Source organism: Vibrio sp. PSi01, from assembly GCF_054960695.1.
Map to the genome: position 1 here is coordinate 114,754 of NZ_JBHNYN010000002.1, position 57,671 is coordinate 172,424.

At 44.4% G+C, this 57,671-nt stretch carries 55 protein-coding genes (2 of these 55 only partly in view); 17 read left to right on the forward strand and 38 right to left on the reverse strand.

Going from position 1 to position 57,671, the window contains the following annotated elements; translation table 11 throughout:
- The 7 genes in view from ACFI6G_RS03660 to ACFI6G_RS03690 are tightly spaced (at most 51 nt apart) and all read right to left on the reverse strand, a layout consistent with a single transcriptional unit that may run on beyond the window.
- Positions 1-504, reverse strand: partial view of a LytR/AlgR family response regulator transcription factor gene (locus ACFI6G_RS03660; RefSeq protein WP_010432359.1) — the 5' portion only. 345 nt of this gene lie to the left of the window's left edge; 504 of the gene's 849 nt are visible here — the first part of the coding sequence; its start codon is at positions 502-504; the stop codon falls past the left edge of the window.
- A gap of 51 nt (positions 505-555) precedes the next feature.
- Complete coding sequence (locus tag ACFI6G_RS03665) at positions 556-1,614, reverse strand: sensor histidine kinase (protein WP_102357263.1); 1,059 nt, start codon at positions 1,612-1,614, stop codon at positions 556-558.
- Complete coding sequence (locus tag ACFI6G_RS03670; RefSeq protein ID WP_102357266.1) at positions 1,614-2,906, reverse strand: hypothetical protein; 1,293 nt, start codon at positions 2,904-2,906, stop codon at positions 1,614-1,616. The genes ACFI6G_RS03665 and ACFI6G_RS03670 overlap by 1 nt, the downstream gene beginning before the upstream one ends.
- A 9-nt stretch (positions 2,907-2,915) precedes the next feature.
- Positions 2,916-3,710, reverse strand: coding sequence for an outer membrane lipoprotein-sorting protein (locus ACFI6G_RS03675; protein ID WP_016792760.1), 795 nt, complete (start codon positions 3,708-3,710; stop codon positions 2,916-2,918).
- The gene (locus ACFI6G_RS03680; RefSeq protein WP_010432354.1) at positions 3,703-5,001 is read right to left on the reverse strand and encodes an ABC transporter permease; all 1,299 of its coding nucleotides are present in this window, start codon (positions 4,999-5,001) and stop codon (positions 3,703-3,705) included. The genes ACFI6G_RS03675 and ACFI6G_RS03680 overlap by 8 nt, the downstream gene beginning before the upstream one ends.
- Positions 4,989-5,687: an ABC transporter ATP-binding protein gene (locus ACFI6G_RS03685; protein WP_010432353.1), complete on the reverse strand. Its 699-nt coding sequence runs from the start codon at positions 5,685-5,687 to the stop codon at positions 4,989-4,991. Before ACFI6G_RS03685 ends, ACFI6G_RS03680 begins: the two co-directional genes overlap by 13 nt.
- A gap of 47 nt (positions 5,688-5,734) precedes the next feature.
- Complete coding sequence (locus tag ACFI6G_RS03690) at positions 5,735-6,409, reverse strand: hypothetical protein (RefSeq protein ID WP_193846173.1); 675 nt, start codon at positions 6,407-6,409, stop codon at positions 5,735-5,737.
- Positions 6,410-6,750: 341 nt separating this feature from the next.
- Between ACFI6G_RS03690 and ACFI6G_RS03695 the strand changes: the two genes are divergently transcribed.
- Together ACFI6G_RS03695 and ACFI6G_RS03700 are read left to right on the forward strand one after the other, a co-directional pair.
- Positions 6,751-8,148, forward strand: coding sequence for a HEPN domain-containing protein (locus ACFI6G_RS03695; RefSeq protein ID WP_016799901.1), 1,398 nt, complete (start codon positions 6,751-6,753; stop codon positions 8,146-8,148).
- Between the two features lie 212 nt (positions 8,149-8,360).
- Entirely contained in the window at positions 8,361-8,843 is a 483-nt protein-coding gene (locus tag ACFI6G_RS03700; RefSeq protein ID WP_010432344.1) for a MepB family protein, read from the forward strand.
- A gap of 284 nt (positions 8,844-9,127) precedes the next feature.
- Here ACFI6G_RS03700 and ACFI6G_RS03705 read toward each other — a convergent pair whose 3' ends face one another.
- Positions 9,128-10,027, reverse strand: coding sequence for a LysR family transcriptional regulator (locus tag ACFI6G_RS03705; RefSeq protein WP_010432342.1), 900 nt, complete (start codon positions 10,025-10,027; stop codon positions 9,128-9,130).
- Positions 10,028-10,353: 326 nt separating this feature from the next.
- Between ACFI6G_RS03705 and ACFI6G_RS03710 the strand changes: the two genes are divergently transcribed.
- The gene (locus tag ACFI6G_RS03710) at positions 10,354-11,106 is read left to right on the forward strand and encodes a hypothetical protein (protein ID WP_010432340.1); all 753 of its coding nucleotides are present in this window, start codon (positions 10,354-10,356) and stop codon (positions 11,104-11,106) included.
- 732 nt (positions 11,107-11,838) lie between these two features.
- On the opposite strand, the gene ACFI6G_RS03715 is transcribed toward ACFI6G_RS03710, so the two are convergent.
- The 5 genes from ACFI6G_RS03715 to ACFI6G_RS03735 form a co-directional block, all read right to left on the reverse strand.
- Positions 11,839-13,122, reverse strand: coding sequence for a serine hydrolase domain-containing protein (locus ACFI6G_RS03715; protein ID WP_010432338.1), 1,284 nt, complete (start codon positions 13,120-13,122; stop codon positions 11,839-11,841).
- Positions 13,123-13,376: 254 nt separating this feature from the next.
- A complete protein-coding gene (locus tag ACFI6G_RS03720) occupies positions 13,377-13,985 on the reverse strand; it encodes a DUF3299 domain-containing protein (RefSeq protein WP_016767959.1) in 609 nt (202 codons plus the stop codon).
- A gap of 94 nt (positions 13,986-14,079) precedes the next feature.
- Positions 14,080-15,600 (reverse strand): M20 family peptidase, encoded by a 1,521-nt coding sequence (locus ACFI6G_RS03725; protein WP_010432334.1) that lies wholly within the window; start codon positions 15,598-15,600, stop codon positions 14,080-14,082.
- A 342-nt stretch (positions 15,601-15,942) separates the two neighbouring features.
- The gene (locus tag ACFI6G_RS03730; protein ID WP_016793268.1) at positions 15,943-16,821 is read right to left on the reverse strand and encodes an NAD(P)-dependent oxidoreductase; all 879 of its coding nucleotides are present in this window, start codon (positions 16,819-16,821) and stop codon (positions 15,943-15,945) included.
- Positions 16,822-16,838: 17 nt separating this feature from the next.
- A complete protein-coding gene (locus ACFI6G_RS03735; protein ID WP_016797822.1) occupies positions 16,839-17,738 on the reverse strand; it encodes a LysR family transcriptional regulator in 900 nt (299 codons plus the stop codon).
- A gap of 85 nt (positions 17,739-17,823) precedes the next feature.
- Between ACFI6G_RS03735 and ACFI6G_RS03740 the strand changes: the two genes are divergently transcribed.
- Positions 17,824-18,102: a DUF2798 domain-containing protein gene (locus ACFI6G_RS03740; protein WP_010432329.1), complete on the forward strand. Its 279-nt coding sequence runs from the start codon at positions 17,824-17,826 to the stop codon at positions 18,100-18,102.
- A 242-nt stretch (positions 18,103-18,344) separates the two neighbouring features.
- On the opposite strand, the gene ACFI6G_RS03745 is transcribed toward ACFI6G_RS03740, so the two are convergent.
- The 4 genes from ACFI6G_RS03745 to phhA form a co-directional block, all read right to left on the reverse strand.
- Entirely contained in the window at positions 18,345-19,061 is a 717-nt protein-coding gene (locus ACFI6G_RS03745) for a YebC/PmpR family DNA-binding transcriptional regulator (RefSeq protein ID WP_010432326.1), read from the reverse strand.
- Positions 19,062-19,157: 96 nt separating this feature from the next.
- A complete protein-coding gene (locus ACFI6G_RS03750) occupies positions 19,158-19,367 on the reverse strand; it encodes a DUF3283 family protein (protein WP_010432323.1) in 210 nt (69 codons plus the stop codon).
- Positions 19,368-19,650: 283 nt separating this feature from the next.
- Positions 19,651-19,989, reverse strand: a complete 339-nt coding sequence (locus ACFI6G_RS03755) for a 4a-hydroxytetrahydrobiopterin dehydratase (RefSeq protein ID WP_010432321.1) — start codon at positions 19,987-19,989, stop codon at positions 19,651-19,653.
- Complete coding sequence (gene phhA, locus ACFI6G_RS03760; RefSeq protein WP_193846175.1) at positions 19,979-20,773, reverse strand: phenylalanine 4-monooxygenase; 795 nt, start codon at positions 20,771-20,773, stop codon at positions 19,979-19,981. Before phhA ends, ACFI6G_RS03755 begins: the two co-directional genes overlap by 11 nt.
- A 199-nt stretch (positions 20,774-20,972) precedes the next feature.
- Here phhA and ACFI6G_RS03765 point away from each other — a divergent pair, with 199 nt between their 5' ends.
- On the forward strand, positions 20,973-23,009 hold the full coding sequence (locus ACFI6G_RS03765; RefSeq protein WP_193846177.1) for an acetoacetate--CoA ligase: 2,037 nt from the start codon (positions 20,973-20,975) through the stop codon (positions 23,007-23,009).
- A 215-nt stretch (positions 23,010-23,224) separates the two neighbouring features.
- Here the strand turns inward: ACFI6G_RS03765 and ACFI6G_RS03770 are convergent, their stop codons facing one another.
- Both ACFI6G_RS03770 and ACFI6G_RS03775 read right to left on the reverse strand, forming a co-directional pair.
- A complete protein-coding gene (locus tag ACFI6G_RS03770) occupies positions 23,225-24,919 on the reverse strand; it encodes an FAD-binding oxidoreductase (protein ID WP_016767954.1) in 1,695 nt (564 codons plus the stop codon).
- A gap of 315 nt (positions 24,920-25,234) precedes the next feature.
- On the reverse strand, positions 25,235-25,855 hold the full coding sequence (locus ACFI6G_RS03775) for a glutathione S-transferase family protein (protein ID WP_010432311.1): 621 nt from the start codon (positions 25,853-25,855) through the stop codon (positions 25,235-25,237).
- A 144-nt stretch (positions 25,856-25,999) separates the two neighbouring features.
- Between ACFI6G_RS03775 and ACFI6G_RS03780 the strand changes: the two genes are divergently transcribed.
- Complete coding sequence (locus ACFI6G_RS03780) at positions 26,000-26,884, forward strand: LysR family transcriptional regulator (protein ID WP_010432310.1); 885 nt, start codon at positions 26,000-26,002, stop codon at positions 26,882-26,884.
- Between the two features lie 125 nt (positions 26,885-27,009).
- Here the strand turns inward: ACFI6G_RS03780 and ACFI6G_RS03785 are convergent, their stop codons facing one another.
- Positions 27,010-27,927 (reverse strand): LysR family transcriptional regulator, encoded by a 918-nt coding sequence (locus tag ACFI6G_RS03785; RefSeq protein WP_016767953.1) that lies wholly within the window; start codon positions 27,925-27,927, stop codon positions 27,010-27,012.
- 117 nt (positions 27,928-28,044) lie between these two features.
- Between ACFI6G_RS03785 and ACFI6G_RS03790 the strand changes: the two genes are divergently transcribed.
- From ACFI6G_RS03790 to ACFI6G_RS03800, 3 genes are read left to right on the forward strand one after another with little or no spacing between them, the layout of a single operon-like run.
- Positions 28,045-28,986, forward strand: coding sequence for an NADP-dependent oxidoreductase (locus tag ACFI6G_RS03790; RefSeq protein WP_010432305.1), 942 nt, complete (start codon positions 28,045-28,047; stop codon positions 28,984-28,986).
- Between the two features lie 51 nt (positions 28,987-29,037).
- Positions 29,038-29,664, forward strand: coding sequence for a putative quinol monooxygenase (locus ACFI6G_RS03795; protein ID WP_010432303.1), 627 nt, complete (start codon positions 29,038-29,040; stop codon positions 29,662-29,664).
- A 12-nt stretch (positions 29,665-29,676) separates the two neighbouring features.
- Positions 29,677-29,988, forward strand: a complete 312-nt coding sequence (locus ACFI6G_RS03800) for a DUF1330 domain-containing protein (RefSeq protein WP_010432301.1) — start codon at positions 29,677-29,679, stop codon at positions 29,986-29,988.
- Positions 29,989-30,253: 265 nt separating this feature from the next.
- On the opposite strand, the gene ACFI6G_RS03805 is transcribed toward ACFI6G_RS03800, so the two are convergent.
- The 6 genes from ACFI6G_RS03805 to ACFI6G_RS03830 all read right to left on the reverse strand — a co-directional run bounded on the left by ACFI6G_RS03805 (position 30,254) and on the right by ACFI6G_RS03830 (position 37,375).
- Positions 30,254-30,940: an SGNH/GDSL hydrolase family protein gene (locus ACFI6G_RS03805; protein WP_016787475.1), complete on the reverse strand. Its 687-nt coding sequence runs from the start codon at positions 30,938-30,940 to the stop codon at positions 30,254-30,256.
- A gap of 84 nt (positions 30,941-31,024) precedes the next feature.
- The gene (gene maiA, locus ACFI6G_RS03810) at positions 31,025-31,729 is read right to left on the reverse strand and encodes a maleylacetoacetate isomerase (RefSeq protein WP_193846179.1); all 705 of its coding nucleotides are present in this window, start codon (positions 31,727-31,729) and stop codon (positions 31,025-31,027) included.
- Between the two features lie 21 nt (positions 31,730-31,750).
- Entirely contained in the window at positions 31,751-32,788 is a 1,038-nt protein-coding gene (locus ACFI6G_RS03815) for a fumarylacetoacetate hydrolase family protein (RefSeq protein WP_010432294.1), read from the reverse strand.
- A gap of 12 nt (positions 32,789-32,800) precedes the next feature.
- Positions 32,801-33,931 carry a homogentisate 1,2-dioxygenase gene (locus tag ACFI6G_RS03820; RefSeq protein WP_010432292.1) on the reverse strand — a complete coding sequence of 377 codons (1,131 nt, stop codon included), beginning with the start codon at positions 33,929-33,931 and terminating at the stop codon, positions 32,801-32,803.
- On the reverse strand, positions 33,924-34,997 hold the full coding sequence (gene hppD / locus ACFI6G_RS03825) for a 4-hydroxyphenylpyruvate dioxygenase (protein ID WP_010432289.1): 1,074 nt from the start codon (positions 34,995-34,997) through the stop codon (positions 33,924-33,926). The genes ACFI6G_RS03820 and hppD overlap by 8 nt, the downstream gene beginning before the upstream one ends.
- Positions 34,998-35,335: 338 nt before the next feature.
- On the reverse strand, positions 35,336-37,375 hold the full coding sequence (locus tag ACFI6G_RS03830) for a DUF3466 family protein (protein WP_016785452.1): 2,040 nt from the start codon (positions 37,373-37,375) through the stop codon (positions 35,336-35,338).
- Positions 37,376-37,676: 301 nt separating this feature from the next.
- Between ACFI6G_RS03830 and ACFI6G_RS03835 the strand changes: the two genes are divergently transcribed.
- The 3 genes from ACFI6G_RS03835 to ACFI6G_RS03845 all read left to right on the forward strand — a co-directional run bounded on the left by ACFI6G_RS03835 (position 37,677) and on the right by ACFI6G_RS03845 (position 40,241).
- Complete coding sequence (locus ACFI6G_RS03835; protein WP_010432281.1) at positions 37,677-37,922, forward strand: hypothetical protein; 246 nt, start codon at positions 37,677-37,679, stop codon at positions 37,920-37,922.
- A gap of 286 nt (positions 37,923-38,208) precedes the next feature.
- Complete coding sequence (locus tag ACFI6G_RS03840; RefSeq protein ID WP_010432278.1) at positions 38,209-39,579, forward strand: ATP-binding protein; 1,371 nt, start codon at positions 38,209-38,211, stop codon at positions 39,577-39,579.
- Positions 39,576-40,241, forward strand: coding sequence for a response regulator (locus ACFI6G_RS03845; RefSeq protein WP_010432275.1), 666 nt, complete (start codon positions 39,576-39,578; stop codon positions 40,239-40,241). Before ACFI6G_RS03840 ends, ACFI6G_RS03845 begins: the two co-directional genes overlap by 4 nt.
- 74 nt (positions 40,242-40,315) lie before the next feature.
- On the opposite strand, the gene ACFI6G_RS03850 is transcribed toward ACFI6G_RS03845, so the two are convergent.
- The 6 genes from ACFI6G_RS03850 to ACFI6G_RS03875 form a co-directional block, all read right to left on the reverse strand.
- Positions 40,316-40,975: an HAD family hydrolase gene (locus ACFI6G_RS03850; RefSeq protein WP_016785450.1), complete on the reverse strand. Its 660-nt coding sequence runs from the start codon at positions 40,973-40,975 to the stop codon at positions 40,316-40,318.
- A gap of 1 nt (position 40,976) precedes the next feature.
- On the reverse strand, positions 40,977-41,996 hold the full coding sequence (locus ACFI6G_RS03855) for an ABC transporter ATP-binding protein (RefSeq protein ID WP_462710142.1): 1,020 nt from the start codon (positions 41,994-41,996) through the stop codon (positions 40,977-40,979).
- Positions 41,996-42,781, reverse strand: a complete 786-nt coding sequence (locus ACFI6G_RS03860) for an ABC transporter permease (protein ID WP_462710143.1) — start codon at positions 42,779-42,781, stop codon at positions 41,996-41,998. Before ACFI6G_RS03860 ends, ACFI6G_RS03855 begins: the two co-directional genes overlap by 1 nt.
- Positions 42,781-43,674 carry an ABC transporter permease gene (locus tag ACFI6G_RS03865; protein ID WP_010432260.1) on the reverse strand — a complete coding sequence of 298 codons (894 nt, stop codon included), beginning with the start codon at positions 43,672-43,674 and terminating at the stop codon, positions 42,781-42,783. The genes ACFI6G_RS03860 and ACFI6G_RS03865 overlap by 1 nt, the downstream gene beginning before the upstream one ends.
- Positions 43,671-44,558: an alkaline phosphatase family protein gene (locus ACFI6G_RS03870; protein ID WP_010432256.1), complete on the reverse strand. Its 888-nt coding sequence runs from the start codon at positions 44,556-44,558 to the stop codon at positions 43,671-43,673. Before ACFI6G_RS03870 ends, ACFI6G_RS03865 begins: the two co-directional genes overlap by 4 nt.
- 61 nt (positions 44,559-44,619) lie before the next feature.
- Entirely contained in the window at positions 44,620-45,702 is a 1,083-nt protein-coding gene (locus tag ACFI6G_RS03875; RefSeq protein ID WP_102306108.1) for an ABC transporter substrate-binding protein, read from the reverse strand.
- Positions 45,703-45,913: 211 nt separating this feature from the next.
- Between ACFI6G_RS03875 and ACFI6G_RS03880 the strand changes: the two genes are divergently transcribed.
- Entirely contained in the window at positions 45,914-46,642 is a 729-nt protein-coding gene (locus ACFI6G_RS03880) for a UTRA domain-containing protein (RefSeq protein ID WP_102306109.1), read from the forward strand.
- 108 nt (positions 46,643-46,750) lie between these two features.
- Here the strand turns inward: ACFI6G_RS03880 and ACFI6G_RS03885 are convergent, their stop codons facing one another.
- The 4 genes from ACFI6G_RS03885 to ACFI6G_RS03900 form a co-directional block, all read right to left on the reverse strand.
- Positions 46,751-47,605, reverse strand: coding sequence for an amino acid ABC transporter ATP-binding protein (locus tag ACFI6G_RS03885; RefSeq protein WP_102306110.1), 855 nt, complete (start codon positions 47,603-47,605; stop codon positions 46,751-46,753).
- Positions 47,598-48,263: an amino acid ABC transporter permease gene (locus ACFI6G_RS03890; protein ID WP_016800450.1), complete on the reverse strand. Its 666-nt coding sequence runs from the start codon at positions 48,261-48,263 to the stop codon at positions 47,598-47,600. The genes ACFI6G_RS03885 and ACFI6G_RS03890 overlap by 8 nt, the downstream gene beginning before the upstream one ends.
- 119 nt (positions 48,264-48,382) lie before the next feature.
- Positions 48,383-49,024: an amino acid ABC transporter permease gene (locus ACFI6G_RS03895; RefSeq protein ID WP_010432242.1), complete on the reverse strand. Its 642-nt coding sequence runs from the start codon at positions 49,022-49,024 to the stop codon at positions 48,383-48,385.
- A gap of 132 nt (positions 49,025-49,156) precedes the next feature.
- Entirely contained in the window at positions 49,157-50,023 is an 867-nt protein-coding gene (locus ACFI6G_RS03900) for a transporter substrate-binding domain-containing protein (RefSeq protein WP_032544965.1), read from the reverse strand.
- A gap of 239 nt (positions 50,024-50,262) precedes the next feature.
- Between ACFI6G_RS03900 and pdxR the strand changes: the two genes are divergently transcribed.
- Positions 50,263-51,777: a MocR-like pyridoxine biosynthesis transcription factor PdxR gene (gene pdxR, locus ACFI6G_RS03905; RefSeq protein WP_016787466.1), complete on the forward strand. Its 1,515-nt coding sequence runs from the start codon at positions 50,263-50,265 to the stop codon at positions 51,775-51,777.
- A gap of 188 nt (positions 51,778-51,965) precedes the next feature.
- Here the strand turns inward: pdxR and ACFI6G_RS03910 are convergent, their stop codons facing one another.
- The gene (locus ACFI6G_RS03910) at positions 51,966-53,282 is read right to left on the reverse strand and encodes an aspartate aminotransferase family protein (RefSeq protein WP_010432218.1); all 1,317 of its coding nucleotides are present in this window, start codon (positions 53,280-53,282) and stop codon (positions 51,966-51,968) included.
- Between the two features lie 361 nt (positions 53,283-53,643).
- On the opposite strand from ACFI6G_RS03910, the gene ACFI6G_RS03915 reads away from it, so the two are divergent.
- Both ACFI6G_RS03915 and ACFI6G_RS03920 read left to right on the forward strand, forming a co-directional pair.
- Entirely contained in the window at positions 53,644-54,339 is a 696-nt protein-coding gene (locus tag ACFI6G_RS03915) for a sulfite exporter TauE/SafE family protein (protein WP_010432216.1), read from the forward strand.
- A gap of 12 nt (positions 54,340-54,351) precedes the next feature.
- A complete protein-coding gene (locus ACFI6G_RS03920; RefSeq protein ID WP_010432215.1) occupies positions 54,352-55,104 on the forward strand; it encodes an SDR family NAD(P)-dependent oxidoreductase in 753 nt (250 codons plus the stop codon).
- 91 nt (positions 55,105-55,195) lie between these two features.
- Here ACFI6G_RS03920 and ACFI6G_RS03925 read toward each other — a convergent pair whose 3' ends face one another.
- On the reverse strand, positions 55,196-57,571 hold the full coding sequence (locus ACFI6G_RS03925) for a response regulator (RefSeq protein ID WP_016793253.1): 2,376 nt from the start codon (positions 57,569-57,571) through the stop codon (positions 55,196-55,198).
- A gap of 88 nt (positions 57,572-57,659) precedes the next feature.
- On the opposite strand from ACFI6G_RS03925, the gene ACFI6G_RS03930 reads away from it, so the two are divergent.
- A protein-coding gene (locus ACFI6G_RS03930) for a substrate-binding periplasmic protein (RefSeq protein WP_010432210.1) crosses the window boundary here: on the forward strand, positions 57,660-57,671 show its 5' portion. The gene runs 747 nt beyond the window's last position; only the first 12 of its 759 coding nucleotides appear in the window; it begins with the start codon at positions 57,660-57,662; its stop codon lies beyond the right edge, outside the window.

The following is a 57,671-nucleotide window of genomic DNA, read 5'->3' on the forward strand; positions in this document are numbered from 1 at the left end:
TTGAGAAGGAGACAGCATTTGCTGTGACGTCGATTGTGATAACTGTTGAAGCTGAGCCATTAACGCCGTGATATTCGGTTGTTCTGGCGTAATACCTGATTGCGCTTGGTTACTCGACAGACGCGCTTGCACCTTCTTACAGGTAGCGAGTAAGCGCTCTTCATTGATCGGTTTAAGCAGGTAATCCATCGCATTGTGCTCAAAGGCTTTAACTGCGTATTCATCATAAGCGGTAATGAAAACCACCAAGGGCGGCGAATCTAGCTTGTTCAATTGTTTCGCCAACGAGATACCATCCAGCTCCGGCATACGAATATCAAGAAAGACCACATCAGGCTCAAACTGCTGAATACTCTGCATCGCCTCCAATCCATTTGTTGCCTTGCTGACAATCTCTAGCTCAGGCCAAACCTCAGCAAGGCTCTTGTCTAGGTGATGCCTTAACAGTGCTTCATCGTCTGCGATAATTGCCGTTACGTTCGGCTTTACTGCTGGGTTAGTCATTATTATTCCTTTAAATTCACACTGTAAATCGTCTGTTTTTAGTTGCTGTTCTTAGAGTTTCGGCTCATCGCTCTCGGAGCCAGTTTCGCTTATGAGCGGTAATAAGATCGTCGATACCACCCCACCCTCAGCTTGCTCAGTGATCGTCAGGCTAGCTTTCTCACCGTAAAGAGTTTCTATTCGCTGACGAATATTGCTCAACCCAACACCGTGCCCCGTATTCGCAGAAGGCGTTTTTAGCCCAGCGCCATTGTCTGAAACTTCGATTTTTAGCAGCTGTGCTTGTTGAGTAATGCAGATATTCACTTTACCACCTGCGGCTTTGGGCTCGATGCCGTGCGTGAGTGCATTTTCGACTAAAGGTTGAATCAAGAACGGGGGAATCACCTGCAAATAGCTAATCTCGTGTGTTTCAATAGAAAACGCTAAACGCTCACCCAAACGTATCTTTTGGATATTAAGATATGCGTCTAACAAGTCGACCTCTTGTGCGATGGTCGATTGCTCAGTACGGCTGTTTTTCAAAGTCACACGCAACAAGTTAGTCAGTTTTTCGAGCATCAACTTGGCTTTCGTGCTGTCACTCTCAATCAATACATTGATGGTCGCAAGTGTGTTGAACAAGAAGTGCGGTTCAATTTGGCTTTGCAATTGCTTAAGCTGGCTTAGCACCACCACCTTTTCTTGATCGGCCTGACGACGTTTGGCTACTTCCAATTCGTTGTCGGCACGTAACTGTTGCTCTCGGGTGTAGAAATAGTAATAGCAAACCGAACAGAAAATCACACCGAGCAACACCACAGATTTAAGGTCCGAGATATTGGCTCCGAAATATCCGTTCAACCAGTAGTGCGCATTCAAGGTACCAACCGTCATCGCGAACACCATTGAGATCCCCACTTCAAGCGTTCGGGATGTTCTCTTGAACAACTTAACCAACATGAAAGAAGAACCCACCGCGCTGTAGCCAAAGCCAAAACTGATTGCCAGGTTAACCGTTAATCCACCGCCCCAAATCGTATGGGTTGTAATCGCAATAAGAACACAAAATAGCGTGGTGAACGCGAAGCTTTTAATCCATGAAAACCGACTGTTTGAAGAAGTGTTCATTAAAATCGTCCTTTGATATTTAAGAGAATCATATGACTATCAGGTAAGTTGGCGTAAGCAGAATCATTTTTACCTTCTAGAAAGCGTGCAGCAAGTTCCAAATCCAACGATGAATTACCATTATCTAAAGCCTGATAGTTGAGCCACTGCGTTGCAATAAAGCCGCCGTCTTGTGGAGATAACATGACGTCGAATGTCGGCGTGATATCTTCAAGCCAGCCATGTGTCGAATCCATAGACCAGTGAAACATGATGTTGTGTTGAACTAAATTGGCGTGCTGATAGCCTTGCGCATAAGAACCTGCCAACGAAGCTGTCATCGGATTAACCGACAAAGACACTGCACTTTCTATCGCACTTTGCCATTCAGAGTTACTCCAAGCTCGGCTATCAAACCAATATTCCAGAACCACATTGTGCCCCGAGTCATTGGCCCATGTTAGTCCTGCCAACGCTTGATAAGCCTCGCCCTGCTCTTCTAGATAAACCGGTTTAAGCATTGAGCTCGGCTGACTGTAGCCTAGGCTTTGTCGCTGATAAACCACAGAACCGTGAAACTCCCACGCGAGGTTTAATACCGAAACCAAACTAGCCCCGAGCAAGCCGTGGCGTACATCATCGTAATAAGCGACCCATTGATATTCGTGATCGCCCACTAAGTTATAACGACGTATCCCAAGCCCTTGTTGCTGATTCTGCTTTTCGAATTCATTTACATCTTGGGAAGTCCATGACGAATCACTGTAAAGCAATGTCCACTCGCCCGTCATATCGAACAGTGACGCCGAAGCGACTCCCGCCCCTTCTTCAACCACAATACCCACAGGATTTTGGCGATAAGGTTTGATGATGTCTAAAGGCCGATAGCCATAACCCACCCCCCAATCCAAACGAACCTTACCAAGCGTCACATCAAGATAGTGGTCACCGATTACTGAATTCGACATCTCAACACCACCTTGCCAAAACAACTCACGCACAATGAATTCAGACTCAAAGCTCGCGTCTTGTTGTTGAGGGTTGTTGCTTAGAATATCGTTGGCTTTCACGGCAAACAGGCCAAGCCAATTGCCATAGCCAACCTCTAGATCCAGCAAACCATTGAGTGACTGACGATTATCTGATGCTAAAGGACTGAATGGCGATTCTCGCGATTCAACCGACTCAGCGCTCAGTTGCCAATCCCAGGCCAAGCTCAGATCGTCTGCTTGAATCGTGTTACTCACACAAGACAAAGCAAGCAAAGTAGTGATTGAAGACTTTATGTGGAATCGGCGATTGGGCGCTTTCATGACGTCCACCTACAGGCCAGAAACACTGTTACGCGATAAATAAGCAGGGTTGTAATATTTGTCTTCCAAGCTTTGTTCAATCACTTTGCGGTACTCAATCACGGTTTTCTTGCTTGGTTGAATCTTATCGAGCAAGGTCATCGACACCACTGTGGGTAAACCATCACGCACGCCCTCAGTAAACCAAGCTTGTTTTGCCAGCTTTCCTGAACGCAGATACAGATCCGCTTTAACTGGAAACGCTCGGTCTGCCGTTAACCACAGATCAATCGATTGATAGCTGGCACCCTTAGTTTTCGCCGCGAGCTTTAGGTGATGGGTATCGAGCTGTTCACCATTGGGCATCTCAACCTGCTGATCGGCAACCCACTCGCCTTGGTAATCTTCGCTCCAAGTCAGCGTCGAGATATCGCCAACCGACGCTTCACCTAATAGCTTTTGCATTGGTGTGATACGAATTGGGCGGCGCGATTTCGGCATCAGTAACCAATAATTATCTTCAATCATCAGCATCTTTTGACCTGCCTCAACAGCTGATTTAAAGACGACTAATGACTCTCGATTTGGCCTTGTGTAGACATTGTATTCTCGCGTTTTATCCAATTGCTCGTCTTGATATAGCGCCACCAAAGACACTACCTTAGACGCCTGTTCGCTGTTCAAGCGATAGCTATCCGCTTTGGCAATCATCTCAGTGACTTGTTGTGAATCGACAGCCCAGCTTGGTGTCGATGCTAGAACCAGAGCCAAAACAGAGCCCAACGCGAAAGCCAAGATATTGAATGAACGAGTTAATTTACACATAAACGAGTGCCTCCGTGATTGGCTTATTCACGCCTTTGCGAGCAGAGAAATAAGCAGCCAGCAAACATATCGTCAGCACACCTAAAGTGGCGTAACCAACCAGTTCCAATGAGAAGTAAATGTTGAGTGGATAACCTTCGGTTCGACCCGGAGGTGGTGGCATTTGTATATCAACCACCAGCAATAACACCGACACTAAGCCACTCACTAGCGCGCCAATCATGCTACCAATCACCGCCAGTAGTCCCGCCTCTTTTAAGAAACCCGCCACGATTTCAGAAGGGTAACTGCCGAGTGCTGACAAGGTGCCAATTTCACGAGTGCGTTCGGTCACCGACATGGTCATGGTGTTAAACAACGACACAAACACTACCAACGCCATCACTGCACCCATGATGCCGAAGATCCGGTCGTAAAGATCTTTAACCTTGGTATAGAAAAACGCGCGATCTTGCCATGGAGTGATCTCGATCTCTGATCCTTGTTCGCTTTGGCTAGCGCTATTTCGATCTAAAGCAGTTTGGATACGTTGTTGAACGGTCGAGGTCTTGCTTGTTTCAAATAGGAACACCGATAAGGTACTGACTTTGTCTGAGGCCAAAAGCTCTTGAGCGGCAGTGATATGAACATACAGCTGACGCTTATCCAACTCTGGCACGCCTGTCGAGTAGATGCCCTGCACCTTAAAATCAAAAGCGTTCAAAGCACCGTCACTTGTTGTAGCGAGCAGAGTCACCCAATCTCCTACCGCAGCTTTAAGATTACGAGCCAAGTCAGTACCCAGCATCACTTGTGGCTCTTGGCTATCGTATCTTGGGGATTTCACATCCGACAGGGTTTGCCCGCTGCGCACATCAAGGAAAGGGCCTTTCATGTCGAACTCACGCTCATTGACACCCGTTCCCATAAAGATGGTCGACTTACTGCCGTTAGACACCAAACCACTGAAATAGACTCGCGGCTGCACACCACGCACGTCACTATCACCGATAATGCTCTTGGTTAGCGTTTGTACGTTATCCAGACCATTGCTCAGCGGCATGTCTTCATCTTGTTCAAAATAACCTGGCGTACTCAAAGTAAGGTGGCCAGTATCACGCGCAGTCGATTCTCTCAGTGACTCATAGGTGTAAAGCCCATAACCACCAGCACTGGTCAGTGCAAATACCGCAATGGCGATGATCAACACCGACAACAAACTACGTCGACCATTTCTTAATAGATTAAGCCACGCCAAACGCACCGAAGTTGGAAGTAAAAACGTGCTCATTCTTTGTGTTAACTTGCCCATGAGATCGTCTCCGTTGCTGTGGCTTGTGGAGCCAATTGTCCGTCGATAAGTTCAATCACTCGGTCACAACGCTGCGCCATTCTTGGGTCGTGCGTTGCGACGATAAAAGTCGTACTCATTTCGTGACCAAGCTCTTTCATAATGTCGATCACAAGGTTCGCAGTGTGGCTATCTAAGCTCGCGGTCGGCTCATCGGCAATCACTAAGCTTGGGTTGTGGATCAGTGCTCTGGCAATCGCGACACGTTGTTGCTGACCTCCAGACAAGTTGTCTGGACGATGATTAACGTAATCCCCTAGCCCAACACGCTCTAACATGTCTTGCGCTCTGCTCTGCTGTTCTTGCTTTGAGCATTGGTTCAACATCAATGGGTAAGCGACATTCTCAAGCGCAGTCATTACAGGAACCAGATTGAATCGCTGAAACACAAAACCCAGCGACTGACGACGAAAACGTGCAGCGGCGATTTGCTCTGTCGGATACGGTTGGCCATCAATATTAATCTGCCCTCGATAATCCATATCCAATAAACCAAGAATATTCAAAAGTGTGCTTTTTCCTGAACCCGACGGCCCACATAGCGCCACCATTTCACCGCGTTGGATCTGACCATCAACGCCCTTGAGTGCATCTACGCTTTGACCACCAGTCACATACGCTTTGCCGATACTGTTAAATTCGATCATTTCATTGTCCTCTGAAGACCAGCTCGTTAATGAGATTTAGTAAACCGTTATTTAGCATTTGCAATGAGCGCCTTCGCAGTCATAGTTTCGATATTGCCAGCATCAGCAATTTCCATTTTTTCAAGCCACACTTGTGCTTGTTTGAAGTCTTCAGCGCGAAGCGATGCGGTAATGGCGTAACGGTAAATCCAGGATGTCGCTGCGAAATGTTGTTGCTGGAAATCATCTTCCGCGAGTAACGAGAGGAACAGGTCATAACCACGGTCAAAGTGGTTAAACATGTCTGGCAGAGAGGTGTAAGTCACCGCAGCCATGGCGCGAGTTAGGTAAGAATCTGGCAACCCTTGAACGCGAGGTTGTTCATGAATCGGTTGGACTTCGTCTTTAAGCAGCACCAGTGATTTATCAATGGTTGATAAGCCCTTCTCCACATACTTCATCTTGTTCCAAGGCAAGAATGCATCACGTCCCATTAAAGTTTCAGTGCTGCCTAGGTAAACCAAGGTTAGTGGCGTAGCACCATCTTGTTGTAGCGTGTCGTTCAGGCGTTCGTAAGCCACTTCCACCAAGTCTTCATTGCCTTGCGCGGCTTGGTTGTAGATATCAAGCACGTCTGAACTTGGGTTAGCTAAAGCTAACGTAGGAGCGAAGGAAACAAGCCCAATCAAAAATGAGCGCTTAAATAGAGAAGTAAGTAAGTAAGTCGTGTTTGCAGTAGTCATGATTTCTAATCCCTTTCAAATGTTGACGTTGAAAGGTTAACTAGAATTTGTCATGCAGTTTTATCAATGCGACGAATGGTCATTACGAGGAGCGAATGGTTGAGCTGGGGCGTGAGTGGAAAATTCAAAAAAGAAAGAGTAGCGAAAGAATAAAATGGATGGATCAAAACATAATCTGATATTGCCCATTTCAGGCCTTGGACAGAGCTGACTCAGTTCTGCCCCATTCCGTGTTTCGACCGAATGAGCACACAACTACACCTAAGTATCATTTGACTTACTTTTCATAATGTCAGTATTTTATCTAAATGACCGCAACTAATAAATTAAGGTGGGTATTGATGCAACTATCAGCAAGTGAGTGTGAGGTATTTTCAAAGCTGTTAAAAGAACTAGCTCGTACACATAAAGTCTGGTTAGATGATCCTGAGGCTTACTACCAAAAGGTTAAAATGGGCAATGCAGTATTGACATGGATTGATGCTCCTAATGACCTAAAGGAAGAAATGAGAGAAAAATGGGAAAGTAAGGAACCTTGCATTTATCAGTTGCACCATTCATCGTGCTCCCTATCTCTAATCCGAGAATTAGCGACGCTTATACATAAGAGAAACCTCAATTGTTTATCCTATGAACTAAACCCTATTATTGAAGAGATAGTATACGAGTATGCTAATTCTGATTTGGATGGTTTTGCTCAATGCATGATACATGACGGAGAGCAATTCGATGTTAAATTTCAAACGTTAAAAAACATTATAAGTCGTCGAGTGTGGGCCTTTAAAAAAGAGTTTATGCGCTCTGTTTATCAGTTCCCAGTAACGATGTTTAACCTGAGCAATGAGTTACAAATAAGCAAAAATATTCGATTAGTGCCTGCATACGAGATTGCTCTGACGGAAAAGGAGCTAACCCATTTTAAAGATACGAGAACATTTAACTATAACTATTATCTAGAAGTCTCTGTACCAACACAATGCAGTAAGAAACTATCACGACAACTAGCGGAAAGAGCTAGAGATGCTACATATAACGCATTGAAGCTTTTAGCCACTAGATTATCACCCCAAGCCATCCCGCTACTGGCGTCCAATGATAGAAATAATCACCTGTTTGATTTTTACAGAGTAGGAAAAGATAGAAATAACATGGGTAAAACGACAACTCGTAATTTTCACTCTTTCCAGTCCGATTCAGAACAATTTTGGCTAGCTTTTCATGAGAGTAGAGCTTGTGAAACAAACTATATAGACACCGTATTTCAGATACCTGAATTACTATTAACACCTAATTTTTCAAGTCAAAGGGTCGTCGAGCGTTTAGAGCGAGCTTTATTATGGTATGGGGATGCTACCAGAGAACCTAACTTCTATCAGCAAATACAAAAGCTCGTCAGCTCAATGGAAGCACTGGTCAATTTTCACGAAGATAAACTTACAGAGGTCTTCAAACGAAGAGTTACTCATTTAAACATCACTCACAATGGACTTAGTGATTTGATTGAAGACAAAGCAGAAAAACTCTACAAAGCTCGTTCAAAAATCGTTCATGGCTCATCAGTCGATGAGAGATTGGATTTTTGTGCCATTGATTTTTGTTCGGAAACTCTAGTAAGAGCTATCTACTATTTTTCTCTCTTTGGCTTTGAAAAAACAGGCTTCAACAAAAAATTACCTAAATTTCTGGATGAGTTGCCAACACGTGAAGAATTACAGCGCGATAGGAGCTTAATTGCATAAGTAGACTAAAGCTCTGTCTTACTGGTTGCTTTTCGAACTTTTGAATACTTGAGTGGCTTTCTTCATTAGATAACGGCTCATTAACGTGTACTATGTTGGATCGAATTTTTTGAAGGGGGAGCATTTTGTCTCAGTATAAGTATCTTAATCAGGTAAGTGTGTTTATACGTCATAACTTCATATCTAAAGGATGCGAGTTAACCAGTCCCGTCGTGTTAGATCGATATCCTCAAAATAGTAAGTATGAAGCTCTTGAGTTCTCAATAGATGGAAAAAAAATACTTTATAGAAAGGGAAATGTTACACCAGATAGACCAGGTAATTTTCTATCAATATGGAAGAGACCTGATGAAAATAGTACCGATCCGAGAAGAACGATGCCTTACGAAGAACATGATTTAGATTATCTTTTTGTTGAGGTTAGTGATTGCGACATATCGAAGAGAGGTATTTATATCTTCCCGTTAACTGTTTTGGTTAATAAGGGAGTTGTAACCTCAAACAAAGCTAAAGGGAAAATGGCTTTCAGAGTTTTTCCGCCGTGGACTTCAAGCCGTGGAGAGTTAAAATCTAAAGTTTTTTCCGATTCAGCAAAGAAAACTCAGAGGTGGCAGAGTAATTTCTTTTTATGGATTGAAGATAATGAGATTGTTGACTTAGACAAATTCAATAATATTTTCATTAATTTAAATTAGGTTTACTCAATCCTCTTAGACCAAACCTTTTTACTGGTGTGACGCGATTTTATTCATCATACTAGCTTTCCAAAACCCCGTTTTTTCCCCCATACAAAAAGTGATTGGTCAATTGCTAACTTAGGAAATTTACTGGCTCATTTATGTCCAGAACTTGGATAGTCCAATATTTAACTCTTGGCGCTTTATGACTCAAAGTGCCCTAAACGAGTTCATAATAGATAGCTCATCAAGCTCAATACTTCTATAGCCTGATGAACTCATCCCAATACAGTGTCCGTTTTTTAGTACGCTGATTTATTTATATAATAATCAGCGACCTTGATGATCGATTTTTTTACCTGAGCAATCTGTTTTGAATGTGGACACCAAAGGGATATGGGAACCATTATTTCTTGTTTGATCTCGTCACATTTTATCTCTACCAAATTCTCAGTCATATATTCAGATTCAATTATCGACTTTGGTAAAAGAGCCCAGCCAAAATCATCTTGGACAAGCTTAACAATGACCGCTAATTGATCAACATATTCATGTTTTGAAGAAACAACAACCTTCTCCGTCATTTTATCATCGACCATAGATTTGAGTACAAACTGGCGTAAAGATTTCATCTTTGAGAGCGTTTCGTTTGAGGGCTTAGCCGATAATTCACTTCCTGCATGAGCAAATGGAACAAAAGGCATATTCCCCAAAAAAGTAAAATCAATACTATTAATCACTTTGCTTTCGTATATATTCACAATCCCAAAATGGATGCTTCCGTCTTCGATCCCTGCTTTTATTTCTGGTTTCGTTCTGACCAAAAAATTAACGCGCATGGATGGGAAGTCTTCATAAAGCTGTCGACGAATTTTAGAAACAACGTGATGAGGTAAAAAGCTCGCATAGGCTATCGTCACCGACTCTAGCCCGCCAAATGAAAGACTTAATGCAAATCTATCAAGAGTTTTAGCCTGCTCTAGAATTTGCTTTGCGTAATGATAAAGGAGAACTGCATCTTCAGTGGGTTCAACACTGCGGCTCAACCTATCGAATAGAGTAATCGCTAACTGGTCTTCTAAACTCGTGATGACTTGTGCAACCGTTGTTCGGTGCTTATTTAATTTTATCGCAGCTTTACTAAAAGCCTGCTGTTCATATACCGCAACGAAAGTATTTAGTTGCTCAAGACTAAAATTCATATCATGCCCTGCGAGTCTTCATATTCGATAATAAATCTTACCACCAGAGTCTACATTAACCAATACAGCGTCTGTTTCTCTTATCAAATAACACATTTCTATCATCACGCTCTAATTTCAATTCAAAATATCTTCCCAAATACACTTTAAACAGGCGAATAGATATATTTTTCACCACGAGAAACCGAGCTCACCCCCTTTCCTGACGCTGCTTGGATGGCAGCGATGGTTCGAGCCCATCGCTAGAGAGTTAATGAGTCTAAAAACCTTATGTAAAGTTGCGTCATTGCTTCGGCAACTTAACTTAAATAACTCAGGAACGTACCATGAACACTCTAAAAATGACCGCTTTGTCTACTGCTTTACTTGCTACCATTTCTATTTCTGCATTTGCTGGCGATGATACTCAAAAAGTCGATCCATCCGATATGACTCGTGCCAGCTCTAATATGTATGTTGCAACCAATAACAAAGGTGACCTAAAACTATCAGGAGCACTATCATACGCTTATGACAACGGACAGATGTCTATGTTCACATTGGAAGGTTCGATGGATAATGAAGGTAAATATAAAGACAGCCGAGCTCAATATTTCCATGTGTTCAACATAAATAATGCTATTACACCTCGCGTAGCCGCATCATTAGATATCATTGATAATGCAAGCTTTACTACTGCTGCAGTAGGTGGTGTCGCTATTTTCAGAACTCCAATCGACTCTCTGACCTTTTTTGGCCGTGCAGCAGTAATGGGCGGTGAATATTCAGATAGCACAACAAATGCCTTTGGTGTTACAGACAATAGTATCGTAGGTGGTATGGCTGCTGCTTATGCAGTTTGGAAGCCAGGCGCCGATGGTACTTATTTTGCAGCCTACCCAGAATTTACGTACATGGATGGTGATATTGAAACGAGTACTGTTAAAACCACCCTACTGGCAGCAACTCCTTTTTCGGCAGACAAAACACGTTGGGGACAAGTCAAGGTTGAAAATACTTATGGAAGCATGGAATCAACCAATCAAAAACTAGACATTGACGACACCGTGGTTTGGTTCCAATACAAAGTATTCTTCTAAAACGATCAAAAACCATCATACGTTAAAAGGCGAATCGAGAGATTCGCCTTTTTTAAATTTTGTTTCTCTTAAATCCTCTCACTTTTCTCTATTAAAATAGCCACGATTTACTATTCAGTTCGGCCTTACCTTGAACTGACTCTCTATCTCTATCTCTATCTCTATCTCTATCTCTATCTCTATCTCTATCAAGTTACATCTACATCCCGTATTGATTCAACACTCAAAACCTTATTCCAGCGGGCGAATTCGATGCTTCTATTGATTGATATCTAACTGTTTACGTTTGCTAGTGCATACCTAAACCCATCAAGATAAGTGAATTCAAACGAAGCCTCTCTTGAACTTACACTGCATCCTAACCCTACGTGTATTGCCAATGAGTATAGGGTAAGAGGAGCGAATGTATCGTCTGAATGCAATGAGTAACGGGAAGAAGCTCAAACAAGTCGTATCTATATGATGACGTAAACTTATTTAGGCTCTGACATCGGTGTTTAACCACGAGCCTAAAACGCATAACAGTGTTGCTACAGCGATAATGGATAGTGCTGTAGATAAATAACCTAAAGGTTTCGTGATGCTTAATCACCCGCTCGCAAGGAATCAATAACCAAACTCAGCAAACAAAAAACGCCAGTCAGGCGACTGGCGTTACAAAAAAGATAAAACTTATTCAATGTTCAAATCTATCAATGATTGGTCACATTAGGTGGTAATCACCGTGCATAATTAGCGGCTAAAATATTTCGCAATCTCACGAGCATAAGTTTCTTCTTGGTTTTTACCGTTACTGGTTGAAAAGAAAGATATAACTAAGTCTTTTTCTGGTGAAATATACACACCTTGACCGCCAACACCTGCCTTGAATAAGTCGCCATCCTCAAAGATTGCATCAAATTGATAACCATTCTTGATGTTTGTGTCGTTGTAGAAAGAGTTTTCCATCATCTTGCCAACATAACCACCACCGTAAGCTTCTGAGTTACCAGAGTCTTGAATTAACGTAATGACTTCTTTGCTAACTCCACCATTACCCAACTTTATGGCGGACGGAGTAAGTAACATGCCGAATTTAGTCATATCTTCAATTGTGGTATTCATTGAGAAAAACATTAAAGGGTATCCCCCTTGTGGAGAAACGACAGTATAAGCGTCATTATTAGCCCCCATCTTCTGCCACATATCACGGCTGACAATCTCATTCATGGGTAAGTTACGAACGTTCTCAATAAGCCGAGCTAGAACAAACGTATTAATTGAATTGTATTCGAATGTTTTTCCGCCCGGTGCTCTTCGCTTCATTTCAGCAAGTACTTCAAGTGGGCTTTGGTTGCCTTGACCTTCAAACACGCCAATGGAAACCGCCCATTTAAACCAAGGTTGTTCTGGGTTTATACGTGAGTCTGCCTCTGGCTCATCATGCTCTGTTGCGTTCAAGCCTGTCGCCATATTTGCAGTATCAGAAACGGATACCATGTCCCAGTCAGATCCCTTTAATTCAGGAATGTATTTAGAAATAGGGTCTCCTGGGTTAACTTGCCCCTCGTTGACCAATTTAGCCAGCTCGATACCTACTGTAATTTTCGAGTTTGAAAACCAATTATGCTTGTCTGTTTTTCGCATCGTGTTGTAACGCTCAAAGACAACCTCTCCGTTCTTAACAACAAGAAAAGCATCGACAGGATAGGAATTGAGATGTTCGTTTAGAGTCTTGCTTTCACCGTGTACAGTCGCTGATATTTCGCCAATATTTTGGTCAATTTGATATGGGAATTGATAGACAGGCCCATCCCGTTCTATTTGAGCGGTAGGGTAGAAACGACTTAGGTTCTGCCAAGCAAACTTGGATTGCTCGATAGGAAACTGAAGTTTAACTCGATTGCCTTTTTTCAAAAAAAAGTCATGAGTGTTGTAAACATCTACATTTGTGGATGATTCATTAACGATCTCATTAGCACACGCTGAGCCTGCCGACAGAGCCGTTACTATGGATATAGCGATTAAGCTTTTCATATTGGTTTTCCTATTGGTATATAAGTGCTGTAGGGCGGACTGCATGCAAAAGCTGCGAGTCAGTCGCCTTTGTTAATACAGATACGGTATAAGGAAAACGGAATAACACCTCATCGCCTCCGATGGGTTGCCCCCATCAAAGATCGAAGTGGGGAGCATGAAGATAAGTGAGTTAGACGGTACATAGTGAGCCGATTGAACCTAACGATTCCCCCGTTAGTCACCATTTTATATTCTAAATTCGTTGAACAGATTTAGTGGTAAAGCTCAATATCCGACGCATCAATGACGTATCCAGTTTGAATATCTTGATTGCCATCAGAAAGTGCAACCGACGTATCAACCGCCCCTGTTTTAATATTCCCTGTCACCCATACTGGTGTGTATAAACTTTGTAATTCATGGCCTTCTGGAAATTCGACTAAAATCGTTTGGTTTACAGGTGGGGGAGGTGTGTGAATGCAAGCCCCTGCGGTAGGCACCAATATAAACTGCTTTCCTATTAAACCTTCCATTTCGAGCGGTACTAAAAATCCGGCTAATTTCATATCGTTAATACTAAGGTCGGGAACAATATCGTTCGTTTGTTGTGTTCTTTGTACAAGCAGCTCACGTACGTTTAAGCCAAATTGTTCAGCCAATACCACACGTTGATTGTATCCATCTTTTTCCATTGGACTTAACTGACGAGTTTTTTGAACAGCCTCGTAGGCGTAAATCTCAGAAAGTAGCGCCTTATTCCCAGGAGAAAGAACCTGATACTGATTCTGCACAGGTCTTAATGACTCCCAAGATATCGTTTCAGCAGCTTGTGTGAACAAACTAAAACAGCAAGCCATAACCATTAATAATGTATTTTTCATGTCAATATTTTCTTATTAGAACAAGGGCTAATGAAAAAATGGCTAAGAAAATCTTAGCCATCGTCTCGTTTTATATGAGTCAATAATATTTAAATTACAAACTTTCGAGGTTATCCATTAGTTGGTAGAAGAACCCAATAGAGCGACCGTATTCTTCAACTAAGATACGTTCGTTCACGCCGTGGAAGCCTTCGAATTCTTTTACGCTTTCTAATTGTATCGCCGTCATTGTATATACATCAGGGGCAAAATCTCGCGCTTGGAAGTGTTTAGAGTCTGAACCACCAATAACAAAGAACGGTGAAACAATCAGATCATTACCCCAAGTTTGGCGAATCGTTTTCTCTAACATGGCATAACCGGGACCACTAGGATCCGCAACATTGGTTGCAGGCGTTGATGCTGAGATATCACGAATGGTCATTCTTTCATCGCCGATCGCTTTCTTCACATGTTCGATAATCACCTCAGGAGTGTCACCCGGCATCGGTCTAAAGTTTACAACTGCGGTAGCTGCTGGCGGTAATACGTTGTCTTTAATACCAGCATTAAACATAGTAACCGCCGTTGTAGTATGAAGCATGGCGCGAGTAACCTCATTTTTAGACATCACATCAATAAATTTTTTCTCTAAGTCCGTCACCGTGTCGTTTTCGCCATAGGCTACGGCTTTGTACAGTGGTTGCTGCGCTTCTGGGAGTTCCGGCCCCATGTATCGATATTGGTATCTCACCGCATCATGAATTTTGTAAGGGAATTGCGCTGCTTCAACTTTCTCAACTGCTTTTGCTAACGCGACAATATTCGATTCTTCTCCCGGTTGTGATGAGTGACCACCAACACCATTGATAGCAATCTCTAGACTAACGAACCCTTTTTGAGCAATGCCGATTAATGCCGTGTTTTCACGGATGCCAGGAAATATACCTGGGACAAGAGGAGCAGATTCATCCATAACAAACGCAATTTTCTCATAACGTTGCTCAATGATATCAGCCGCGTGCTTGGCACCTTCTGGCCCACCCACTTCTTCGTCGTGGCCGAATACAAACAAAATGGTACGTTCAGGCTGGAAACCTTCTTTTAGCTTCATCTCAGTAGCTTCTAACAGCGCCTGAAGTTGGTTTTTGTCATCTAATGAGCCACGACCCCAGATATAACCGTCCTTAATCGCGCCTGAAAACGGCTCTTCTTTCCACTCATCACGAGACTCTTCTGCAATTGGTACTACATCTTGGTGCGCCATAAAAATAGCGGGAGCAAGTGATGGATCTTTACCTTCCCACGTGTAAATCAAGCTGAAAGGGCGCGGGTCACCGACTTCTTCTCGCTTGAGTGTTTTGTGCACTAATGGGTACGATTCTTCAAGAAATTGATGATAGTCACGAAAAGCCTGCTCATCAAAATCACTGCGATCTTGGTTAGAGATAGTTTGAAACTGAACCGCTTGCGATAAGCGTTGCGCAGCACCTTCTATATCAACTTGAATATCCACTTTTTCGACGCCTTGCATTTGCATCGAACTAAAATCTTGCTCATCAGCCCATACTGAAACACTAGCGGTCAATGCCAAAGCAGAAGCGATACTGGTAAAGAGTTTTGATGGTTTTGTCATGATTTGAAGCCTTAATTAGGTAGAGAGTAAATCTGTGTTTTGGTTTATGCGGTAATTATTAACGAACAATACAGGCCAAACCAATCTCTAGCGATGGACTCCATCCATCAGAAGGCGTCGGGAACAATTTTTAGGGGGATGAGTAAAATTAGACATGACTTTGTAGGGGGAAAAGTTTTTACATTCTCGGAAATGCTCCGAGCTCACCTTAAGATATGAGATTTGTGACAAGGTTTTGTTCGATGGTGAGTTTCAGAACCAACGCTTTCACTGCATTCCTAAGTTCACACAAACAAAAATAGCCGCTAATCAGCGGCTATTTTTGTTATCTAAGCAAAGTTTTTACGACTTTTTCGTCTCTTCAACCACGGCTTTCATCAATACTGATGTATCCATGCGGCCCTGTCCTTCGGCAGACAGCGCCTTGTAAGCGTTGTTGGTCTTTTCCGTCAATGGCAATTGGATACCTTGACGCTCTGCTTCATCTAAGCAGAAACCTAAGTCTTTGATCATCCAGTCAATTGCGAAACCGAAATCGAATTTGTCTTGCGCCATTGTGGTCGCGCGGTTTTCCATCTGCCATGAGCCAGCTGCGCCGTTTTTAAGGCAATCGACCAGAGTTGGGATATCCAAACCTGATTTCTCTGCAAGTACCAAGCCCTCAGATAGGCCGTTCAATACACCTGCAATGCAAATCTGATTGACCATTTTCGCGCGTTGGCCTTGGCCGACTTTGCCCATTAGAACTGACGACTTACCGTAAGCTTCAAATACAGGTTGAAGGTCGTTGAATAGCTCTTGTTCGCCACCACACATGATGGTTAATACGCCGTTTTCTGCGCCCGCTTGGCCACCAGACACTGGTGCATCCATAAAGCGAACACCCGCTTTCTTCGCTGCCACTTCAAGCTCTTCAGACAGAACCGCAGACGTTGTGGTGTGATCAACAAGAATCGCGTTTGGCTTCATTGCGGCCAGAGCGCCTGTTTCACTGGTCGTCATGCTGCGCACGTCGTCGTCGTTGCCGACACAAACCAATACTACGTCAGCTTCGGCTACACATTCAGCCACGCTCTCAGCAGCTTTACCTTGGTGTTTATCAGCCCAGTCTAATGCTTTGCTGTGAGTGCGGTTAAATACCGTCACTTCAAAACCGGCTTTGACTAGGTGGCCTGCCATTGGGAACCCCATTACGCCTAGCCCGATAAAACTTACTTTCATTTCTTACTCCTTTTTATTTAACTCAGCTCATCGTGATGGAATGACTGAACGCTCTCAATCAAGGTTTCGATAAGCAAGGTCAAAGCCTTCGGCTGATATTTTCTTTCTTTGTACACTAAATACGCTTGGCGATCACCCCGATGATACTCAGGGAGCACTTGAATCAGATTCATTTCTGGAGAAACATGGCGAAAAGGCAGTGAGGCGATACCCAGCCCCTTTTGCGCTGCGGCCGCAACGGCATAAATATCATTAACGATGAACTTGGGTTTAATCGTCACCATCTGCTCTAAGCGATCGGATTTGTAGAGCGGTATATCAAACACATCATCGACATTAATCCACTCTTGATGCTCGAGATCGTCTGGATTTTTAATTTCTTCACGAGAATCTAAATATTCTTGGCTCGCAAAAAAGCCATGCTTGGCCTTAAACAGTGGTCGAGCAATCATGCCGTCCATGTCGGAAATTTTAAACGTGATCAACAAGTCACGATCGGTTTCAGGCACTACTTGCTGCTGACTCAAAATGAGATTGAGCTGCACGTTCGGATACTGAGTGAGGTATTGCTCAACCGTTAGCCGAAGAAAACCACTATAGAAGTTATGAGGCACCGCGAGCTTTATCTTGCCTTGAATCGCATCGCGCTCTTCAAGCAGGCAACTAAACCCTTGATGCAAAGATTCCATACCACTGCTCAGCGCTGCAAAGGCCGCCTCACCGTCTTTGGTGGCCACCAGCTCTCGTCCTTTCTTTTCCAGAAGGCGGATGCTCAAGCGCTCTTCCAAGGCGGTTAACCGACGCGACATGGTCGACACAGGCAATTGCAGACGTTTCGATGCTGAAAGCAAAGAACCCTCTTCAACCACTGCGCAGAATAAAAACAGATCATCAATGTTTCCAAATATGGAATTCATACTTCTATACGTGCCTATTTTTCTCATTAATGGATATATGTAACCTTATCTCATCAACAACAGAAAATCACGGGAGAAACATACCATGAACAATAAACAATTTTGGGTCACCGCCCTTTTGTCTTCCCTGACCATGGCAACGATTATGTCTGGAGTTATCTCAGGTTATAAAATGGGATTCAGCCACGAATGGCCGTCGATTTGGCTGCAAAGCTTCTTTATTGCTTGGCCTTGCGCATTCACGCTCAACCTAACCGTACTGCCATTGATTCGAAAATTCGCAGCATGGATTTGCAAGCCAAAAGCTAAAACGATGCCGACCCCATTACCTGAAACTTCAACTTCACCGGAAATGATGAACTAAATGGGTTACTCAACTAGGTCGATCATGTCGCCAATATGGAACGATGATCAAGGGAAATTCGTCCGGTAGTTTCGAACAAATACGGGAAATGAAAACAACGATCAATCTCGGCCTGCAAGCAAAAACAAAGAAAACAGCCAACACCCAGAGTCACACTTTTAAGTTCTTCTATCTCTGAATAAACGGCATAAAAAAACCGAGCACTAGGCTCGGTTTTTTAATAACTGTTGTTACTGTAAAGATTACAGCTCAGCGTTGTGGTAAACCTGCTGAACGTCATCACAGTCGTCAAGCATGTCTAAGAACTTCTGGAACTTCTCAGAATCTTCTTCAGCAACTGGCGTAGTCGTTTGAGGAACGAAAGTGATTTCCTCAACGTCTAGAGTTAGCTCTGGGAACGCAGTGTTTAGTGCAGTCTTCGTTTTGAAGAACTCAGTCGTTGGAGCGAATACAGTGATAACACCGTCTTCTAGCTCAACGTCAGTCACGTCTACGTCTTCCATCATTAGCGTTTCTAGAATGATCTCGTCATCTTCGCCTTTAAACTGGAATACAGCTTGGTGAGCGAACATGTGAGAAACAGTACCTTCAACACCGATTTTCGCGCCAGTTTTAACGAAACATTGGCGAACGTCTTGGAAAGTACGGTTGCCGTTGTCAGTTAGACAGTCAACGATTACGCTTGTGCCACCTGGGCCAAAACCTTCGTAACGAGCTGGTTGGAAGTCTTCACCGCCGCCGCCGTTAGCTTTGTCGATCGCTTTTTCGATAACGTGAGCTGGTACTTGGTCTTTTTTCGCTTTAGCAATCAGGTGCTTAAGAGGTAGGTTCATGTCTGGGTCAGAGCTACCGTTCTTAGCCAGTACGTAAATCTCTTTACCGTATTTAGAATAAACTTTAATTTTTGCGCCTGCAGTTTTCGCCATTGAGGCCTTGCGCACTTCAAAACTTCTTCCCATCGGGATCTTCTCTCTGATTCAGTTAACGGAGCAAATTCTAGCAAATTACTGTGTCATTTCAATTCTACAGCTTTGCTGGGTAAGGTTTGTCTGCGTTTATGCGACACCCATTACCCGTTTGTATTTTTCTACAGACTGTTCAAACCAAGCCTTTTCTTCTGGATCACCTAGCTTCATTGCTTCTTCAACAATGGCTTCAGGGCCACATTTCGCTTGCTTCAGTTTCCATACAAGAAACGATGCCTGCTTATCCAGTTCGATTTTATTTTTCTCGCTGGGTGGAAGGAGTGAAAGGTTGATAGACATTATTAGCCTTCGTCTGTAATACACTTGGCCGAGAAATATATCATAGAGCAGCCTCATAAAACCAATACTATGAACAATAGTGGGGGTTGTAGGACGAGAAAGCGGCAAGTCACTGATGCAGGTCAAGCTAGTTTGGGAGAAGTTACACCCTATGATACGAAAGTATCGCTTATTCAACTCATACCATGAGTTGATTAAGGTGATTATTCAGCTCACCTTATGAGCCGAATAATGAGGTAATAACACCACATAAGGTTGCAAGAGTAACCCCTAACCCAAAATACTATTCACTCACAGCAAGCACATCACAGCGTGAGGCGCAGATGAAATCATTCTTGTGCAGGCCTTTGATTGAGTGGCTCCACCAAGTAACAGTGACTTTGCCCCACTCCAATAAGATCGAAGGGTGATGGAATTCTTCTTCTGCCAACTCCGACACTTTATTGCTGAATGCCCATGCTTGTTTGTAGTTCTTAAACTTGAACACCTTCTCAAGCTGTGGGGTGCCGTCTCTTTCGATGATCTGCCAATCAGACAACTCCAACAGTAAAGACTTTTGTTCGTCTTTACTTAGGGCAATCGCGTCGATACTGCAGGCTTCGCATTTTTGTTCATTCAACATGTGTTGGTTCCTTAGGTTCAAAAAGTGGTGGTAATAATCCCTCATCTATCGCTAGATCAGCTTGCTGCAATAGGTTTTCCTGGCTGACTTTGAAGAGTTCAGACAGCTTATCAATCACATAATATTTCGGTTGTATAATATCGATACGATAAGGTGTTCTTAATACGGTTTGCAGATCAAACCGCTCACGAACGGCCAAATCCGCTCCCAGCGCATACATGGTTTCCGCCGGAGACGAAAGAATGCCGCCGCCATAGATTTTCAGCCTATCGCCTTCTTTTACTAAACCGAACTCGACCGTAAACCAATACAAACGGGCAAGATAGGCGCGCTGTTTAGGTGTTGCTGCTTGGCCTAGTTTTCCGTAATGCTCAGTGAATGTCGCAAAATCGATATTGGTGAGCATGGCACAGTGTCCGAAAATTTCATGGAAGAAATCGGGCTCTTGTAAGTAATCGAACTCGTCTCGCGTTCTCAGAAAGGTCGCGACTGGGAATTTCTTATTGGCGAGCAAATCAAAGAAACGGTCGAAATCGATCAACGCAGGCACAGGCTGAACCTGCCAACCTGTTGTTTTAATTAGAACTTTATTTATTTCTGGAAGCTGAGGAACTCTGTCTAATGGCAGATCCAGCAGGGTCAAGCCATGCAAATAAGCATCGCATGCACAGTCATTAATGACGTCCAGTTGCCTTTTTACCAAGTCGTGCCAAATAGCGTCTTCTTCGAGGCTCCACTCAACCCATCCCTCTTGGCTCACGGGCTTAGAATGATATTGAGTCATTACACACCTCCTTTCGAATGTCTCACTTTAAGCCTATCTCCACTCGTTATATCCGCCAATTTGCGCGACTTTTCGAAATAGGCGATCGTGTAACATTTTATTTACACAATTCCGGCGACCCCTTATTTTGCTGATCTTTTGACTTTGTAAAACCTAAATACCAGACTGAAAACGTTAACTTTTTGTTAAAGGTAAAGGAATGCACGAAAGCAATAAGCCAGTTTGGCAACCTAGCGAGCAGCGCATCGCAGACGCCAACTTAACCCAATTCATGGATAGCCTTGCTCAGCAGGGCGTACTCGGACGGGAATTACAAAACTACACGGATTTCCATCAATGGTCCGTGGAACATCCCGAGTCGTTTTGGCAGAACGTTTGGCAGTTTTGTGGAATGGTGGGCTCGCAGAACAGTATTGATAACGCACAAAGAGAGCTCATCAAAACTCAAGGCGAGAGCCGCTGGCTGCAGCCTAAATCGAATCGCGATGCAGTTTGGTTTCCGAATGCGCAAGTAAACTACGCCGAAAATTTGCTGCGCTTGGCGCATGAGATACCGGATGAACGTGCTATTTGGTTTGAGAATGAGCGTGGCGAACAACAGAGTTATACATGGCAAACCCTAAGTGAAGGCGTCTCTAGCGTTCAACAATGGCTTGTTGATAACGGAGTTCAACAAGGTGATTTGGTTGCTGCTTATACGCCTTATCTACCGCAAACCGTGATAGCGATGTTGGCGACCACCAGCTTAGGGGCGATTTGGACATCGACCTCTCCCGACTTTGGCGTAGAGAGTGTGATTGAACGATTTGGCCAAGTGAAACCTAAGGTGCTATTCACCTGTGATGGCTACACCTTCAATGGCAAAACGTTCGATATGACGGACAAGAACCATGAAATCATCGAACACTTAACCGAGCTAAAGCAGGTGTGTCAGATCGGTTATTTAAAGCCAAGTGATGATTTAGAGAAGAGCAATTTGGAGAAGAACAAAGTTAAACATGGTGTGTCAATCCAAAGTTGGATAAACATCATTAGTCACTATCAACCAAAGCCTCTTCGATTTACTCGTGTGAACTTTAATGAACCACTGTTTGTACTCTACTCTTCTGGCACAACGGGCAAACCCAAGTGTATTGTGCATTCTGTCGGTGGCACCACCATCAATCACCTAAAAGAGCATCAACTTCACTGCGATGTTAAGCCACACGATCGCATGTTCTACTACACCACTTGTGGTTGGATGATGTGGAACTGGCACGTCTCTGCGCTCGCCAGCGGGGCTTGTTTGGTGATCTTTGATGGTAACCCGGTTTATCCGCAAACCAATGTACTTTGGGACTTGGCACAGCGCGCGAATGTATCGTTGTTTGGCACCTCAGCCAAGTATTTAGAGGCGATTGAGAAAGCCGAACTCTCGCCAATAGACAGTCACTCGCTTCCTCATTTGAGAACACTGTGCTCGACGGGATCAGTGCTTTACCCAGAGCAGTTTGATTACGTTTACAAACACATCAAACAAGACCTGCATTTAGCCTCAATTTCTGGCGGCACGGATATTTGTGGCTGCTTTGTATTGGGTAACCCGATCTCGCCTGTGTATCGCGGTGAGTGCCAACAGGCAGGGCTTGGAATCGATATCAAGGTGTTCAACTCTTCTGGTGACAAGGTCAATCACGAACGTGGCGAACTCGTGTGTACAAACTCCCTACCCAACTTCCCTGTTGGTTTTTGGAATGACACAGGGGGGCGCTACCACAGCACTTACTGGGACAGGTTTGATAATGTGTGGCATCACGGTGATGAAGTCGCACAGAGCATGCATGGTGGCTACCTGTTCTACGGGCGAGGCGACACCACTCTCAACCCTGGTGGCGTGCGAATTGGTACTGCCGAGATCTACCAGCAAGTGAATACCATTGAGGGCATTGTTGATTCGATAGCAGTCGGCAAAGACATCGACCGCAATGAGCAAATATGGCTGTTCGTTCAACTGCAGCAAGGTGTGAGCTTAGATGATAACTTACTGACAGCCATCAAAAGTAAACTCAAATCCTCTTGCTCACCGAGGCATGTACCAAGCCAGATTTTTGCGATCAGCGACGTGCCAAAAACACGCTCTGGTAAATTGGTGGAGTTGGCAGTGAAGCAGGTCGTGAATGGCAAAGATGTAGAAAACCTCGGAGCAATCGCTAACGCCGAGGTTCTAGAAGAGATAAAGCGTGCTGTTTCGCTGTAGCGCTGAGACCTAGAAGAACATGATTTAGAAATAAAAAGTCCTCCGTGGAATTTAACGCCGCGGAGTTTTTTTGATCTTCGTATTCGATTTATCTAAGTGGGCTAATCAGCACGAGCCTGTCATTATCAATCAAGGTTTGAGCTGTTCCAATCGGTTGTCCAACCATCTGTGCCTCAAACCTCGAACAGCTAAACTCAAAACTCAAAACTCAAAACTCAAAACTCAAAACTTTCAGTATAAATTTGTGCTGCTGGGACGCCTATTGAAACTAGGTACTCAGTCATATCCCTCATAAATTGAGTCGGCCCACATATATAGGCTTGCTGGCTAGCCGCATTCGGCACCACCTTTTCCAGTGCATCTTCTGTCAACCGCCCCTGACGACTACTAATGATATTTATGTAATTGAAACTAGGGTAATTCATTGCTCGGCGTAATAATTCTGATTGGCTAATGAGGTGCTTTTCATCTCTTTCTATGTGGATCATAGTAATATTGGTTTGGTCTTGTAATGAAAATGCGCCGATACCACGAACCATCGCCAGATTAGGCGTAATACCAATGCCAGCACTCAGTAACAGCAAATGTTTAGGAACGACCGGTTTTTGCGTTTCTATGTCCAATCGAATTGCAGTCATTTCGCCTTGAACACCCAGCAATTTAACTTGCATGCCGAGCTCCGCATGGTCGTGTAACCAGTTCGTTAGCAACCCATTTGGGACACGCTTCACCGTAATATCTAATGTATTGTCGCCATTAATACTGTTAGGTGTTTCCGATAGAGTCCAAGTACGTACCTCAAGCGGTTCACCATCGGGAATATTGGAAAATTCAAAAGTAGCATATTGACCAGGCAGAAAAGCAATACGACGCGGTATCACAAAGCGGAAAGTCTTAACATGCTCGCTTTCGTCCACAATTTTCGCCAACGTTGCCACTTGCGGATATTCAGTTTCAGAATCTAAGATTTCTGCACCCGCTACCACAGGGTTATAAGGAGAGTAATCTAAGCGTTGCCAACGATGGCTGGTAACATTGTCTGTTCGGATAAGACTTGTTATGTGAAAGACTATTTTCCTTGAAGCACCTTCATAACTCCCATCGTGTGCCCAATCTACAGTTGCTCGGCCTGTCATTTGAATCATGCTACCTGATTCAAAATTTACTAAAGTAACTCCAGCTCTATCACAAGATTCCAAATTACCCGAGGTAAAAAACATGCCATTACCACGATACTCAGGCCACTCTATGATAGATGGTGATATTACTCGTATAAAACCTGGTTGCCCGCCTCTATGATTGCAATCAGCACCGACATTAGGTGCGTAACTGCCGATCCACAAAGTATCGATTGTCCGAACAAACGCTTGATCATCAGGAGTTAACTGAGTGCGGATTACTGCCTTTGCATCTTTGTTTAAGGCAGACGCTTCATTTGATGCATGGATGATTTGTCTACGATTAATGTATTTAGGGCAGTTGGGGCTATATTCCTCAACTTGTAAATTCAATCCACGGCTCTCTTGATTCATTGAAGTTAGCGAAGTGCCGCTAATGCGATGTCTTATTCTTCTATTTAAATCAATTCCTAATAATGAAAGAGGCGTGCCAGGCTCAATAAATTTAAGTATTTCAGAGTTTGGGATGCAACTTGCGGAGATTAAAATTTCGTGTTCTGAGGTAGCCGTTAAATCACCAGCTTTGCCGAACAAAGGGGTTACCCACACAGACTGACTCTTTATATCAACACTTGCTAAAGCGGCAAATGATTGAGCTGCCAAAAATGCATCATGACTAGAAGAAAAGCTAAGGACACTGCGCTTACCGGCAGCGAGTTCAGCGGCTGCGCCTCTTGTTCCCGCTTTGTCTTGGGCTGCTAATTCCCCCGGATGATAAGATAAAAAAGACATAGTATCCCTTATTTTTTCGTTGTTAATTTGCTTGCTTCAGAGCTTTAAAACCATCGAGGCTTTCTACCGAAAAAAGCCATGTTTATAGCTGAATCCGTGCTAGTCATGGATGGTGATTAATTAAAAAACTGACGGTGCTGTCCAGCATGTGCGGGCAAACAGCCTGTCGATAGAAATGAACGACGATCTATCACGTCCCTACTCGTACCAGCATATTAGCTCTCCCTTATAAAAGGGAGAGATGTCACTTTTCAGATCGTGTAATCGTCTATTTATGAGCGTGCCTCTTAACGCTTCTCACGCGAAATAGCCGTGTTAGGCATAGAGCCCTACAGCTGTGCGAGGCATCGCTTTGAAGCCATCAAGATTCTCAATGTTGCTTAGCAGACGGAGTACATTCGGGTACTTGTCTAGCGACACATTACCTTCGGGTGCATGAGCCACATATGAGTAGACGGCAATATCCGCAATGGTTGGTCGACCACCAACCAAGAAGTCTTTGTTAGCCAATAAAGTATCGAGTTTGGTAAGTGCCTTTTCAGCAACAATTTGACAAAACTGAGCATCGAATGGCGCGTCAAAAACAGTAATTAGACGGGCAGCAGCTGGACCAAAAGCTATTTCACCAGCGGCCAGTGTTAAGAACTTTTGCACTTCAGCTTCTAGCATAGGATCCGAAGGAAGAAAGTCTGGAGCATATCGGCGCGCCAAGTAAACGAGGATGGCATTTGAATCGCTGATGACAATGTCATTGTCTTCAATGACCGGTACCTGTCCCAAAGGGTTTAATGTTAGGAACGGTTCTTTTTTGTGCTCTCCTGATGGAAGATCAACATAAACAATTTCGTGTTTAATATTGGCAATGCTTACAAAAAGTTCCACACGGTGTGCATGGCCTGATAATGGAAAACTGTAGATTCGAATACCATGTGACATTGTAGCCTCCTAAACGGACTGGTTTGATTGTGTATGCTAGGAGTATATAAGGTGTTTAATAGGTTATAATCTACCCATATATACAATGATAATGTACATTTTGTAGATAATCATAATTCTGAGGTCAGCAGAGAAAGGGAGTTTATGGACACTATTGAAGCGATGCGGGTTTTTGTTAATGTGGCACGTCAAAAATCCTTTACTCAAGGAGCAAAGCAATCAGACCTGAGTACGAAGCTAGCAAGTAAGTATGTTCGTCAACTTGAAGCGAGATTGGATGCTCAACTTTTTTATCGAACTACACGCAGCGTGACATTAACCGAAACGGGACGAGCTTACTATAAGCGTTGTCAACCGATACTAGAGCAGTTTGATGAGCTCGAAGACTTGGTACAAGACCGTCAAAAAGAACTTTCAGGGACTATCCGGTTAACAGCATCCACAGGCTTTGGAAGCAAAGAGTTGATAGAACCGCTGCTAAGCTACCAAAAGCAGCATCCCGAAGTAAAAGTCGATCTTCGCCTGTCAGACAACCATATTGCGGTCGTGGAAGAGGGCGTCGATATTGCAATAAGATTTGGTAAGCTGCAAGATTCAAATTTAATGGCACGAAAGCTGAAAGATATGCGAGTGGTATTTTTTGCTTCCCCAGACTATCTAAGTCTCAATGGCTTACCTACTCATCCTGAAGAACTTGTCGATCATAACTGCCTGCTTTTTCGTAGCTCTACTGATTCGAAAAACTGGCATTTTAACCTCAATGGCCAAATCGTCTCTTGCCCAGTGTCTGGGACTTTCAATGCAGACTCACCAAGGGCAATTACCAATATGTCGCGTGGTGGTTTAGGTATCGGAATTGGGCCGTATTACGCCGTCGAAAACCATGTCAAATCAGGTGAGCTAACGTTGCTTTTCGAAGAGATGGAAGTAGAGCCAATGGGGTTATACGCCGTATATCCCGAGAACCGACATTTAACCGCAAGAATCAGAGCTTTAATCGATCATCTTGTTGCTTGGTTTAACGACTAAGCGCTAACCAGTATTAGGAATTTAGGTGCCTCGCTTATATCTAGTTCTGGGCGAATTCTGACCGGCTCATTTACATTCTAATGAGTCTCAGAAATAGTCTTAGTGTGCTCTAGGTAAGAGCCAAACTACATCAGTAAATCCCCGTATCTCACTTTATTGGTATCTACGATTTTTTTCTCAATAAAGTCTAAGAATACTTTAACTCTAACGGGTAAAACTCTGCCAGGTGGCCGTACCGCCCAAATTTTTGTGTCGTTCACAAGCTTATAATCCGGAAGGATTTGAATCACTCGACCAGATTTTAACGAAGGCCCTGCATGCCAGTAAGAGGCCATACCAATCCCCATACCAGACTCAACAAGATCACTGACCGCATCCCCTAAGTTTAAGGAGATCGGATTTGCTACAGATACCTTGTGTACTTTCCCGTCAGCACTCATAAACGCCCAATCGACAGCATGACCCAAGGGCAAACATCGATGCTTGAGTAAATCTTCTGGGCTTTCAGGCGCACCATATTTTTCAATATAGTCTGGTGAAGCAACTAGCATAATTGGATTGTCAGCCAGTCGCCTCGCTAACAGGTTACTTGAAGACAAGTTACCAATACGGAAGGCTAAGTCGTAGCCATGCTCAATTAAATCCTCGGTTTTATCGTTAAAGTCAATTTCCAATTCAAGATTAGGATACAGCTCGAGTAACTCAGGGATAAAGGGAACAATGTAATGTCGACCATATGAAGCTGATACAGCCACTTTTAATCGCCCTTGAACATTGCTTTCGCTACCTTTGAAGACATTTGCCACCTCTTCAACATCGTCAACAATGCGTCTGGCATGAGGTAGAAACATTTCACCATCATGAGTCAATGTGATGGTTCTTGTTGAGCGATGGAACAGTTTTACGCCCAGCTCCGCTTCTAATTGTTGGACTCTTTGGCTGGCATTAGTCGTTGAAAGCCCAAAGTCTTCGCCAGCACGTCCAATTTTTCCTATTTCTACAACTCGTAAGAATAACGCTAAGGTTTTTAGATCAAAGTTCACTTCATCCGCCTCTCTATTAATCCCGAATTTAAGGATAGTCTTTCCTTAATCTGCTAGATGATACCAAATAATGGCATATATATAATCATTTACGAATTCACCAACGGAGACAAACCAATGAAAGCAATTATTACTCATCAAGCAGGCGGCATTGAAAACCTACAGTTGCACGACGTAGAAAAGCCAACAATTAGAGCCAATGAAGTACTAGTAGAAACTCGAGCCATCAGCATTAATCCTGCGGATACCAAAGTGAAGTATGCAGAAGAAGCGTTACTTGATTTGTATGGCGAAGAGCGTCCTATCATTTTGGGGTGGGACATTGCAGGCACAGTGATTGAAGCTGGTGCAAACGTCACTAATTTCAAAGTGGGTGATAACGTCTTTGGTATGGTGAATTTTCCAGGAAATGGTAAAGCGTATGCGGAGTATGTTGCCTCTCCAGAATCACATATCGCATTAATACCTGAGGGCGTTAATTTTATCGATGCAGCAGCAACCACACTTGCTGCCATGACAGCCTATCAGGCATTAAACGGTCGGGTAAACCAAGGTGATAAAGTTCTAATTCATGCGGGATCTGGCGGCGTGGGCCACTTTGCCGTTCAAATAGCCAAACAGATGGGCGCTTATGTTTATTCGACAAGTTCGGTTCGAAATAAGGATTTTGTGATGTCACTTGGTGCAGATGAGCACATCGATTACCGTGAGCAAGACTTTGAAAAAGTACTTCATGATATTGATTTAGCGTTCGACACGGTGAGTCCAGAAAACGCTGAAAAGTCGCTACAAGTGCTGCGTTCTGGTGGTCAACTCGTTTCAATTACTATTCGAGAGCCTTCAGATAACATGCAAAAAACTGCGTTTGAATCAAATTTAAAGATTACTCCGCTTCTTGTTCAATCTAACGGTGAAGACGCTTCAAAAATTTCTGAAATGCTCGCCAACAACTCGATCAAACCACACGTATCTCAAATTTTCGAGTTTAAAGATTTAGCTCTGGCGCACACTGCTGTCGAAACTGGCCGAACCGTAGGTAAAGTTATCGTAACGGTTTAGTTCCCATAAGTCATTGAAGTTAAAATTAAAAATCTAGCAAGGTGTAGAGTAATGATTAACCAAATTGTAAAGTTCACAGTAAAGCCAGAATACGAAGACGAATTTCAACAACAGCTATTGGAGCACCAACTGGCGAGTAGCCAAGAAACTGGCAATGTGGAGATGCGAATCTATGTTGATAACCAAGATTCGAATCTATTTTTTGCCTACGACCGTTGGGTTAATCAGGAGGCTTTGGATTCACACTTACAGCAGGCACACACTCAAAAACTCATCAAACTGACAGAAACTGCTTTGGTTGAGCCTGCGATGGTTTTGAACCTTAGTGAAACAACCCCTGCGCCTGTGGCCTTAAAGCAAGCAGATAAAGAGGATGAGAAATTTAATATTTTCTTCATTTTCAAACTAAAAATGGAACATCGTGAAGCGCTAATCGCCCAGTTCGAGGAGCATATTCAACACACTCGCACCGAGGCAGGTAATTTGTTGTTTGATTTGTTTACCATTAATGGCAATGACGACACGTTAGCCGTGTATGAGCACTGGAGAAAAGAATCGGATGTTTGGGATATCCATTTTAATCAACCTTATTCGAAAGTGACTGGGGCATTAATGGAGAAAGCCGTGGTAGGTGATATGAACCAGTACATGAACTTTGTCACTCAAATAGCGGGTTGATTGGAGATAATAATGACGGCTTATTATGTAGTTAATTATGATATTGCGGATGAAGAACTTTATGCGCAATACAACCCTGGGTTAAATCATGTCACTGCTAACACGGTTGCAAAGCATGGTGGTGAGATTTTGGTCGCAACAAGTGAAGGTCAGACACTGTCGGGGCAATGTTTACAAATGAAAGTAATCATTCAGTTCCCAAGTAGAGAAGCTGCATTAGCATGGGATAATGACATTGAATATCGTGACGCAAAACTCATACGCCTTGCTGCCACTACCAATATAGATTGCTACATTGTAGACAAATTGGTTGTTCCGTCTTAATACCAAGAATCTTATTTAAGTACAGGTAGTGGAAGGCGTAGCGGATGAGTAAAGTTGATCGTTACTTTTAGGTGATTCGAATACTTTGTAGAAGCAGAGATTATTCGCATCACCTTAGTTTTATTGGCTTCTTAACAAGCTTTTGTCCCGCGGCGTTCAATCTAACCCTCACCATAGTTTGCCAGGACGAAAAATATCAAAGCAAAAGGATGACTAGAAATAGCAACATAAGGCTTTCTAACCTCGGAAAAGCCTGCAGCTATAACTAAACAGCGGTTTCCAAGATGGTGGGGATTCGCTTTGCTAGTATCTCAGCAAACTTTTCATGCTGAGATGCTTGCCAATGTATACCTTCTTTTGGGCAAGGTTGGATTTCGGTTGCAGCATCAAAGAAATGACAACCCAGTTCTTGGGAGCGAAGTTTAAAATAGTGTCCTAGCTGCTTTGATTTAGCTTCAGCGTTCGTAAAACCCTCTTTTAATGGATTCACTTCAAGGACATGAGTAGGTGACACTAGCAAGACTTCAGCAGGCTTAGTCATAAAACCGTGTTGATAGTTTTGTATCAGTTGAACGAGTCTTGCAGCCCCTTTAGATATATCACTGGCAGTCAAATTGAAACGAGATTTGAGGTCATTGGTTCCAAGCATCAGTATAACAAGATCGGGGTGATGGCTTTCTATGCACGGTAAAAGGTAATCTAGCCCTTTTTTTCCTGCTTCATAAGGGTCATCTAAAACGGTTGTTCTGCTGTTTAAACCCTCTTCAATCACGACATAATTAGGGAGTTTTGATTGAAGTAACATCGTCCAGCGCTCTGCACGGTTATATCTACGCGGTAAGTCTGGGGAACATCCCCAAGTGTTGGAATCGCCAAAACATAGAACTGATTTCATAGCCATTTTATTCGTTGATTTAAAGATATTCAATTGTATTACAAATAAAATAAACATTGTTAGCACTACGTCAGACACACCTTAGATGTTTGTGGTCTATCGTATTGCAGTCGAAATTAGCCGTAAAGTGTTGCTATACGTTTACGTAAGTACATTCGCATCCGCCTGATTCTCTGGCATTGCTTCGATGAACGCAGGTAACTGGTTACACGCTGCAACAATCGAGTTAATCAGCGGATAAGGCGACATATCAAGATCAAAGCGCAGCGCATTGTAAACTTGCGGCACTAAGCAAATATCGACGATACAAGGTGAATCCGTGAGGCTATACACCGAGTCGCCGTGCGCTTTTCTGTATTTAGCCAACTTCTCTTCTAAAGCATGGAAACCCTGGCTCATCCAATGATGAAGCCAATCCATTTTCGCCTCTTGTTCACACGACAATTCTCGCTCCAGATACTGCAACACACGCAGGTTGTTCAGAGGGTGAATTTCTATCGCAATATCCTGAGCCATAGCCAACGCTTGATAACGCAGCGGTGTTTGCTCTGGAATTAGCGAGGAGTCAGGGCTGCTCTCACACAAATAGTGTTCATCGAGATATTGAAGAATAGCCAGTGACTGATTGAGTTGAACTTCACCATCCACCAGCACGGGCACTAATTCACTGGCGTTGAGCTCACGATATTGTGGGTCATGCTGCTCGCCGCCATGACGCACCAAGTGCACCGATTTAGACTCGTAGTTGAGTTGCTTCAGGTTTAATCCAATACGCACTCGATAGGCTGCGGACGAGCGCCAGTAACCGTAAAGTATAATGTTCTTGTTCACGATGCTCTCGCTCATACAGAAATCCTATTACGTGGATTATACCGCTCGATACTGGCTCACTTTTTGGTCAATCGCACCAAAAATGGAGTCACCCGCTGCATCAAACATCTCAAGCTTGATCGAATCGCCAAACGACATGAATTTAGTCGACGGTTTACCATCACGAATCGTCTCAATCATTCGCACTTCGGCAATACATGAATAACCCACACCGCCTTCGGCAATTGAGGTGCCGTGGTCAGTCCCTTGCTTATTAGAAACCGTGCCCGAGCCTATGATTGTGCCTGCCGACAATGGGCGAGTCTTCGCGGCATGTACCACGAGCTCGGCAAAGTTGAAGGTCATATCCACGCCTGCATTCGGACAACCAAAAGGCTGGTTGTTGTAGGTCGATATCAGCGGTAAATGCACCTTGCTGCCTTTCCATTGTTCGCCAAGCTCATCAGGTGTTACCGCAACTGGAGAAAACGCTGAAGAGGGCTTAGACTGGAAGAAACCAAAGCCCTTGGCGAGCTCAGCAGGAATCAAACCGCGCAGCGACACATCATTCACTAACATCAACAGACGAATTGAATCATGCGCTTGTTTGGCACTAGCGCTCATTGGCACATCTCCAGTAACAACCGCGACTTCACCCTCGAAATCGATACCCCATTCGTCACTGGCAAACTCAATATTGTCACGCGGACCAATAAAGGTATCTGAGCCGCCTTGATACATAAGCGGGTCGACCCAAAAGCTTTCTGGCATTTCAGCACCACGAGCCTTACGCACCAGCTCAACGTGGTTTACATACGCGCTGCCATCTGCCCATTGATAAGCGCGTGGCAGAGGCGATTCACAATATTGAGGCGCAAAGACTTCACTGCCTATCACATGCCCAGTATTAAGCGAGGTGTATAATTCTTCTAACTGAGGCGCAACACTGTCCCAGTTATCCAAAGCTACCTGCATGGTTGGCGCCAAATGCATCGCGTGAAAAATCTCCGTCGCTGGCACACACTGTTTAAGATCTCTACTCACGACCATCAACAGACCATCGCGAGTACCATTTTTCTTGGTTGCTAATTTCATCCTTGTTGCCCCTTACTTCTCTTGCCAACTGTAGACATATTCTTTGTTCTCAACGCTATCGAGTTCATCAGAGAACTGCAGCGCGTGGCGAGTATCGATCATCACCGCCACTTCATCGGTAAACTTCTTCTTGTGCGCTTGCCCTGCCTTAAAGGCTTTAGGGTGAGGCCCATGCGTAAACCCAGCCGGATGGAAGGTCACCATGCCCGCCTCAATGTTATCGCGACTGAAGAAGTCACCTGCGTGATAGAACAGCACTTCGTCGTAATCATCGTTGTTGTGGTAGAACGGCACTTTTAACGCCCCAGGATCGCTCTCAATCGGGCGTGGCACAAAGGTGCACACCACAAAGCCTGCGCCAACAAACGTTGTATGCGCAGAGGGTGGCAAGTGGTAGCGATGTGACATCAGCGGTCTGATATCGCGCCAATTTACTTTCACCACAGCTAGGTCGCCATGCCAACCAATTGCATCCAATGGATTGAACGGATAAGTAATAACGCTGACTTTGTCGTGGCGTTTTACCTGAACCTGAGTTTGATTTTCTGAGTACTGAACGCGGAATTGATCATTGATAGAAGGGATGTCGAGCACAGCAGGATCAAACACCGCGTGATTACCGACCATGCCTTTCTCTGGCAAGGAGTAAGCCGCGTCTGTGTTCTCAATCATCAAGATAAACATCGGCTCGCTTGGCTCTAAACGCCAGTTGGTCGAGCGCGGGATCATCACGTAATCCCCTTCACTCACCTCTAGATGACCATAGTCACAATAGAGATCGGCGCTGCCTTGATGAATGAACAGCAGCTCATCACCGTCGGAATTACGCACCAAGAAATCCATCTTCTCGTCCATGCGCCACACACGAATTTTGCAGTCCGCATTGTGCAAAAGATGAGGCACAGCCCAAGGCGTTATCTGGCTGGCTTTTTCCACCAGCGTGAAATCAAAAGCGCGAGGGCGCAGATCACCCTCCCACTCCGACCAACCTGTTGGGGCATGTTGGTGATGAAAGTGAGCCGCTGGGCCGAAGAACCCACTTCGGCCCGCCTCTCGCTCATAAATTGCCTCTTCGGGAAAATCGGCGTGCGCTTGTTTAGAGCACACACCCTCCCGATGAGGAAACGAGATCCATTTATGCATCGTCTAATACTCCTCGACGAATCTGGTCCTCTTCAATCGATTCAAACAGCGCTTTGAAGTTACCTTCGCCAAAGCCTTCATTACCTTTACGCTGAATGATTTCAAAGAACACAGGCCCGATTACCGTCTGTGTGAAAATTTGCAGCAAGATGCCGTCTTTGGTCGGCGCACCATCAATCAGAACGCGTAGGTCACGCAACAGATCGGTATCTTCCCGGTGGCCTTTTACACGATCGTCAACTTTCTCATAGTAGGTATCTGGGGTTGGCATAAAGTCCATGCCGCGATCACGCAGGGTTTTCACCGTTTTGTAGATGTCATCCGTAGCAAGCGCGATGTGTTGGATACCTTCGCCGTTGTATTCACGAATGAACTCTTCAATTTGTGATTTGTCGTCTGAAGACTCATTGATTGGAATACGGATCTTGCCACATGGTGAGGTCATGGCACGGCTCACAAGGCCTGTCAGCTTACCTTCAATGTCGAAGTAGCGAATCTCACGAAAGTTACCGATACGCTCATAAAAACCAGACCACAGATCCATATTGCCTTGTTTCACGTTGTGCGTGAGGTGATCGATCTCATAAAGGCCTACGTCGGCTTTCGCCATGCGCTCTTGCGCGTCATCATAGAATCGGAAATCAACGTCGTAGATGCTCTGCTTGCCGTAGCGATCCACAAAATAGAGCAGGCTTTCACCGATGCCGTAAATGGCAGGAATGCTAAGCTCCATCGGCCCTATTTCTGTCCTGTACTCTTCACCGCCACCCTTAAACGCTTGCTCCATTGCAGCTGTTGCTTCGTTGACACGAAACGCCATGCCACACACCGATGGGCCGTGAACTTTAGCGAACGCTTCCGCTTGGCTGTGAGGCTGTTCATTGACGATAAAGTTGATGTCACCTTGTCGATACAGCCAAGCCTCTTTTGAACGGTGCTTGGCGATCTCAGCAAAACCAAGTGACACAAACAGCGCTTTAAGTTGCTCTATTCCCTTGTGGTCAACGGCCGTGTATTCAACAAACTCGAATCCATCTGTGCCAAGCGGGTTGTATGACTCCACCATGAACTTTCTCCTTGTACCTACTGGTTTTGTGTTAAGTGATTTTTGTCCTTGATTAAATTTGGCCCACAAGCGGAAAGATTGGAATGGATGGAAGGAAATGGGCAGTAACGCTGAAAACTCGTCAAGTTGTAAAATATTTGTTACACACAAAACCTCACAACAAGAAAATGAGTGCTATCAAGGGATTGAAAGAGGGTGGTTTGATTTACAGGCGAGCAATAAATGTTATTGAATTGTTACATGTGGATTTTTAAGCGAAAGGGATAACATCGACTTAGTGCCGCCTTCGATGTTATCGGAAAAAGAAGGCGACTTTTGAACTTCATCAATTTAAAAAGTTACAGACGAGATACTCTTGAACGCATAGAAAGCACGGACATCAAACTGATAAGCACCAATAACCCGGTACCGGCACCACTACGTTCAACATCTTCAGCGCTATCATCACTTCTTTCAGCAATGTCTTCACTTGTTGCTCCAGATATCGGGATAAGTTTCACAGCCACCACCCTCTCGTCACCTACTCCATCATTACAATATGCAAAGTGCGCGGTTGAATCATAAGCCATAGAAGAGGAGCTACTTTCACTCGCAAAACATTGTATTGCCGTCCCTGAGATAACACCCGCATCATTAATGTCGGTTGCGTCCAATATTCTAAAGTGGTTGTTGGCATCACTGTAGTCACCACCGTTAGTTAGGTCGTCTAACCACCAAGCTTGATCATTATATCTTGCACGTCTATCAGCATCGGTACCAATGTCGTTGTAAGGGAAAATGAAGCCGCGATGCCTCCTTTCATGGCCGTCTACTTCAGAGTGAGTTTCTGCGTCAACATAGCCAACAATTTCATTGTAATTATTGATCTCACTTGCTTTTCCTTCTGCACTATCAAAGAAAATGTCTTCACCTAAACTTGCGAAGAATGTAGCTGTTGGCGTTGTGTCATTCGCATCAGCGACAAACATACGATTGTCAGACACACGATCCGACGGATAATCACCATCTCGTTTTGCATAACCGATAACCATCATGTTTTCATTAATATCTGTTGCGACAGAATTACTGTGGATGTATGAATCACTCACTTCTACCGTCGCATTAGCGATAAATGTCGTCGTCCAAGCATTTTCCGAAACGCTGAAATTTGACGTACTGCTTGGCCTAAACACAGCAGCCTGCATAAGAAAGTTATCAGAATCATCTAGCTCTGTATTGTAACCAACTAAAACAGGATAAGAGCTATATGTCCCTCTAGATGAAATCGTTGCAGCCCTCACACTCGCCTGTGCTGAAGCTTCATCATCGTTGTAAGAGTAATAGGTCGAACTGGTTTCCCAATCAGATACTGAGAAACGGTTTCCATCATCATTGGGGCCATTCGCATCGGTTATATTCCAGACAAAAGCTCGATTAGCAAAAGCAAAGTTCTGACACTCTGGATATAAAGCAGGCTCAATATCTTCATCGATACAATTATCTAGATCCTCTGCATCACTGTCGGATGTGTACGGAGAATCATAATCTTTATACTCATCACTGTAATAAAAAGTCGCAACGGACGCACTTCCGACCACATAGCTTTCTCCTCCATAACTGAAAGAATCAAAAGCCATCGTTCTTCCCATTTGGGAGATTATATTCGCTTCGCCGTCAGCATCGCTGATCGTAATGCTGGTATCGGCTTCAGGTTGGAGAACCGTAAATTCAGTGCCTGTATCGTAGTAACCACGCTGCCTATACAACTGAATATATTGGTTGTTATAGCTGTAATAACCACTGCTGGTGTTACCAAGAACAAAACCATTCTCGTCAACTTTAGTGATCACCTTCTCCTCTGTTCCATCAACAAAGGAATAACTATAACTGCTCACATCAGGTGGATTACTGCCAACATCAGGGATATCACTTAACGAATAAGAGTCATAGAAAGCCGTGGAATTCGTCTGATAGCTCAGCTCGTAATATGCATCACGCTCATTTCTCAAGCCTCCAATGCCTGCATCCTCATCGCCATACCACAACAAAGAACTCCAAGCTTCACAAGTCGCGTAGCCAAGTTCACTTGTGCAGTAGCTATAGATATCGTCATAATCCAAATAGTAGAACGTGTTATCGATACCAAAAGGGACCTCCTCTTTAAAGGAAAAACCTGGTTCTGCATTTTGAGCTTCCCCTGCGAATGCGTAATCGGTGTCACCACAACTGGTACTAAAGCAATCCGTTGTACCAAGCTCTGGTTCAACTGCAACCCCATACACCGATTCCGTTTCTACTGGTGATTCCTCCAAAACCACCCTATAAAGAGCAGCGTTACTATAAGAAGCAACCAACAACGTAGAAGAGACAACGACTGATTTTTTTACCATTGCCTTCATTCTACGGCTCCTAAAAAATAATCCATTTCAATACCAACGATAGCTTTCTGCCTTTATTGCTAAAGGCATTAAATTCATGAGTTCAATAATGGACTAGGATAAAAATAGAAAATGTGGAAACTATGTAGAAACAATGGAGGTTTAAACAACCTGACTTGATGGGCTGATGAACTGATGCCCTATTAAAGTTAAACGCTAACTTTCATCTCCTAGATTTATCCATTTTCTCTGCCAATTTGATCGTTAACCTATTTGCGTCAAAGAAACACACTTATATTTGGTTACGAATAGGAATTAAATTATGAAAAAAATCACGACAGCATTACTTTTACTGACATCGACATTCGCGCTTCAAGCGTGTGCTGAAAGCCGTGAAGGTCCAAGAGAAATGCCAAGTTTTGAAGAAATGGATGCAAACGGTGATGGCGAGTTACAATTAGAAGAGCTCAGAGGTCCACTCGCCGATGACTTTGACAAACTAGACGCAGATGGAAGCGGTGGTCTATCGGAAGAGGAAGTTCCGCCGCCACCACCAAGACGTCAATAATTGTTAGAGGGTTATCCAAAAATAGTGATAATTCAATGCGAGCTGATGGGGTATAGCACCCTGTCAGCTCGCTATTCGTTTCTAACAAAAAGATGCTTATACATGGCCTAAGATGAATAAAGAAATCAATGTCCACATTTCCCACACGATTGGTGACTAATATTGGTTTAACTCACTTTTGTCTTAATTCATTTTACTGTCCTAATTCACTTTAACTTCTGGAGAGAACGTGCGCATATCAATTTTCACTAAACTGTTTGTTTCAATACTAATGGTATGCGTGACCATGCTCTTTGTACTGACCTATTTTATTAACTCCAGTTTTCAAAGAGGGCTCCAAGATTTCACAAATAATAATGAGATTGCCCTAGCTCAAGAACTCGCCAATAACTTAAAGCAATATTACTCACCTTCCGAAAAGTGGAGGCGGCTAGAACGTGAACCACATTTAATCGCCAGTAGCATTGGTGGCCCCTCACGACCACATGCTCGTGACAGACACCCATCGCCACCACCATTAAGAGAGCCGGAAGCGCCAGATCTTCAACCTATTTGGCAACGACTCAACATTTTAGATCAAAACGGGCGAGCTATAATTGGACCTCCTGAAAACCTATATCACCTTAAAGATGGTCAGCATCAAGCACTAGTCGAAATAACACGGGATGATCAAGTGATTGGGTATATCTCCATCGTCCAGATGGATGAAATATCAGGGCCTTTGGCAGAAAGCTTTTTCAAACAACAAACGACGCATGTAAGCACTATCGCTTCGATTACCGTGTTGCTTTCATTCCTTATCGCTTTATTTCTTGTTAGGCGATTTTTGAAACCATTGCGTGCTTTGTCGAAAGGTGCCAAATCTATCGAAAATGGCGATCTCGATTTCTACATTGAAAAAAGCGGCAATGATGAATTGTCCGATCTCATCGGAATATTCAACGGTGTAGTCGAAACACTAAGAAAACAAAAAACACTTAGAGAACAGTGGTTATCGGATATTTCACATGAACTTAGAACGCCTATCACCGTGCTAAGAAGTGAACTAGAAGCGCTACAAGACGGTATCCGATCTCCTGAGCCAAAATATATCGACTCGTTACATCAACAAATCATCACACTGGGTCAACTCGTTGAGGATCTTCATCAACTCTCCCTGTATGACATCGGATTTAACCTCAATGTTAAAAACAACGTTGATATACATAAACTGATTGATTCTGTAATCGTTCAAAACTCGATCCGTTTAGAACAGAAAAGAATCACATTAACAAAGCACTATGACCATTCAGCCCCACTGTTTACCTCGTGTGATGAGAGATTACTGACACAACTGTTTGTGAATCTGTTGGAAAATAGCGCACGATACACTAGCGATAATGGGCATGTATCGATAGATGTTACCGACATTAGTGATAGTATTATTATCAACGTTGAAGACAGTGATCCAGGTGTACCTGATGCATCACTTCCGCGTTTGTTTGAGAGGCTTTACCGCGTTGATAAATCGCGCAGTCGCTCAAGTGGCGGTTCTGGGCTTGGCTTATCTATCTGTAAAAATATCGTTGAAGCGCACCAAGGACACATTACTGCCGACCACTCAGAATTGGGTGGACTACGAATCATCATAGCGTTACCAAAGGAAATAAAATCGTGATCTTAGTCGTCGAAGATGAGCCTGCATTAGCAAGTGTACTGTGTGAGTACTTAGAGCACTCTGGCCTTGAAAGTCATCATATTATCGATGGTAATCTTGTCATTGACTGGGTAAAACAAGCATCGCCTAAACTCATTATTCTCGACCTAATGCTACCCAATCGAGACGGGTTGGATATTTATCGAGAGCTGAGAACGTTCAGTGACATCCCTGTGGTTATGGCGACAGCCAAGGTCGAAGAGATCGATCGACTCGTTGGGCTTGAATTGGGTGCAGATGATTATATATGTAAGCCGTACAGCCCGAGAGAAGTAGTCGTGAGGGTGAAAAATATTTTGCGCCGTTCCAACAAGCCCCAAGCCACGTCAGCAACGAACGCCATTGATATTGATGAATTGAGTATGACCGCCGTCCTATGTGGTATTAAGCTAAGTTTAACGCCAGCTGAGTTTCGGCTTTTGCACCTTCTTTATCAAAATGTTGGCCGCATTTATAGTCGCGATCAATTGATTGATAAAATCTACGACGATAGAAGAGTGGTCAGTGATCGCACTATCGATAGCCATATTAAAAACTTACGTAAAAAAATGGTCTCGATAAATGAAAAATGTGACTACATTAAATCCATTTACGGGATAGGTTACAAACTAGAAATAGAATAATACGAACGAAAAAGCCGCTTTCATCAGCGGCTTTTTCGTTCTAAAGCGAACATAATTCAAAGATGGGATCAGCGTTAATCCCAGTTGAGAATCGACCAATTCGGTTGATCAGCCAGTGATTTCAAACGAGGGCATGGATTCACCAAGTAAGCAAAATCCGCGTGTTCGCATAAAGGTAAGTCGTTGATTGAATCGGTATAAAAGTGGATATCTGAGTAGTTGGTTTCTTGATTGTCTAACCACTCTTTCAAACGCGTTACTTTGCCTTCACGGTAGCTTGGTACGCCAAAGATCTGAGACGTGAAACGGCCTTGGTTTTCGACCAAATCGATACCGAGTGCGTTCTCGATACCAATCTTGCGACCGACCTCTTCTACTAGGAAAGTGACGCTAGCCGAGATGATCAACATGTCGATGTCATCATTCTCTAGCTGCTCAATCAAAGGTTTCGACTGCTTGAACTGTTTAGGCAAAATATAGTGCTCAACACACTCTTCGACCAATGCTGTGACTTGCTCTGTTGGCATATCGGCTAAAGGTTGCATGGAAAACGTGAGGTAATCTTCCATGTTCAGTTTGCCTTCCGAATACAGACCCATTAAGCGCTTATCTTCTTCAATAAAGTTGGGCGCTGTGGCAATACCCTTTTCAACCAAGAACTCATTCCAAAGCATCGCTGCGTCAGCATTGATCAGCGTTTCATCCATATCAAATACATACAAAGGTTTGAACATCTTAGGCTCTCACAGGTTGAATTTCGTTAAGGTTAAACAGGAGTTCAAGTTGGCTGCCGTTTGCCAACAGTCGTTCAGAGGAGCGGTTAAGTAGGTCGACCGTTAATTCACACTCATCAACGTCCACTTGATATCGAATCACGTTACCCAAGAGCTGGTGGTTGCGAATGGTACCGGCTTTTGGCGCAGAGATATGTTCGCCATATTGTCGACCCTGCTCTTTAACGTAGATAGATTCAGGTCGAATCGCCACCTTCCATTCGGTTTCAATATCGAACAATTGCTTGGCTTTGTTCGCTTGTACCAAGTTGTAGTGCCCCATGAAACCCGCTACGAACTCATTGGCTGGTTGAGTGTAGATCTCTTCAGGTGTGCCGGCTTGCACGATCTCACCTTTATTCATCAAGAAGATACGGTCAGACATGATCATCGCTTCTTCTTGATCGTGAGTAACGAAGATCGTGGTCAGGCTCATCTCTTTTTGAATATCTCGGATCTGCTGGCGCAGGTGTTTACGGATCTTCGCATCCAGCGCTGAAAGCGGCTCATCCAACAACAAGATACGTGGTTTAACTACCAAGGCTCTTGCCAAAGCGACACGCTGACGTTGACCGCCTGATAGCTGATGCAGGTAGAATTTCTCTTTGCCCATTAAGTCCACCAGCCCAATCACTTTGGCGACTTCGCGCTTAATCTCGTCAGCAGCAAGCTTTTTCATCTTGAGGCCAAACGCAATGTTGCCCTCAACCGTCATGTTCGGGAACAACGCATAAGATTGAAACACCATGCCAATACCACGCTGTTGTGGCACTTGGTGAGTAATCTCTTCACCGTTGACCCAGATCTCGCCACCATCAACAGGATTCAGGCCTGCCAAGCTGCGCAGCAGCGTTGATTTACCGCAGCCACTCGGGCCAAGCAGAGTAATAAATTCGCCCTTCTCGATAGAAAATTCAATGTCTTCAAACACTGTGTTGTCACCAAAGCTCTTGGTGAGGTTTTTCGCATTTACATAGCTCATTATTTTGTTCCCAGGCTGAAACGACTTGCCAACCAAGTCAGTAAGAAAATAAACAGGAAGTACGTCATCACAAGGGCTGACGTGAAGTGACCACTGGTTTGACGCATGTTGTATAGGTAAATTTGCAGTGTCTCGTAGCGTGTACCGACCAAGATATTGGCAAACACGAACTCACCCAATAGGAACGAGAACGACAAGAACAACGACGCCATTAAGCCTTTCTTAAGATTTGGCAGAATAATCAATAAAAACGCCTTGGTAGTGCTTGCGCCGAGCAGGTGAGCAGCGTCCATCAAGTCGTGTAAGTTAATCGCTTCAAAGCTGTTGGCAATCGCACGGTACATGAATGGCAGCGCGATGGTGAAGTAAGTACCAATCAGAATCCACGGTGTGCCTATCAGTGAGATTTCACTGTCTGCATACAATTGAAGTAAACCCACCGATGACACCACAGGTGGCACAGCGAACGGCAATAAGATCAGGATATTCATCACCTTGTCGAGTTTCGGGAAATAGTAAAACACCACGAAAATAGCAGGCAGAACCAACACCACACTCAATGACAGTGCCGCCACGCAGATAAACAGTGAACGACCAAAGGCTTGCAAGAAGCGAGGATCCGTCAGCAGGTTGATATACCAATCTAACGTGAAGCCATCCGGCAGGATCGTTGCGCCCCATCGAGAAGAGATCGAGTAGATAAAGGTCGCTAAGATCGGGATCATCATGATGCCGACAATCGAATAGACAACCGTTTTATGAAAGCGAGTATTTACGGTGTTCATTACTTTCTCTTCCCTACGTAGCTTTTGCTGATCAGCCATTGGTTAATCACGGTGATGAAGGCCAGCATCGCCATCAGAATTACGGAAATTGCGGCAGCTAGGTTGGGTTCTAGGAACAAGTCGCCCGATACTAAGCTCGCGATTCGAATCGTAATCACGTTGTAGTTGCCCGAGGTCAACGCATACACGCTCGCATACGCACCAATCGCATTGGCAATCAAGATGATAAAGGTGCCAAACAAGGCAGGAGATAGCACAGGCAGCGCAATTTTAGTCCAGTATTGCCAAGTTTTCGCACCAAGCAGTGCTGAGGCAGCTTGCCAGTCGTCACTCAGAGCATCAAACGCTGGATAGAGTAACAACACCGCCAATGGGATCTGGAAGTAGATATAAATCGCCAGCAAGCCCCACTTGCCATACAGGTCGAAATCACCCAATAGCCCGTACTGCTTAAGCAGCAAGGTGATAGCACCGTTGGTGCCAAGGATGATGATGAAGGCGAACGACAGAGGCACGCCTGAGAAGTTACTGCTCATGTTGGTAAAGGCAATCACCGCATCGCGGATTTTAGAATCAACGCGGCGCAGTGAAGAAACGAGCAGAGTCGCAATCGCCAAGCCAACAATGCTCGACCAAATCGACAACCATAAACTGTTGCCAAAAGCCTGCATCATAAAGGCAGAGTCGAACACTTCAGCGTAATTTTCGAGAGAGAGTTCGTCGTCATAGAAAAAGCTGTTGATCAGCACCCAAACCATAGGTGCCAGTTGGAACAGATAGAAAAATAGGGCGAAAGGCGCAAGCCACAAAGCGGGCTTGAAGCGTTTGAACCAAGATTTGGTTTTGGGTTGAAGCGCAGAGCCATCGCTCTGCGTGATTACAGAACTGCTCATAGGGCCAACAATTCCTGAGTGTAAGACTTATCGTGTTCAAGGTTGAGTAGCTGACACACGCTGCCGCAGATGTCGGTCTGTTTCACTGAACATTCTTGGTGTGTGAACTTATCGCCAATCACAAAGAATGGCACTTCACGCTCTTCGGGCAGAATGCCACCGTGAGACAAGTCATTGTTCATGCCGTGGTCACTGGTGATGATCACTTGATAACCATCATCTACCCATTTCTCAAGGTAATTCGACAGGTAGATATCCGCGCCACGTGCACTGTTGCGGTATTGGCGAGAATCCAGCCCGTGCTTGTGTCCTATGTCGTCAATGTTCATTGGGTGAATCAGTAAGAAATCAGGTTGATGAGTGACGCGCAGGTGCTCTGCATCCAAGAACAAGGCTTCATCTGGGTAGTGATCCCAGTGATAGAAACAGCCATGTTGAATGTTCATGGTCTCATCGTTGGTAAAGCGGTCACGCACAGCATCAAATGGCGCTCGGTTATACAGCTCACTCACCCAATGATAGGCCGCTGCAGCCGTCACTTTACCTTGCGATTTAGCCAAGCTAAAGATCGACTCATGATTCGATAAACGCACGATTTGGTTGTTAACGATGCCGCTCTCGACAGGGCGGACTCCCGTTAAAATGCACTCATACAGTGGGCGTGACATTGACGGCAATTCACATTGCACAGGGTAAAGAGTGGCGCGCAGTTTGTTTTTTTGCGTGCTCATGATTTGCGAAGTGCCCTGTTGATTTTGGGAAACGCTGTGATTACTGTTTTTCGAGTCACTAAGTTCTAGAAGGCCGTTCAGGTAGCCCATGCAATCACGGGCTACCTGATAATTCAGTCCATCTAAAACAACAAGGATAACCTTATTGCTCATGGTCTATTCTCTATTGCTTGTTACTATAAGCCACCCATTACAGGTGGCGTGTTAAGCGGGGTTATTGCTGGTGAATCAATACGCTTTCTTGCCATTGACGTGGCAAACGACGTGCTGATTTTTCCCATGCTGAGAAGTCAGATACTGGGTGCACGTTGCTGTATTGCTCGTTCGAGATCAGCTTGTCTTGTACTGATTGAGGTAGCGTAACGCTGCTACGGATTGGACGTGCGTAACCTTCTGCTAGGTTAATTTGGCCTTGGTCACTAAAGATGTATTCACGAGCCAACTTCGCCGCGTTCGGGTTTTTCGCGTATTTATTGATGATGGTAGTGTAACCAGAGATTACTGAGCCATCTTGTGGAATGTTTACCGTAAAGCGCTCACGGTCGATCGTGTCACGGTAGTTCAATGCGTTGAAATCCCACATGATCGCAACTTCCACTTCGCCTTTTTCAAGGTTTGCGATGCTTGGATCTGTGTAAGATAGGCGACCTTGCTTCGCTAGCTCACCAAAGAATTTAATCGCTGGTTTTAGGTTTGACTCGTCACCGCCGTTAGCAAATGCAGCCGCTAGAATCGCGTTGTTTGCTTGCGCTGCTACGCCAACATCGCCCACTGTTACTTTGTAGTCACCTTCTAGTAAGTCACTCCAAGATTTTGGTGCATCTTCAACAAGGTTGTTGTTTGAAATGAACGAAATAGTACCGGTGTAAGCCAGAGCCCAGTGACCATCTTTATCCTTTGCCCAATCTGGAATGTCATTCCAAGTGGTTGGTTTGTATGGCTGTGTTACGTCTTTTTTCACAGCGACACGTGCAAATGCGAAACCAACATCACCGATATCTGCGGTTGCGTTTCTTTTCTCTGCTTCAAATTTCGAGATCTCTTGTGCCGAGCTCATGTCCGTATCCTGATGCTTCAAACCGTAGTTTGCTTTCAGGTCTGCCCATGTGCCTTTCCAGTTTGCCCAACTGTCTGGCATGCCCACACTGTAAACCGCACCCTCTTTTTGAGCGGCTTCAATCAGTGACTCAAGATCAGCATCCTTCGCCATCGCTGGCATTGAAAGTGTTGCCGTTATTAGCGTTGCGCCAATCAGTTTAGCTGGCGATACAGTTGAACGGCTAAGCAAAGTTTTCATTGTCTCTATCCCTCTGGACTAGGTCAGTAAGTTCGTTTTGTATGCTATCGCCGGAGTGTGACGCTTTCGCGCAACTTATTTGACAGTTCAGATGCATTTCTGTGGCAGTTATATTTCACTCATATGACAGTAAGCCTTTGTTTACTGTCACATTCCTGTTAACTCCGTGGTTTACCTTATTGAGCACACGAACTTATGGACTAGATCAGTAATGAGAACATTGGGTACAGGGCAATCAGGGACACAGCTAGGCAGGATTAAGACAAGCATTAGAGAACAGCTTCGATCAGGCATCTTCACCGAGGGGCAAAAACTGCCATCTGAAAGAGAACTCAGCGAGCTGTTTTCCACCACACGAATCACGCTCAAAGATGCATTGGTGTCGTTAGAAACCGAAGGCCTGATATACAGAGAAGAGCGCCGAGGTTGGTATGTGTCGCCCGAACGTATTCGCTACAACCCACTGTCACGTTCTCACTTTCATCAGATGATTCGCGAACAAGATCGCATCGCAGAAACAAGACTGCTCAGCACCCGCACAGAGATGGCCGCGGGCGATTACGCCAAAGCATTAGAGATAGAACAGATCACCCCGATACACGTGATTGAGCGACTACGCTTTATTGATGGCCGAGCGGTGCTGTTCGTTGAAAACGTCTTGAAAGCGGCACTGTTTGAAAAGGTGTTGTCAGAAAACCTCACTATGTCGCTGACAGGTATCTACCGAGAAAAATACGGCTACGAGACCCAACGCTCTCGCTTTGACGTGGTCCCTACCTCTGCCCCTGCCCATGTCGCCAAGGCATTGAATTTGGCTGAGGGCCAGCCTGTTCTTAAGATCTGCCGAGTGAACTACAAACAAGATGGCGAGTTAATGGACTGCGAGCTGGAATATTGGCGACCCGATTCTGTGGTGCTCCATATTGATAGCATTGGGTAATGCTGTGCCTGCTTGAGAGAAGAACCCCACATATACAAAAACTCCGACTGATTCAGTCGGAGTTTAGGATTTAGCGGTCAAACATTAAGGTGATGTGAATCATTTAGTTCATGAATCAAGCTTGAGGAACTGTCTAACCCTTGGTGAATCTGGGTTAGTGAAGAACTTCTCTGGGTTGGATTTCTCAATCAATATCCCCTTCTCAAGGAATACCACTTGATCCGACACCTGACGCGCGAATTCCATCTCATGAGTCACCACTACCATGGTGTAACCCTCTTGTGATAACTTCTTCATTACCAGTAACACCTCTTCTACCAATTCAGGGTCGAGCGCGGAGGTTGGCTCATCAAACAGCAACACATCCGGCTCCATCGCGAGCGCCCTAGCAATAGCGACACGTTGCTTTTGTCCACCCGATAACATACTTGGATAACTCTCTAGCTTGTGAGACATGCCAACCTTATCAAGTTGCTTACAAGCCATCTCCTCTGCGTCAGATTTCGCTATCTTCTTAACATGAACCAGCGCTTCCATCACGTTTTGCAACACGGTGAGATGCGGCCATAAGTTGAAGCTTTGAAATACCATGCCAAGGCGCTCTCTGAGTTTCGCTAACTCTTTGTATTTGAGTGGTTTACCCGTTTCAGAGTTGATCCCAATGCGTTCATCACCCATAAAAATCGTGCCGCGCTCTGGCTGCTCTAGCCAATTCATGCAGCGCAATAGTGTTGACTTACCCGAACCTGACGAGCCGAGAATACTCACCACATCGCCTTTTTTTATAGTCAGGTTGATGTCTCGCAGTACTTCGATTCCATCAAACTGCTTCGACAAGTTTTCAACGCTGATGATCGTCTCTCGTTCTTCCAATAGTGGCTCACACTCAATCACTTCCAAACTTACTCCCAAAGAGGGGTTAATCGGTGCTTCTGTTTCAATAATCTCTGATTGTTTAAGCATGGCTAAGCCCTCTAAGTTCAACTTTGGTTTGGATTCGTTTGGTGATGGTTTCAAGTGCAATACTCACAGCCCAGTAGAGCGCGATAGCAATGATGAACGCATTCAATGGGATAAAATATGTGGATTGAATACTGTTAGCCGCCGCAGTAATTTCAGCGACCGTAATAATGCTGAGAAATGCGGTGTCTTTTAAGCAGATAATGAGTTGGTTAGTGATCAGAGGAACCGACTTAAATAACACGTTGGGCGTGATGACTCGGGTGAAGGTTTTCAGCTTAGAAAAGCCATAAGCGTGCGCTGCTTCGATGTAACCAGGCTCTAACCCTTTACGCACACCGCGGAAAATCTCACAGAAATACGTACCATGATAGAGACTGAGCGCTATGATTCCCGCTGTCACTGCGTCCAATCGAATACCAACCTGAGGCAAACCGTAATAGAGCAGGTAGGCTAAGATCAGAAACGGTAAGGTACGCATAATGCCGATCAAACTGTTGATGGTGTACTTAACACCGAGTCTCGAGCTTTCGAGACAGTACAACAAACCAATACCTATGACGAAACTCAAGATTGAAGACGAGACAAAAAGATAAAACGTGGTCACAAAACCAGAAGCAAACAGCTCTTTTTGTTGCCAGATAATATTCCATTCTTCCATATTTACTCCTTATATTTACCCACGAGATAGCACTTCAATACGCAGATAAATCGTGTTTCTGACCAAGTAATCATAACGGCTAAACTGCGACTACTGCTGCTGTTTACAGATGTATGCACTTATTGCTGTAGATAAGTAGCTCGGTTTTCAGCCACAGCTTGCAATTTCACCAACACGCCAATAATCAACATGTATATGGCACCCGCACACAGAATTGGCCCGAGTGGCTCATAGGTAACCGCTGCAATTCGGTTGGTGACACGGGTTAAATCAACAATACCAATCACCGCGATGGCAGGGCTGCCTTTGATTAAGAACGACATCTCATTGACCAGTGCAGGTAGGCTCATGATCACCATTTGTGGGAACATGATTCGGCGAAAATAAGTCAGCCGCCTCATACCAATAGCCTCGGCTGCTTCCATTTGCCCTTTTGAAAAGTTGAGAAAGGCATTGCGCCAAATTTCCGCATTAAATGCCGAGGTGTTGAGTGTAAGCGCTAAAATGGCAGAAACGTGTTTGTCTAAATTGATGCCAAATGAGGGAAACGAAAGAAAGATAAACAGAGCCAGAGTCACCAGAGGTGTTGCTCTTGCCCAACTGACATAGATGCCCAGCATTTGATCGACAAATGGGATTTTCATCATTCGAATTAAGGCAATCGCTAGCCCAATAACCACACCCAATACAATCGAGACTGCCGATATCCATGCTGTAGCCCACGCGCCCTGTAGCAACTGTTCCCAAGCGTAATAATCCATAAACGACCTCTTTAAAAAGCGACTTCTTGCAATAGGCTTTTGCGCGAATGACAAATGGGTAAAATCGCTCTAGCCCTTTTGTCATCGGCACAAACAGCGGTTAACTGTTTGTGCCAGCGCGTGCTTACTGATCTACTGGACCGCTGTTAGCTTGTGATACTGCTCTACTGAAGTGATGGCTTCCGAAGGAAGATGCTCGAACGATTCACCGAACCACTTCTTCTGCAACTCTGCCATTTTTCCTGTTTGCTCTAGGTGAATGAAAAACTCAGTGAGGTAAGCCAATAGCTCAGGGCTCTCTTTTGGAACAGGCCAGCTTACGAAACCAGGGCCAGATACCGCCTCACCTTTTTTAAAGACGTTAGACTTAGATTTCACTACCTCGTTAACCGAGACCACACTGTTGATGACGTAGTCGATTCGACCAATAGCTAAATCTGAATACGCTTCTGGGTACGATTGGTACTGAACGACCTTACCTAAAGATTTACCTTGTGCTTCGAGCATTTCTTCGAGCTCTGGCAGTCGCTCTAACAAAGCACTACCCGCTTGTAATCCCACCGTTTTTCCGTCTAGATCCGACACCGTATTGATGTCGTCAGCATCCGCTCTGGTTAAGAAATAATGCTGTGCTGAGGCAATAGGCGGCGTAAAATCAAACACCTTCAATCGAGCGTCTGTCACGATAGCGCCCGTTAGCGCCACATCGTATTGACCCGCAGATACTGAGGCGAGCAACCCTGTCCAAGGTAAGATCTCTTGTTCAATATCGAACTTTGAATATTCACGCAGCTCATCAAGCAAATCTTTATTGATCCCCGCAGGCTTGCCTCGGTCAATGTAGTTGAATGGTGAGTAGTTATCTTCTGTCGCCACTTTCATAAAGCCTTGCTTTTCAATGGCTGAAAGTTCTGATGCTTGTGCAACACCAAAACAACCCAGCACAACGGTTGCTGCCGCCGTTGAAACCCATGCCTTCATCGTCATTCCCTGTCTCATGTGCTTTCCTTATCGAGATTATTTGCCTGCCTTTACTTTATGAACGGAATGCATCTAAGACGTAGAGCCAATTTAATTTTCAGGTTGGGACAGAGCCATTTTCATATAAAAGACAGATCAACTTTCGGGTTCGAGACAGAGTAAAAAATCACCGTTGAGAATTGATATGAACTCTGGCTCATTTCTTGCTCTTTTATACAAATTGGACTGAGGTTCACTGAGAATAAGGACTGTATCTCATGGCGATAAATCACAATTGTTTCATCGAGTTTGATTCCAAAAGAAGCCTGCAAGAACAAGTACGTAGCTATTTGGTGACGGCGATATTGAATGGTATTTTTCCGGCTGAACAAGCGCTCCCATCTTGTCGTAAGCTCTCTAGCCAATTAGGTGTTTCACGCAATACTGTGTCCTTGGTGTACGACAGTTTGCTCGACGATGGCTACCTGATAAGTAAACCTCGCAGTGGTTATTATTTATCAGAAAAGTATCAAAATCCGAGCGATGAAATTGACTCTAGCTTGGATCATTTTGAATCAACAGACAGCAACAATGCACCGGATTGGAGCAAACGAGTGAAGCTGCAATTAAGTCAATACCCACGAATAGTCAAACCGTCGCACTGGAGTTGCTATCAATACCCATTTATTTTTGGCCAGCCTTCAATCAATGACTTTCCATTGGCTCAATGGCGAGAAGCGACAAGAAAAGTGACCTCAGATCCTCATGACCACCGCTGGCTGTGTGACAAAGTTGATAAAGACGTCGATATGCTGGTGGAACAAATACGCACACGGGTGCTACCACAACGAGGCATCCACGCTCAAAGTGATGAAATCCTAATTACAATGGGCTCGCAGAATGCGCTCTATCTGCTTTCGACTTTACTGATGAATGCTCAAAGCCGAGTCGGCGTCGAAAACCCCGGCTATAAAGAAGCAAACCATATTTTTAATCTCTCAGGTGCGCAGTTACACCCTCATCAAGTAGATGAGCAAGGGTTAAAGCTCAATGAGCACTCATCGCTGTGTGACCACTTCTACGTCACTCCGAGCCATCAAGCGCCAACTGGGGTTACCATGAGTGACGAACGTCGAACTCAGTTGCTTGAGATGGCAAAGGCCAATGATGCCATCATTATCGAAGATGACTACGATGCCGAGTGCAACGTTGAGTGGAATCCCAAACCGGCACTTAAAGCCAATGATAAAGATGGCCGAGTCATTTACGTCAGCAGCTTTTCCAAACTATTGGCACCCGGCTTGAGATTAGGCTACATCGTGGCACCCGAAGAGCTGATTTATGACTTAAGAATCTTGCGCCGGTTAATGTATCGACACGCACCAAGCCGTATTCAAATGGAAGTCGCGCATTTTATTGAACAAGGCTATTACGACAGTTTTGTAAGACGCTTCAGAGAGAACACGCGTCAGCGTTGGAAACTGCTCAATGATGCCGTCTTAAAGTATTTACCTGATTGCAAACGACTCGCACAAAGCGAGCAAGCCAACTCATTATGGCTACAAACACCGAGCCACATTAACAGCCAGCGACTGGCTTCACGAGCCGCACAGAAAGGGATACTGATTGAAACCGGGTATTCACACTTTATGACTAATACCGAAACGGAATCGGGTTATGAATCATTGTCAGAATATGATCCCAACTCTTATTTTCGATTAGGATTTCACGCCATCGATAAAGATCTGATCGCTCCCGGCATCAAAGAGTTGTCTGAAGTAATGAAGATTTAGCATCACTTAGGGCTGTTTACCGACACTCTCCATGAGCATGAATTAAAAAGAGAATGACGTAAAAAAAGAGCATCAATTGATGCTCTTTTTAGGATCGACATAACAATCTAAAAGCCAGACACTTAAACAAGAATGGGGAGTCCTTATCAAAGTGCCTTGGTTTCGTTACTGGTTATCCGATTGAAAAATTAAGATGCAAGCTCACACAAAACGTCGTCAATGATCTTAACGCCTTTCTTTATCTCGCTTGGTTGAATAACCAAAGGAGGGGCTACATGAATACGATTATTAACAATAAAGGTTAGCAGGCCTCGTTTCGTTAGCTCCGCTTTCAATTGACCCATTTTCTCATTGCTCAATGGCGTTTTACTTTCTCGATCTTCGACCAATTCAACCGCCCAGAACATCCCTTTACCGCGCACATCACCAATCATAGGATGCAGCTCTTGAAGACTAAGCAGAAGCGGCCCAAGAACGCTATTCCCGACATTATCAGCATGCGTAACAATGCCCTCTTGCTCCATCACATCGAGCGTTGCAACGATCGAAGCCATCGCTAGAGGGTGACCAGAATACGTTAAGCCACCCATAAAGAAGTTCGACTTAAAGTACTCAACGATCGGTTCGCTGACCACCACACCACCAGCCGGAACATAACCAGAGTTAACCCCTTTAGCGAAAGTAATAAGATCCGGCACGACATTAAAGTGCTCAAACGCAAACCACTTACCCGTTCGACCAAAACCGACCATGACTTCATCAAAGATCAATTGAATACCGTATTTAGTTGCAAGCTCACGCACGCCAATAAGGTAGCCTTTCGGTGGAATTAGGAAGCCCGCCGTTCCCGGAATCGTCTCTAGAATAATCGCCGCAATCGCTGTGGGTCCTTCGCATTCAATCACTCGCTCTAAATGCTGTAGGGCACGCTCACTCTCTTCTGCCTCAGTCGCCGCGTTGAATTCGCTTCGATAGAGAAATGGATTGAAGAAGTGAACGTGCCCACGGCTATACTCATTTGGAATACGGCGAAAATCGCCCGTCGCCGCAATCGCTGTACCGGTATTTCCGTGGTAAGAGCGATAAGCAGAAAGCACTTTATCGCGTCCTGTGAACTGTCTTGCCATACGAATTGCATTTTCGTTGGCATCTGCGCCTGCGTTGGTAAAGAACACCTTCTTAAACTTGCTTGGTGCTTTAGACAAAATACGTTTAGCGGCCAAACCACGAGTGAGGTTTGCTGTCGCAGGGGCAACGGTCACCAATGAATCAGCCTGATCTTTAATGGCTTTAATCACTTGTGGATGCTGATGACCAATGTTGGTGTTAACCAGTTGGCTACTAAAATCAAGGTACTCCTTACCTTCGTAGTCCCACATTTTGCATCCTTGCCCACCAGCGATAGCGATAGGTTCTGCCGCTTCTTGAATCGACCAAGAATGAAATACGCTCTTGTCGAGGTCGATAATATCTTGGTTTACAAGCTGTTCTGTTGATACTTCCATTTCATCGTCTCCATAAACAAAACTAGATTCACAACCCTCTCCTTCAGTCTTTCTCGTCTATCAAAGTGCGAAATACGAGATTGAAAAGGCTGCGCTATCGGATGGAATAATCTTCGTCCCAAACAGGGCCCAACTCATAGTGTCAGTTTCAACAAAATCTTGGGCCAGTGAATCAGCTCAAACCTCGTCCCCAATCCAACCAACAGCCTGACCCAATCCAATCGTCGATCTGGCTCTATTCAAAATTCTTAGGTGTGAATAGATTGAAAGGCAGACGAGACAAGTCTCATCGGACGCTAATTAACACAGCAGCAAAATATCAAAAGCAAAGAGGTGAGCAAGAGTGGAAATAGGATTGGCGATGATATTGATTCTGTTTGCAGGTGTGGTTCGAGGCTATTCAGGGTTTGGGTTTGCGATCATTGCAGCACTATCTCTCAGCTTTATAGTTCCACCATTACAAGCGGTAACCATCGCTATCCTGTTGGATTTTTTAAGTACCTTTCCTCTACTCAAGCGAAGTAAAACCACCATCAATATCCGGCTTATTGCGCCGCTGTGTATAGGCATGTTGGTTGCGGTGCCTTTCTCGCTGTATTTCATTAGCGCGATATCGGAATCAGGCTTGAAGACCTTTATCGCGATGATGTCTTTAGTGGCTGGTGCACTGATTATTTTGGATTTTCGCCTGACATGGTTACACCATCGGCACGCATTTTGGGCAGGAGCTATATCCGGTTTCAGTATGACCGCGGCCTCTTCTGGCGGGCCTCCGTTAGTGACGTATTTAATGAATATCACTATTGAAGCCAAAGAGCAGAGAGCAACCGCCATTGTATTTTTCTTGTTGAGTTCTGCTGTTTCATTAAGCGGATTTATTTGGATCGGTGCATTCAACCAAAACACGTTTACCACAGGCTTATGGTTACTTCCGACGGCTGTGATTGGCAATTTATTAGGGCAGAAACTGTATATCTCAGTACCTAACTTGCCTGCAAAAACAACGACCGCGCCGATCCTTATCGGCATGGCACTACTTATGTTAATTTCAAATTAGAAGGATTTACTTATGGATAAGATAGCGTTCATTACAGGGGCGACATCCGGATTTGGTAAAGCAGCGGCAAAACGCTTTGCAGAAGACAATTGGTCGCTCGTATTGTCGGGTCGTCGTATTGAAAGGTTGCTCGACTTAAAGGAAGAATTGACGGTGCCTGTACATGTGATTCAACTCGACGTTCGAGACGCAGACGCCGTAAAAAAAGCAGTTGATTCGCTACCCGCTGAGTTTTCATCGATTACAGCGCTGGTTAACAATGCAGGCTTAGCCTTGGCACCGGAAGGCGCACCTGATGTGGATTTAAAAGATTGGCACACTATGATCGACACGAATGTCACTGGATTAGTCAATGTCACGCATGCTCTACTTCCGAAGTTAATTGAAAGCGGTGCGGGTAGCTCAATCATCAACGTAGGCTCAATTGCTGGGCAATGGCCGTATCCAGGAAGCCATGTGTATGGCGCAAGTAAAGCATTTGTAAAACAGTTTAGTTACAACCTACGCTGTGACCTTCAAGGTACTGGCGTGCGCGTGACTGACCTATCCCCTGGCATCGCAGAAACAGAATTTACTCTAGTGAGAACTAAGGGTAACCAAATGGCATCAGACAACCTTTACCAAGGCACCACACCACTTTCGGCAGAAGACATCGCAGAGCAGATGTTCTATATAGCAACGCTGCCTGATCACATCAACATCAACCGCGTTGAAGTGATGCCGACTCGCCAAGCATGGTCGCCGTTCGCCATCGACAGAGACTAGTTTCAAACACTCTGAATCAAAAAAGGTGGTCTATTCGACCACCTTTTTTATTACCTTTTAACCCAATACTCAGTCTTCAAAGGCATTTAACCTAAACAATCTTCTGCTCATTTTTACTCGTCGATTCACTATCTTTAGATAAGAACCCTTCGACAATTTCTCTCAGTTTGCCTTGATTTACCGGCTTGGGTAAAAACTCATCCATACCGACATCAAAACATAAATGCTTGTCTCTCTGCACAACGTTGGCCGTCAGCGCAACGATTGGAATATGCTTTGAAGAATCTTCTTCGAGTACTCGGATCTGCTTAGTCGCTTCGAAGCCATCGAGAACTGGCATCTGGCAATCCATAAAGATCATCTCATACTCATTAGCCTTAAATTTCTCTACCCCAATTTCACCGTTCTCTGCAATATCAACCTCGAACCCTAGCTTTTTGAGCATCATCTTGGCCACTTGTTGATTCACTCTAGAATCTTCAACGACCAATACTTTACCGCTAAACAAGGCTTTGGCCGCTTCTGGCTGTAGATCTTCTTTAACAACAACTTCAGGTTTAGTCGATGGAACAGGCTCATTGTCCTTGAACGCAACCTCACCTCTGTTTGAGTAAGTAAATATTTCAGTATCGGCCGCTCTTGCGAGGACTTCACTCAGCGTCCATTTAAGCTGGTTATCTTGATAAGGGCGAGCAATGTAGGCAACAAAGCCCACTTGTTTGGCACGCACTTCATCTTGTTTTCGTGGGTCAGCCGATATCATGACCAATTTAGGGCACGCTTTACCGAAGCGCTCGATCAAGCTTCTGGCAAGCTGAAAACCATCAACGTTTGGCATCACTTTATCAATCAGCACCAGATCATAAGGCAATGACTTCACCACAGACTCTGAAACCAGCTCTATTGCTTGACCTGCTGTCTCACAACACTCTGAGGTAACGCCGAACGACTGCAGTTGTGTCGACGTGATACGCATGTTCAGTTGGCTGTCATCCACCAATAACACCGAGACCTTATTGAAATCAATATTACTTTCATCAACATCCAGGCACGGATCAAAGTCAGCCGTAAAGTAAAATGTACTCCCCTTGCCTTCGACACTGGTCAGCTCAAGTTTACTGCCCATCAAGGTCACAATCTTATCGCATATCGTTAGACCTAGCCCTGTGCCTCCGTAAATACGGGTAGTACTGCCGTCGGCTTGTTGGAATTTATCGAAGACTGATTTTTGTTTGTCTTCCGCAATACCGATGCCACTATCAGTAACCTCAAATCTCATCCTTAGTTTTTGCTCAGGTTCTATCACTTGCTCTAAATGGATGGATAGCGTGACATAGCCATGTTCGGTGAATTTGATCGCGTTACCCACTAAATTATTGAGCACTTGTCTTAATTGAGTACCGTCACCAATGACCATGGTTGGAATCTTGGGATCTATCGCCAACTGGAACCTCAGTCCTTTTTGCTCTGCTTTGACTCTGAAGGTCGATTCAACATCAGCAGCGATACCCATCATTTTCATCGGTTCTTGTTGCAGTTCTAATCGACCCGCTTCAATTTTCGAATAATCGAGAATGTCGTTGATTAGATCAAGGAGAGTAAGCGAAGAGGTGTTGAGCATATCGACATACTCTTTTTGCTCTTTCGACATGTCCATTTCAGAGAGCAATGATGACAACCCAATAATCCCATTCATTGGGGTGCGGATCTCGTGACTCATGTTGGCAAGGAATTCACTCTTGTTGCGGTTAGCGATTTCAGCGGTGTTTTTAGCTTTTTCCAATTCTTGATATTGCTGACGAATTCGTTCAATAGATTGGTTGTAGCTAGACTCTAGTGTCGAGATCTCATCTTGATAGGCAGATTCTGTAGGGGTAAGAAAACGTGGCTTATTGTCTTCAACCTGCTGTTCATTGATCTGAGAAGACATAGTCATTAGTCGTTTCACGACCAGGCGATAAACAATGGTTAAACACACCACAGACAGCAAGAAAATTTTAACCGCTTCGAAGGCAAGCAATAAGAGAACTCTCTCCTCGAAATCATTGAGGATCATGCTTAAATCAGACTGCACAGTGAGCGTCGCCAATGGGAAGTCAATGCCGCCCATTTGGTGCACCATTTCCCAAGATTGGGAATAAGACTGACCAGAGGTCTGTTGCCCTAATTCTACGATTTTTTCATCGGGGCTCTCAATCAACAAGTAGCTCACAGAGGGGAGACGGGAAATGCCTTCAGCTTGTACAAGTAATTGGTCGCGATCTTCCACCCACAAGCTAGCAGTTAAGCCAGAAAGGTATCCTGCTTTAACCTGTTCGATCTGAGAGCTGATAAAAGAAACTCGATTTTGGTACTCCACATACAAACCCAGACCTGTCACTATGACTGTAAATAGGGTGCTGATTGCAATGATTGACCCGATCAATTGTCGAGAGAGTCCAATATAGCGTTTTCCTTTTTTCACCATACAAAATTTACCATTATTGTTATCCTAGCAAACTACAATTACTCAACTAGTATAATAGTAGTCATTCATCAAATAACTAGGGAAGGTTATGAAAAAACAT

Bases quoted from the DNA above. Each gene is read 5' to 3' on its own strand.
- ACFI6G_RS03765 (WP_193846177.1), top strand. From the start codon at position 20,973: ATGCACGAAAGCAATAAGCCAGTTTGGCAACCTAGCGAGCAGCGCATC.
- pdxR (WP_016787466.1), top strand. From the start codon at position 50,263: ATGGCGATAAATCACAATTGTTTCATCGAGTTTGATTCCAAAAGAAGC.
- ACFI6G_RS03750 (WP_010432323.1), bottom strand. From the start codon at position 19,367: ATGTCTATCAACCTTTCACTCCTTCCACCCAGCGAGAAAAATAAAATC.
- ACFI6G_RS03730 (WP_016793268.1), bottom strand. From the start codon at position 16,821: ATGAAAGTAAGTTTTATCGGGCTAGGCGTAATGGGGTTCCCAATGGCA.
- ACFI6G_RS03820 (WP_010432292.1), bottom strand. From the start codon at position 33,931: ATGCATAAATGGATCTCGTTTCCTCATCGGGAGGGTGTGTGCTCTAAA.
- ACFI6G_RS03780 (WP_010432310.1), top strand. From the start codon at position 26,000: ATGGACACTATTGAAGCGATGCGGGTTTTTGTTAATGTGGCACGTCAA.
- ACFI6G_RS03855 (WP_462710142.1), bottom strand. From the start codon at position 41,996: ATGAGCTATGTAAATGCGAAAAACCTCACCAAGAGCTTTGGTGACAAC.
- ACFI6G_RS03790 (WP_010432305.1), top strand. From the start codon at position 28,045: ATGAAAGCAATTATTACTCATCAAGCAGGCGGCATTGAAAACCTACAG.
- ACFI6G_RS03710 (WP_010432340.1), top strand. From the start codon at position 10,354: ATGAACACTCTAAAAATGACCGCTTTGTCTACTGCTTTACTTGCTACC.
- ACFI6G_RS03895 (WP_010432242.1), bottom strand. From the start codon at position 49,024: ATGGATTATTACGCTTGGGAACAGTTGCTACAGGGCGCGTGGGCTACA.
- ACFI6G_RS03695 (WP_016799901.1), top strand. From the start codon at position 6,751: ATGCAACTATCAGCAAGTGAGTGTGAGGTATTTTCAAAGCTGTTAAAA.
- hppD (WP_010432289.1), bottom strand. From the start codon at position 34,997: ATGGTGGAGTCATACAACCCGCTTGGCACAGATGGATTCGAGTTTGTT.
- ACFI6G_RS03795 (WP_010432303.1), top strand. From the start codon at position 29,038: ATGATTAACCAAATTGTAAAGTTCACAGTAAAGCCAGAATACGAAGAC.
- ACFI6G_RS03915 (WP_010432216.1), top strand. From the start codon at position 53,644: ATGATATTGATTCTGTTTGCAGGTGTGGTTCGAGGCTATTCAGGGTTT.
- ACFI6G_RS03865 (WP_010432260.1), bottom strand. From the start codon at position 43,674: ATGAGCAGTTCTGTAATCACGCAGAGCGATGGCTCTGCGCTTCAACCC.
- ACFI6G_RS03880 (WP_102306109.1), top strand. From the start codon at position 45,914: ATGAGAACATTGGGTACAGGGCAATCAGGGACACAGCTAGGCAGGATT.
- phhA (WP_193846175.1), bottom strand. From the start codon at position 20,773: ATGACTCAATATCATTCTAAGCCCGTGAGCCAAGAGGGATGGGTTGAG.
- ACFI6G_RS03720 (WP_016767959.1), bottom strand. From the start codon at position 13,985: ATGAAAAATACATTATTAATGGTTATGGCTTGCTGTTTTAGTTTGTTC.
- ACFI6G_RS03870 (WP_010432256.1), bottom strand. From the start codon at position 44,558: ATGAGCAATAAGGTTATCCTTGTTGTTTTAGATGGACTGAATTATCAG.
- ACFI6G_RS03920 (WP_010432215.1), top strand. From the start codon at position 54,352: ATGGATAAGATAGCGTTCATTACAGGGGCGACATCCGGATTTGGTAAA.
- ACFI6G_RS03680 (WP_010432354.1), bottom strand. From the start codon at position 5,001: ATGGGCAAGTTAACACAAAGAATGAGCACGTTTTTACTTCCAACTTCG.
- ACFI6G_RS03740 (WP_010432329.1), top strand. From the start codon at position 17,824: ATGAACAATAAACAATTTTGGGTCACCGCCCTTTTGTCTTCCCTGACC.
- ACFI6G_RS03800 (WP_010432301.1), top strand. From the start codon at position 29,677: ATGACGGCTTATTATGTAGTTAATTATGATATTGCGGATGAAGAACTT.
- ACFI6G_RS03725 (WP_010432334.1), bottom strand. From the start codon at position 15,600: ATGACAAAACCATCAAAACTCTTTACCAGTATCGCTTCTGCTTTGGCA.
- ACFI6G_RS03805 (WP_016787475.1), bottom strand. From the start codon at position 30,940: ATGTTTATTTTATTTGTAATACAATTGAATATCTTTAAATCAACGAAT.
- ACFI6G_RS03910 (WP_010432218.1), bottom strand. From the start codon at position 53,282: ATGGAAGTATCAACAGAACAGCTTGTAAACCAAGATATTATCGACCTC.
- ACFI6G_RS03925 (WP_016793253.1), bottom strand. From the start codon at position 57,571: ATGGTGAAAAAAGGAAAACGCTATATTGGACTCTCTCGACAATTGATC.
- ACFI6G_RS03860 (WP_462710143.1), bottom strand. From the start codon at position 42,781: ATGAACACCGTAAATACTCGCTTTCATAAAACGGTTGTCTATTCGATT.
- ACFI6G_RS03775 (WP_010432311.1), bottom strand. From the start codon at position 25,855: ATGTCACATGGTATTCGAATCTACAGTTTTCCATTATCAGGCCATGCA.
- ACFI6G_RS03685 (WP_010432353.1), bottom strand. From the start codon at position 5,687: ATGATCGAATTTAACAGTATCGGCAAAGCGTATGTGACTGGTGGTCAA.
- ACFI6G_RS03745 (WP_010432326.1), bottom strand. From the start codon at position 19,061: ATGGGAAGAAGTTTTGAAGTGCGCAAGGCCTCAATGGCGAAAACTGCA.
- maiA (WP_193846179.1), bottom strand. From the start codon at position 31,729: ATGAGCGAGAGCATCGTGAACAAGAACATTATACTTTACGGTTACTGG.
- ACFI6G_RS03900 (WP_032544965.1), bottom strand. From the start codon at position 50,023: ATGAGACAGGGAATGACGATGAAGGCATGGGTTTCAACGGCGGCAGCA.
- ACFI6G_RS03690 (WP_193846173.1), bottom strand. From the start codon at position 6,409: ATGACTACTGCAAACACGACTTACTTACTTACTTCTCTATTTAAGCGC.
- ACFI6G_RS03705 (WP_010432342.1), bottom strand. From the start codon at position 10,027: ATGAATTTTAGTCTTGAGCAACTAAATACTTTCGTTGCGGTATATGAA.
- ACFI6G_RS03670 (WP_102357266.1), bottom strand. From the start codon at position 2,906: ATGAAAGCGCCCAATCGCCGATTCCACATAAAGTCTTCAATCACTACT.
- ACFI6G_RS03770 (WP_016767954.1), bottom strand. From the start codon at position 24,919: ATGTCTTTTTTATCTTATCATCCGGGGGAATTAGCAGCCCAAGACAAA.
- ACFI6G_RS03675 (WP_016792760.1), bottom strand. From the start codon at position 3,710: ATGTGTAAATTAACTCGTTCATTCAATATCTTGGCTTTCGCGTTGGGC.
- ACFI6G_RS03840 (WP_010432278.1), top strand. From the start codon at position 38,209: ATGCTCTTTGTACTGACCTATTTTATTAACTCCAGTTTTCAAAGAGGG.
- ACFI6G_RS03890 (WP_016800450.1), bottom strand. From the start codon at position 48,263: ATGGAAGAATGGAATATTATCTGGCAACAAAAAGAGCTGTTTGCTTCT.
- ACFI6G_RS03815 (WP_010432294.1), bottom strand. From the start codon at position 32,788: ATGAAATTAGCAACCAAGAAAAATGGTACTCGCGATGGTCTGTTGATG.
- ACFI6G_RS03755 (WP_010432321.1), bottom strand. From the start codon at position 19,989: ATGTTGAATGAACAAAAATGCGAAGCCTGCAGTATCGACGCGATTGCC.
- ACFI6G_RS03885 (WP_102306110.1), bottom strand. From the start codon at position 47,605: ATGCTTAAACAATCAGAGATTATTGAAACAGAAGCACCGATTAACCCC.
- ACFI6G_RS03830 (WP_016785452.1), bottom strand. From the start codon at position 37,375: ATGAAGGCAATGGTAAAAAAATCAGTCGTTGTCTCTTCTACGTTGTTG.
- ACFI6G_RS03835 (WP_010432281.1), top strand. From the start codon at position 37,677: ATGAAAAAAATCACGACAGCATTACTTTTACTGACATCGACATTCGCG.
- ACFI6G_RS03715 (WP_010432338.1), bottom strand. From the start codon at position 13,122: ATGAAAAGCTTAATCGCTATATCCATAGTAACGGCTCTGTCGGCAGGC.
- ACFI6G_RS03875 (WP_102306108.1), bottom strand. From the start codon at position 45,702: ATGAAAACTTTGCTTAGCCGTTCAACTGTATCGCCAGCTAAACTGATT.
- ACFI6G_RS03665 (WP_102357263.1), bottom strand. From the start codon at position 1,614: ATGAACACTTCTTCAAACAGTCGGTTTTCATGGATTAAAAGCTTCGCG.
- ACFI6G_RS03735 (WP_016797822.1), bottom strand. From the start codon at position 17,738: ATGAATTCCATATTTGGAAACATTGATGATCTGTTTTTATTCTGCGCA.
- ACFI6G_RS03850 (WP_016785450.1), bottom strand. From the start codon at position 40,975: ATGTTCAAACCTTTGTATGTATTTGATATGGATGAAACGCTGATCAAT.